The 56,225-nt window shown below is 66.8% G+C and carries 53 protein-coding genes (1 of these 53 running past the window's edge); 28 read left to right on the top strand and 25 right to left on the bottom strand.

The genetic code is table 11. The annotated features are described in order from the left end of the window. The 5 genes in view from TL10_RS09835 to TL10_RS09815 are tightly spaced (at most 36 nt apart) and all read left to right on the top strand, a layout consistent with a single transcriptional unit that may run on beyond the window. Positions 1-654 carry the 3' portion of an MCE family protein gene (locus TL10_RS09835; RefSeq protein WP_043391785.1) on the top strand. 816 nt of this gene lie to the left of the window's left edge, so 654 of the gene's 1,470 nt are visible here — the last part of the coding sequence; its start codon lies off the left edge, out of view; it ends in the stop codon at positions 652-654. Beyond that, positions 624-1,208, top strand: a complete 585-nt coding sequence (locus TL10_RS09830; RefSeq protein WP_043985509.1) for an Rv1363c family protein — start codon at positions 624-626, stop codon at positions 1,206-1,208. The genes TL10_RS09835 and TL10_RS09830 overlap by 31 nt, the downstream gene beginning before the upstream one ends. Before the next feature lie 36 nt (positions 1,209-1,244). Next, complete coding sequence (locus TL10_RS09825; protein ID WP_043985508.1) at positions 1,245-1,814, top strand: Rv1363c family protein; 570 nt, start codon at positions 1,245-1,247, stop codon at positions 1,812-1,814. Then, positions 1,784-2,149 (top strand): DUF732 domain-containing protein, encoded by a 366-nt coding sequence (locus TL10_RS09820; protein ID WP_043985507.1) that lies wholly within the window; start codon positions 1,784-1,786, stop codon positions 2,147-2,149. Before TL10_RS09825 ends, TL10_RS09820 begins: the two co-directional genes overlap by 31 nt. Further along, complete coding sequence (locus TL10_RS09815) at positions 2,146-2,625, top strand: CAP domain-containing protein (protein ID WP_043985505.1); 480 nt, start codon at positions 2,146-2,148, stop codon at positions 2,623-2,625. Before TL10_RS09820 ends, TL10_RS09815 begins: the two co-directional genes overlap by 4 nt. A 22-nt stretch (positions 2,626-2,647) precedes the next feature. On the opposite strand, the gene TL10_RS09810 is transcribed toward TL10_RS09815, so the two are convergent. Both TL10_RS09810 and TL10_RS09805 read right to left on the bottom strand, forming a co-directional pair. After that, the gene (locus tag TL10_RS09810) at positions 2,648-3,685 is read right to left on the bottom strand and encodes an LLM class F420-dependent oxidoreductase (protein ID WP_043391791.1); all 1,038 of its coding nucleotides are present in this window, start codon (positions 3,683-3,685) and stop codon (positions 2,648-2,650) included. 1 nt (position 3,686) lies between these two features. Continuing rightward, positions 3,687-4,106, bottom strand: a complete 420-nt coding sequence (locus TL10_RS09805; RefSeq protein ID WP_043985504.1) for a nuclear transport factor 2 family protein — start codon at positions 4,104-4,106, stop codon at positions 3,687-3,689. Positions 4,107-4,216: 110 nt separating this feature from the next. Here TL10_RS09805 and TL10_RS09800 point away from each other — a divergent pair, with 110 nt between their 5' ends. Genes TL10_RS09800 through TL10_RS09785 form a run of 4 tightly spaced genes read left to right on the top strand, consistent with a single transcriptional unit; the run spans position 4,217 to position 7,421 of the window. Next, positions 4,217-4,777, top strand: a complete 561-nt coding sequence (locus TL10_RS09800; RefSeq protein ID WP_043391796.1) for a PadR family transcriptional regulator — start codon at positions 4,217-4,219, stop codon at positions 4,775-4,777. Positions 4,778-4,785: 8 nt separating this feature from the next. Beyond that, a complete protein-coding gene (locus TL10_RS09795) occupies positions 4,786-5,544 on the top strand; it encodes a helix-turn-helix domain-containing protein (protein WP_043985503.1) in 759 nt (252 codons plus the stop codon). Positions 5,545-5,593: 49 nt separating this feature from the next. Continuing rightward, positions 5,594-6,169, top strand: coding sequence for a class I SAM-dependent methyltransferase (locus tag TL10_RS09790; RefSeq protein ID WP_043985502.1), 576 nt, complete (start codon positions 5,594-5,596; stop codon positions 6,167-6,169). 40 nt (positions 6,170-6,209) lie between these two features. Next, complete coding sequence (locus tag TL10_RS09785) at positions 6,210-7,421, top strand: DUF7373 family lipoprotein (RefSeq protein WP_043985501.1); 1,212 nt, start codon at positions 6,210-6,212, stop codon at positions 7,419-7,421. Here the strand turns inward: TL10_RS09785 and TL10_RS09780 are convergent. The 3 genes from TL10_RS09780 to TL10_RS09770 all read right to left on the bottom strand — a co-directional run bounded on the left by TL10_RS09780 (position 7,411) and on the right by TL10_RS09770 (position 10,292). Further along, positions 7,411-7,950 (bottom strand): hypothetical protein, encoded by a 540-nt coding sequence (locus TL10_RS09780; protein WP_043985572.1) that lies wholly within the window; start codon positions 7,948-7,950, stop codon positions 7,411-7,413. The two genes, TL10_RS09785 and TL10_RS09780, sit on opposite strands and share 11 nt — an antisense overlap. Before the next feature lie 68 nt (positions 7,951-8,018). Next, entirely contained in the window at positions 8,019-9,599 is a 1,581-nt protein-coding gene (locus tag TL10_RS09775; RefSeq protein ID WP_043985499.1) for an FAD-dependent monooxygenase, read from the bottom strand. 81 nt (positions 9,600-9,680) lie between these two features. Then, complete coding sequence (locus TL10_RS09770; RefSeq protein ID WP_043391809.1) at positions 9,681-10,292, bottom strand: TetR/AcrR family transcriptional regulator; 612 nt, start codon at positions 10,290-10,292, stop codon at positions 9,681-9,683. A gap of 151 nt (positions 10,293-10,443) precedes the next feature. Here TL10_RS09770 and TL10_RS09765 point away from each other — a divergent pair, with 151 nt between their 5' ends. Beyond that, entirely contained in the window at positions 10,444-12,108 is a 1,665-nt protein-coding gene (locus tag TL10_RS09765; protein ID WP_043985571.1) for an alpha-keto acid decarboxylase family protein, read from the top strand. Here the strand turns inward: TL10_RS09765 and TL10_RS09760 are convergent. Beyond that, positions 12,101-12,862 (bottom strand): alpha/beta hydrolase family protein, encoded by a 762-nt coding sequence (locus TL10_RS09760; RefSeq protein ID WP_043391812.1) that lies wholly within the window; start codon positions 12,860-12,862, stop codon positions 12,101-12,103. The genes TL10_RS09765 and TL10_RS09760 overlap by 8 nt on opposite strands. A 155-nt stretch (positions 12,863-13,017) precedes the next feature. Between TL10_RS09760 and TL10_RS09755 the strand changes: the two genes are divergently transcribed. Continuing rightward, on the top strand, positions 13,018-13,911 hold the full coding sequence (locus TL10_RS09755; RefSeq protein ID WP_043985498.1) for a mycobacterial-type methylenetetrahydrofolate reductase: 894 nt from the start codon (positions 13,018-13,020) through the stop codon (positions 13,909-13,911). A 40-nt stretch (positions 13,912-13,951) separates the two neighbouring features. Here TL10_RS09755 and TL10_RS09750 read toward each other — a convergent pair whose 3' ends face one another. Together TL10_RS09750 and TL10_RS30925 are read right to left on the bottom strand one after the other, a co-directional pair. Then, the gene (locus TL10_RS09750; RefSeq protein ID WP_043985497.1) at positions 13,952-14,359 is read right to left on the bottom strand and encodes a nuclear transport factor 2 family protein; all 408 of its coding nucleotides are present in this window, start codon (positions 14,357-14,359) and stop codon (positions 13,952-13,954) included. A 43-nt stretch (positions 14,360-14,402) separates the two neighbouring features. Next, entirely contained in the window at positions 14,403-14,852 is a 450-nt protein-coding gene (locus tag TL10_RS30925) for a hypothetical protein (protein WP_131630712.1), read from the bottom strand. A gap of 123 nt (positions 14,853-14,975) precedes the next feature. On the opposite strand from TL10_RS30925, the gene TL10_RS09745 reads away from it, so the two are divergent. Next, positions 14,976-15,491 carry a MarR family winged helix-turn-helix transcriptional regulator gene (locus TL10_RS09745; RefSeq protein ID WP_043985570.1) on the top strand — a complete coding sequence of 172 codons (516 nt, stop codon included), beginning with the start codon at positions 14,976-14,978 and terminating at the stop codon, positions 15,489-15,491. Positions 15,492-15,535: 44 nt separating this feature from the next. Here TL10_RS09745 and TL10_RS09740 read toward each other — a convergent pair whose 3' ends face one another. After that, entirely contained in the window at positions 15,536-16,123 is a 588-nt protein-coding gene (locus TL10_RS09740; protein WP_043985569.1) for a TetR/AcrR family transcriptional regulator, read from the bottom strand. Between the two features lie 112 nt (positions 16,124-16,235). On the opposite strand from TL10_RS09740, the gene TL10_RS09735 reads away from it, so the two are divergent. Together TL10_RS09735 and hrpA are read left to right on the top strand one after the other, a co-directional pair. Next, positions 16,236-17,474, top strand: a complete 1,239-nt coding sequence (locus TL10_RS09735) for an oxygenase MpaB family protein (RefSeq protein WP_043985496.1) — start codon at positions 16,236-16,238, stop codon at positions 17,472-17,474. Positions 17,475-17,567: 93 nt separating this feature from the next. Next, complete coding sequence (hrpA, locus tag TL10_RS09730; protein WP_043985495.1) at positions 17,568-21,464, top strand: ATP-dependent RNA helicase HrpA; 3,897 nt, start codon at positions 17,568-17,570, stop codon at positions 21,462-21,464. 49 nt (positions 21,465-21,513) lie between these two features. Here the strand turns inward: hrpA and TL10_RS09725 are convergent, their stop codons facing one another. Together TL10_RS09725 and TL10_RS09720 are read right to left on the bottom strand one after the other, a co-directional pair. Beyond that, entirely contained in the window at positions 21,514-22,611 is a 1,098-nt protein-coding gene (locus TL10_RS09725; protein ID WP_043985494.1) for a DUF1214 domain-containing protein, read from the bottom strand. Beyond that, positions 22,608-23,183 carry a TetR/AcrR family transcriptional regulator gene (locus TL10_RS09720; protein ID WP_043985493.1) on the bottom strand — a complete coding sequence of 192 codons (576 nt, stop codon included), beginning with the start codon at positions 23,181-23,183 and terminating at the stop codon, positions 22,608-22,610. The genes TL10_RS09725 and TL10_RS09720 overlap by 4 nt, the downstream gene beginning before the upstream one ends. A gap of 108 nt (positions 23,184-23,291) precedes the next feature. On the opposite strand from TL10_RS09720, the gene TL10_RS09715 reads away from it, so the two are divergent. Then, complete coding sequence (locus tag TL10_RS09715) at positions 23,292-24,455, top strand: sulfotransferase family protein (RefSeq protein ID WP_234711420.1); 1,164 nt, start codon at positions 23,292-23,294, stop codon at positions 24,453-24,455. 70 nt (positions 24,456-24,525) lie between these two features. On the opposite strand, the gene TL10_RS09710 is transcribed toward TL10_RS09715, so the two are convergent. Next, a complete protein-coding gene (locus TL10_RS09710) occupies positions 24,526-26,325 on the bottom strand; it encodes a CocE/NonD family hydrolase (protein ID WP_043985568.1) in 1,800 nt (599 codons plus the stop codon). 312 nt (positions 26,326-26,637) lie between these two features. Here TL10_RS09710 and TL10_RS09705 point away from each other — a divergent pair, with 312 nt between their 5' ends. Next, complete coding sequence (locus TL10_RS09705; RefSeq protein ID WP_110789021.1) at positions 26,638-27,363, top strand: Rv3717 family N-acetylmuramoyl-L-alanine amidase; 726 nt, start codon at positions 26,638-26,640, stop codon at positions 27,361-27,363. On the opposite strand, the gene TL10_RS09700 is transcribed toward TL10_RS09705, so the two are convergent. Continuing rightward, on the bottom strand, positions 27,360-28,253 hold the full coding sequence (locus tag TL10_RS09700; RefSeq protein WP_043985490.1) for a hypothetical protein: 894 nt from the start codon (positions 28,251-28,253) through the stop codon (positions 27,360-27,362). The genes TL10_RS09705 and TL10_RS09700 overlap by 4 nt on opposite strands. A 63-nt stretch (positions 28,254-28,316) precedes the next feature. Here TL10_RS09700 and TL10_RS09695 point away from each other — a divergent pair, with 63 nt between their 5' ends. The 3 genes from TL10_RS09695 to TL10_RS09685 all read left to right on the top strand — a co-directional run bounded on the left by TL10_RS09695 (position 28,317) and on the right by TL10_RS09685 (position 31,560). Next, entirely contained in the window at positions 28,317-29,108 is a 792-nt protein-coding gene (locus TL10_RS09695) for an SDR family NAD(P)-dependent oxidoreductase (protein ID WP_043402303.1), read from the top strand. A 1-nt stretch (position 29,109) separates the two neighbouring features. Continuing rightward, the gene (locus tag TL10_RS09690; RefSeq protein WP_043985489.1) at positions 29,110-30,210 is read left to right on the top strand and encodes an FAD-dependent oxidoreductase; all 1,101 of its coding nucleotides are present in this window, start codon (positions 29,110-29,112) and stop codon (positions 30,208-30,210) included. A gap of 96 nt (positions 30,211-30,306) precedes the next feature. Beyond that, positions 30,307-31,560, top strand: coding sequence for an HNH endonuclease signature motif containing protein (locus TL10_RS09685; RefSeq protein WP_043985488.1), 1,254 nt, complete (start codon positions 30,307-30,309; stop codon positions 31,558-31,560). Positions 31,561-31,698: 138 nt separating this feature from the next. Here TL10_RS09685 and TL10_RS09680 read toward each other — a convergent pair whose 3' ends face one another. After that, entirely contained in the window at positions 31,699-33,243 is a 1,545-nt protein-coding gene (locus TL10_RS09680; RefSeq protein WP_043985487.1) for an acyl-CoA carboxylase subunit beta, read from the bottom strand. Positions 33,244-33,304: 61 nt separating this feature from the next. On the opposite strand from TL10_RS09680, the gene TL10_RS09675 reads away from it, so the two are divergent. Further along, positions 33,305-33,724 carry an SRPBCC family protein gene (locus tag TL10_RS09675; protein WP_043402312.1) on the top strand — a complete coding sequence of 140 codons (420 nt, stop codon included), beginning with the start codon at positions 33,305-33,307 and terminating at the stop codon, positions 33,722-33,724. A gap of 68 nt (positions 33,725-33,792) precedes the next feature. Here the strand turns inward: TL10_RS09675 and lipE are convergent, their stop codons facing one another. Genes lipE through TL10_RS09660 form a run of 3 tightly spaced genes read right to left on the bottom strand, consistent with a single transcriptional unit; the run spans position 33,793 to position 36,142 of the window. Then, a complete protein-coding gene (gene lipE, locus TL10_RS09670; protein WP_043985486.1) occupies positions 33,793-35,028 on the bottom strand; it encodes a lipase LipE in 1,236 nt (411 codons plus the stop codon). Continuing rightward, a complete protein-coding gene (locus TL10_RS09665; RefSeq protein WP_043985485.1) occupies positions 35,025-35,507 on the bottom strand; it encodes a peroxynitrite isomerase in 483 nt (160 codons plus the stop codon). Before TL10_RS09665 ends, lipE begins: the two co-directional genes overlap by 4 nt. A 5-nt stretch (positions 35,508-35,512) precedes the next feature. Further along, on the bottom strand, positions 35,513-36,142 hold the full coding sequence (locus TL10_RS09660) for a class I SAM-dependent methyltransferase (protein WP_043402319.1): 630 nt from the start codon (positions 36,140-36,142) through the stop codon (positions 35,513-35,515). Positions 36,143-36,194: 52 nt separating this feature from the next. On the opposite strand from TL10_RS09660, the gene TL10_RS09655 reads away from it, so the two are divergent. After that, entirely contained in the window at positions 36,195-36,983 is a 789-nt protein-coding gene (locus tag TL10_RS09655; RefSeq protein ID WP_043985484.1) for an acyl-CoA thioesterase, read from the top strand. Positions 36,984-36,996: 13 nt separating this feature from the next. Beyond that, positions 36,997-37,845 (top strand): rhomboid family intramembrane serine protease, encoded by an 849-nt coding sequence (locus TL10_RS09650; protein ID WP_043985566.1) that lies wholly within the window; start codon positions 36,997-36,999, stop codon positions 37,843-37,845. Here the strand turns inward: TL10_RS09650 and rpsR are convergent. From rpsR to rpmB, 4 genes are read right to left on the bottom strand one after another with little or no spacing between them, the layout of a single operon-like run. Beyond that, entirely contained in the window at positions 37,836-38,075 is a 240-nt protein-coding gene (gene rpsR / locus TL10_RS09645) for a 30S ribosomal protein S18 (protein ID WP_043985483.1), read from the bottom strand. The two genes, TL10_RS09650 and rpsR, sit on opposite strands and share 10 nt — an antisense overlap. After that, complete coding sequence (gene rpsN, locus TL10_RS09640; protein ID WP_043985482.1) at positions 38,075-38,380, bottom strand: 30S ribosomal protein S14; 306 nt, start codon at positions 38,378-38,380, stop codon at positions 38,075-38,077. The genes rpsR and rpsN overlap by 1 nt, the downstream gene beginning before the upstream one ends. Before the next feature lie 2 nt (positions 38,381-38,382). After that, positions 38,383-38,547: a 50S ribosomal protein L33 gene (rpmG, locus tag TL10_RS09635; protein WP_043402332.1), complete on the bottom strand. Its 165-nt coding sequence runs from the start codon at positions 38,545-38,547 to the stop codon at positions 38,383-38,385. Continuing rightward, complete coding sequence (gene rpmB / locus TL10_RS09630) at positions 38,548-38,784, bottom strand: 50S ribosomal protein L28 (RefSeq protein ID WP_043985481.1); 237 nt, start codon at positions 38,782-38,784, stop codon at positions 38,548-38,550. Between the two features lie 96 nt (positions 38,785-38,880). Between rpmB and mrf the strand changes: the two genes are divergently transcribed. The 3 genes from mrf (at position 38,881) to TL10_RS09615 (ending at position 42,468) form a co-directional block, all read left to right on the top strand. Beyond that, positions 38,881-40,068 carry a ribosome hibernation factor-recruiting GTPase MRF gene (mrf, locus tag TL10_RS09625; protein WP_043985480.1) on the top strand — a complete coding sequence of 396 codons (1,188 nt, stop codon included), beginning with the start codon at positions 38,881-38,883 and terminating at the stop codon, positions 40,066-40,068. A 184-nt stretch (positions 40,069-40,252) separates the two neighbouring features. Then, positions 40,253-41,368, top strand: a complete 1,116-nt coding sequence (locus TL10_RS09620; RefSeq protein WP_234711419.1) for an esterase family protein — start codon at positions 40,253-40,255, stop codon at positions 41,366-41,368. A gap of 50 nt (positions 41,369-41,418) precedes the next feature. Beyond that, a complete protein-coding gene (locus tag TL10_RS09615; RefSeq protein WP_043402340.1) occupies positions 41,419-42,468 on the top strand; it encodes a zinc-dependent alcohol dehydrogenase family protein in 1,050 nt (349 codons plus the stop codon). Here the strand turns inward: TL10_RS09615 and TL10_RS09610 are convergent, their stop codons facing one another. Further along, positions 42,469-43,203, bottom strand: coding sequence for an SDR family oxidoreductase (locus TL10_RS09610; RefSeq protein ID WP_043402343.1), 735 nt, complete (start codon positions 43,201-43,203; stop codon positions 42,469-42,471). 189 nt (positions 43,204-43,392) lie between these two features. Between TL10_RS09610 and TL10_RS09605 the strand changes: the two genes are divergently transcribed. The 3 genes from TL10_RS09605 to car (TL10_RS09595) all read left to right on the top strand — a co-directional run bounded on the left by TL10_RS09605 (position 43,393) and on the right by car (TL10_RS09595) (position 51,618). Continuing rightward, the gene (locus TL10_RS09605) at positions 43,393-44,316 is read left to right on the top strand and encodes a DMT family transporter (RefSeq protein WP_043985478.1); all 924 of its coding nucleotides are present in this window, start codon (positions 43,393-43,395) and stop codon (positions 44,314-44,316) included. 100 nt (positions 44,317-44,416) lie between these two features. Further along, positions 44,417-47,938 (top strand): carboxylic acid reductase, encoded by a 3,522-nt coding sequence (gene car, locus TL10_RS09600; RefSeq protein WP_043985477.1) that lies wholly within the window; start codon positions 44,417-44,419, stop codon positions 47,936-47,938. Between the two features lie 170 nt (positions 47,939-48,108). Continuing rightward, positions 48,109-51,618, top strand: coding sequence for a carboxylic acid reductase (gene car, locus TL10_RS09595; protein ID WP_043985476.1), 3,510 nt, complete (start codon positions 48,109-48,111; stop codon positions 51,616-51,618). 72 nt (positions 51,619-51,690) lie between these two features. Here car (TL10_RS09595) and TL10_RS09590 read toward each other — a convergent pair whose 3' ends face one another. From TL10_RS09590 to TL10_RS09580, 3 genes are all read right to left on the bottom strand, one after another. Next, entirely contained in the window at positions 51,691-53,475 is a 1,785-nt protein-coding gene (locus TL10_RS09590) for a hypothetical protein (protein WP_234711416.1), read from the bottom strand. A 117-nt stretch (positions 53,476-53,592) separates the two neighbouring features. Further along, positions 53,593-55,641 (bottom strand): elongation factor G, encoded by a 2,049-nt coding sequence (locus TL10_RS09585; RefSeq protein ID WP_043985474.1) that lies wholly within the window; start codon positions 55,639-55,641, stop codon positions 53,593-53,595. Between the two features lie 81 nt (positions 55,642-55,722). After that, positions 55,723-56,124 carry a TIGR03668 family PPOX class F420-dependent oxidoreductase gene (locus TL10_RS09580; protein ID WP_043985473.1) on the bottom strand — a complete coding sequence of 134 codons (402 nt, stop codon included), beginning with the start codon at positions 56,122-56,124 and terminating at the stop codon, positions 55,723-55,725. Between the last annotated feature and the right edge of the window lie 101 nt (positions 56,125-56,225).

Genomic DNA, 56,225 nt, shown 5'->3' with positions numbered 1-56,225 from the left:
TTGCTGGCCAACATGGTGAGCCTGGGTGACATCGCGATCACCTATCGGCACGACATCGAGCAACTGCTGGTGTTGTTCCCGCAGGGCACCGCGCTGATGTCGGCGATCGCCGTCGCCGACTCGGACCTCAAGACGCCCTACCGCGGCATCTATCTGGACTTCAAACTGAACATGAACCTGCCGCCACCGTGCAACACCGGGTTCCTGCCGATCAAACAGCAGCGGATACCCAGCGAGGTGGACTATCCCGAGCGGCCGGCCGGTGAGCTGTACTGCCGGGTGCCGCAGGATTCCGATCTGAATGTTCGCGGCGTGCGGAACATTCCGTGCGAGAACAACCCCGCCAAGCGGTCACCGACGGTTGAACTCTGCGAGAGCAACGAGCCGTATGTGCCCCTCAACGACGGTTACGTCTGGAAGGGCGACCCCAACGCCACCCTGACGGGGCAGGGGGTTCCGCAGTACGCACCGGGCACCGATCCACGGCAGAACCCCGGCGCTCCGCCCGGACCGGCACCACCGGTGGCCTTCGTGCCCTATGACCCCGCGACCGGCGGGTACGTGGGTCCGGACGGTAAGCCGTATACCGACTCAGACCTGGCCGCCACCACGAAAGGCAAGACATGGCAGAGCATGCTGACGCCGAACAACTAGACGCAATTGCCGATCTCAGTGACACAGTCGACGAGACGGGCGTAGCGGCCAAACCGTCCTTGCGGCAACGGTTGCCGCGCATCTCACCCGTGGTTGCGGTCGGGCTGACGCTGGTGGTCGCCGTCGGCGCCCTCGTGGGCTGGCTGGGTTTGCGCGCTCACCAGGCGCAGGAGGGGCAAGCGCTGAAGAACTTGTACGTGCAGACCGCGCGCCAGGCAGCGCTGAACCTGACCACGATCAGCTACACCGAGGCGGACACCGACATCCGGCGAATTCTCGATGCATCCACCGGTGCGTTCCGGGAGGACTTTCAGCGTCGTTCGGAGCCGTTCGTCGCCGTGGTGAAACAGGCCCGATCGAAATCCGAGGGCACTGTCACCGAGGCCGGCCTGGAATCGGTGACCGGTGATGGCGCACAGGTGCTTCTCGCGGTATCGGTGCGGACGTCGTTGGCCGAGGCGCCGGCCGGACCACCGCGAAACTGGCGCATGCGGATCAGCGTCGCGAAAGACGCTGCCGGCGCGCGGATCTCCAACGTCCAGTTCGTGTCGTGAGACACCGGACGATCAGGGCAACGTGAAGGACAGAACATGACAGTGGACATCGAAGAACGGCCGGTATCGGTCGAGGCGGCCGAAGCCGTCGACGCCGAACCTGCGGTAGTGCAGAGTGATTCGGGGAAACCGTGGGCGCGGTGGGTTGGGGTTGCGCTGGCGGCCGTGGCAATGCTACTCGCCATCGCCGCGGGATACCTGAAATGGCAAGATGATTCGGTGCGGCTGGCGCAGACCGCGGCTACCGAGTCGGTGCGGGCCGCCAGCGAGGGCACCATTGCCATGCTGTCCTACCGCCCGGACACCGTCGACACGGAACTCAAGGCCGCTGCTGACCGCCTGACGGGAGGTTTCCGCGGCGAGTACACGAAGCTGGTCGACACCGTTGTGGCCCCTGGGGCCAAGCAGAAGCACATCTCGGCGGTAGCGACGGTGCCTGATGCCGCTTCGGTTTCGGCCACCGAAAACCATGCGGTGGCACTGGTTTTCGTGAATCAGACCACCACCATCGGCAATGACGCTCCCACCGGTTCGACGTCGACCGTGCGGGTGACTCTCGACAAGGTGCACGATCGATGGCTGATTTCGCAGTTCGACCCGGTGTGATCCCCGGGATTCTGGTCGTGGTCGCTGCCGGATTCGGGTGGACGGCGCCGCCGGCCCTTGCCGATCCGGTGACGTACGTCAACAGCGTCAATGCGCGGCCCGGGTTCGCATTCCCGAGCGGCGAGGCCGCCATCGCCTACGGGCGCGGCGTGTGCGACAAGATCTCCGCGGGCCGTAGCTATGCGCAGATCATCGGTGACATCAAGGTCGACGTCACGGGCGGCGACGAAGGCCAAGCCAATTACCTTGTCGGACAGGTTGCCAACGAACTGTGCCCCGAACTGATCGGGCCGCTGCGCGATTCCGCGGCCAACTACCGGCCGAGGGCACAGTGAGCACCCGGTTGGCCGGGGTGATCCTGGCGGTCTTCGCGTTCGGCGCCGCGCTGCCTGCGGTGGCCCACGCCGACAACGCGCGCCTCAACAACAGCGTGGTCGCGAACGTCTTCACCATTCAGCACCAGGCCGGGTGCACGAACGATGTCGCGGTCAGCCCGCAGCTGCGGCTCGCGGCGGAGTGGCACGCCAACGACGTGCTGAACAACCGCGACCTGGACGGTGACCTCGGCTCAGACGGGTCGACCCCGCAGACGCGGGCCCAGGCTGCTGGCTTCCGGGGCAAGGTGTTTCAGACGGTGGCGATCAACCGGTCGATCGCCATCAACAACCTGGACGTGCTCAACCAGTGGTACTACGACCCGCCGACCTACGCGATCATGGCCAACTGCGCCAACACGGTCATGGGTGTGTGGTCGGAGAACAGTTTCGACCGCTCGGTGGTCGTTGCCGTCTACGGTCAGCCGGGGGCGTAGAGACTCACCGTTTGTCCCCGATCTAGACCAGGTCGCGGAGCTCCTCGATGAGCTTGACGCGGTCGGCGGTCGTCGCGCCCATCGGCACCACGTTGAGCACCGTGACGCCGGACTCCCGGAACGCGGCCACGCGCTCCTTCACGAATTCGCGGCTACCGATCAGCGAGATGTCCCGAACCAGTTCGTCGGGAACGACTTTCGCCGCGCCGTCCTTGTCGCCGGCCAGGTACAGCTCCTGGATGCGGTCGGCTTCGGCGCCGTAGCCGTACTTGGTGGCCACGTTGTGATAGAAGTTCTTGCCCTTGGCACCCATGCCGCCGATGTACAGCGCGATGTGGGGCTTGATGAATTCGCGCATTCCCTCGACGTTGTCGCCGATGGCGAGTGCCGGTCCGGCGTAGATGTCCATGGGCGGCAGCGAGGCGTCACGCTTGGCGTACCCGGCCTCGAGTGCGTCGCCCCAGACGTCCTTGGCGCGCTCCGGCAGGTAGAAGATCGGCTGCCAGCCTTCGGCGATCTCCGCGGCCAATTCGACGTTCTTCGGGCCGAGGGCTGCCAGCAGCACCGGAATGCGTTCGCGCACAGGGTGGTTGATCAGCTTGAGTGACTTGCCGAGCCCGGTGCCCTGGCCCTCGGGTAGCGGGATGGTGTAGTGCTTACCCTGGTAGGCGAGTCGCTCACGGCGCCACACCTGCCGGCAGATTTCGACGACCTCGCGCGTACGCCCGATCGGGTTGTCATAGGGCACACCGTGGAAGCCCTCGATCACCTGCGGGCCCGACGCGCCGAGGCCCAGGATGTACCGGCCTTCGGACACGTAGTCGAGGCCGGCGGCGGTCATGGCCGTCAGGGTCGGCGTGCGCGTGAAGAGCTGCAGGATGCCGGAGGCCAGTTCCACCCGCTCGGTGGCGGCGGCCAGATAGCCGAGTGCGCTGACGGCGTCGAACGAGTACGCCTCCGGGACGAAAACAACGTCCAAACCGGCCTTTTCGAGGTCGGCGACCTCGGCCACGACCTCCTTGAAGCCGCCGGCGTAGTTGATGCCCAGACCGATCTTCATGTCACTGCTCCTTCGCGGCGAGGGCGGCGATCTCTTCGGCTGCCTCGGCTTGGATTTGCGGGAACTGGGCGCCCATCGCCTCCGACAGGGCCTGGGCGCCGGACAGCGGCCGGACCATCACCATGAAGTCGTCGATCAGGCCCTCGTCGTTCACGTGGATGAAGTCGCATCCGGTGATCTTCTTGCCGCCCACGGTGGTCTCGAAAACCAGTGCGTGACTGCTGGTTTCGGGGTCGTTGATCTCGCGGACGTAGCGGAAGTCCTCGAAAACCCGCATCACACCGCGCAGGATGGCTGCGGTGATGGGCTTACCGGGATAGGGCTTGAACGCAACGGGGCTGGTGAACACCACGTCGTCGGCCAGACAGGCCACCATGGCGGCGGGGTCGTGGGTCTCCACGGCCTTGCGGAATGCCTGCATCGCATACCTCGCATAGTCAATTTGTTGATTAGGTATCGGTGACGCTAGCGGGACAAGCTCAGCATGTCTATATGTGACTAATCACTTTGTTGACTACTAGACTCACGGGCATGGCTCTGCGTGACGCCGTCTTGGCGGCCCTGCTCGACAGTGAGGCCTCGGGATATGACCTGGCCAAGGGCTTCGACGCGTCCGTTGCCAACTTCTGGATGGCCACCCCCCAGCAGCTGTACCGGGAGCTCGACCGCCTCGCAGCCGACGGGCTGATCGAGGCCCGGGTCGTGGAACAGGAGCGGCGGCCCAACAAGCGGATGTTCACGCTGACCGACGCCGGCCGGGCCGCGGTATATGAGTTCACCGAAGCGACTCCCAAGCCGCTGGCCATGCGCGATGACTTGCTGGTCCAGGTGTCGACCGTCGACAGCGGCAACGATGTGGCGGTGTGCGCGGGTCTACGGGATCGAATCCAGTGGACCACAAAGCAACTCGAACTCTATGAACGAATCCGCGCGCGGATACTGGGTGGCCGTAGCGAAGCAGTGTTCTTGGCCGAGGCGGATCGGGTGGGGCCCTACCTGACGCTGATGCGCGGTATCTCGTTCGAGCAGGAGAACCTGCGGTGGGCGCAAACGGCGCTGGCGGTCATCGAGCGGCGGCAGCCGCGGCGTTAACATCGGGTATGCCCGTCTGGGAGCTGGGTCCGGCGCAGATGATGGTCGTCGGCACCTTCGGCGACCTGGACCTTCACCACCATCCCGCGGTGCAGGTCGGCGTCGGATTGACCGGCCCGCTGACTGTCCGGACGGACGATGTCGCGTCTCGGAGCGGATACGTCGTCGTCATCGCGAGCGGCGCCGGCCACGCGGTCTGGTCCGAACCCACCGATCAGACGTTGGCGCTCTACCTGGCGCCGCATAGCTGGCCCGGGGCGGCACTGCACGCCTTGAGTCTCAGCGAGTCCCGCGACGGCATCTGGTTTCCGTCCGGCGGTCAGCAGTTGGCGCGCACCGTCGAGTCGATGCTCGATGCCGGCCCGGAAACTGCCGCCGCACGTTTGGTCGACGGTCTGTGCGGTGCCCCCGAGGAACAGCCGGAACTTCATCCCCAGCTGAGGCAGGCAATGGACCTGATCTACAGCGGAACAACTGATTCCGTGGATCTGGCATCGGTCGCCCATGAGGTGGCGGTGTCGCCCGACTACCTCGGCCGCCTATGCCGGCAGCAGACCGGGGTGTCCTTCTCGGCAGCCACCCGCTGGGCCAGACTGATTTCCGGGCTGAAGCATCTCGCCGACGGTGAACAGGTCACCGATGCCGCACACCTGGCGGGATTCGCCGACGGGTCCCATGCCAACCGGGTGTGCCGCGAGATGACCGGCGCCGCACCGTCGGAGATCGCCCGGGCGCTGCGGAATTCGACGGATCCGTCCAAGCAGTGATGGCACCGGCGGCTCCATACTCGAAGCACCCTACGAGGAGGAGACCGCAATGCCGGTGATGTCCAAAGTCGAGCGGGCGTTCTGCTGCGGGGCCATGTGGCGAACCACCACCCGTGCCGTCCTCGACATGCTGCCCACCGATCGGCTGGGGGAGCAGCTGCTCGAAATCGGTTCAGGCAGTGGCGCAATAGCGGAGGGGCTGTCATCGGCGCGTCCCGGCGTGTCGATCACGGCGACTGATCTGGACCCCGTCATGGTCGACGCGGCGACGCAACGACTGAAGGACAATCCGCACGTCACGGTGCAGAGCGCCGATGCCACCCGCTTGCCGTTCGACGACGGTGAATTCGATTCGGTGGTCAGTTGCCTGATGATGCACCACGTCATCGAGTGGGAGGCCGCGGTCGCCGAGATCGCCCGGGTACTCAAACCCGGCGGAATGTTCGTCGGCTACGACCTCACACGGACACCGGTCGCCACCGTGGTTCATCGGGTGGACCGGTCGCCGTTCCGGCTGGTGAACCCCGATGAGCTGGTTGCGGAGGGGCGGAGCAATGGGCTCCGTATCGATACGAGTACCAAGGTGTTTGGGCATGTGATGCAGTTCAGTGCCACCAAGACCTGACGGTGAGTAGGTTGGTCTGAAGTCGGCGGGGGAGGAACACATGCGGAGTCTGGTCAACTGCGGAGCGGCACTCGTGGTGGCAGTGCTGGCTGCGGGCTGCGGCGGCGGGTCTACGCAGTCCAGTCCAGCCACCTCGTCCGCCAAACCGGCGACCTCGACGGCACCGCCACCGCCGGCGATCGTCGCCCCGGCGCAGCTGAAGCCGGGGGCCTACCCGACCAAGGCGCATGAGCCCTACGGCACCGCGGGTGCCCCGGAGGTCGGCGCGAAGGTCGAGGCGCAACAGCTGGCCGGCTACGTGGTGGGGCCGTGGGAAGTCGACAGCACCCTCACCGAGCCATATCTGTCAACGTATTTCGTGATCGATGCGCCGGGTGCGCTGGCTCAGTTCGGACCCGAGAGCATCGCCTCCGCTGCCGGCCGGCACAATTTCATCGACGGGTTCGCCTCGGCGCGGGAGTCCGCGACCAAGTCCGTGTTGATCAACGGCGTGCTGCGGTTCGCCGGTCCGGCGGATGCGACCGCGGCGGCCAGTGAGATGAATGCGGCCGCCCTGCAGCTCAAGATCCGCGGCGCGGAGCCGAAACCTGTTGCACTCCCCGAGCATCCGGATGCGCTGGCGTCGACGTACGACGTCGATTCCCGTGGCGCGAAGGTGACCACCGCCCGGTCGTTCACTGCGCGCGGCCCGTATGTCCTGATCCAGCTGGCGCAGTCGACAGGCGGTCCGGATCCGGCCATCGCGTTGGTGGCCAAGGCGATAGGGGCCCAGGTCCGTGCGATCGAGCCGTTCAAACCGGCGGCTGAGCTCGCGGCGGTGCCGGTCGACCCGACGGGACTCCTGGCGTTGACGTTGCTGACCGATGCGCCCCGCAACTCCCAGAACGCCGTCTACTCCGGTACCGGGGCCTTGCACTTCCAGAGCAACCCGATTGCGTCGGGCAAGGTTTTCCAGGACAACGGCGTGACCGGGTTCGCGCGGGGGAAGACCAGTGTGTATCAGGCCAAGGACCCGTCGTCAGCGGTGAACGTGGCGAACGCCTTCGGTAAAGAGGTGTCGGTCGACGGGACCGAGACGGCCGATCCGGTGCCGGCACTGACGCTCAGCCGCTGCATCTTGTTGGCCAACCCGAAGCAGTTCTACTGCGTCGCGCCGGCGGGCAATTACGCCATCGAGGCGCGTGGCGCCGAACTGAAAGACGTGCACGAACAGGTTGCCGCGCAATACATTCTGTTGACGGCTAAGCCTTAGCGGAGCCGTTCAGCGACAGGCCGGTGGTCGACTGCAAGAGGCAGATGACCGTGCTCGGTAGCGGCGTGTGTCCCGTCCGGTCCATGTTGGAGTCGATCAGGTAGGTCGAGGTGTACCCGCCGTTCTGGCCGGTGTACTGCGTCAGACCCGCCGCGCACCGCTGATCGGCGACACCGGAGACGGCGTCGTTGACCGCGACGCTGGCCCGGAGGAAGACCTCGGCGATGTGTGGTGCGGAACAGTCGACCAGGGTCACCTCCACGACGCTCGGGTCGGTGGGCGGGGGCGTGTTCAGGCAGTCGCCGACCTGCAGGTCGACCCACTTGGCCTGCCGCGCATTCGGTTTGATCGGCACGATGGGGACCGGTGAGGGTGACGGGGCCGCGGTCGTGGTCGCGGTCGCGGCGGGCCCAGCGGGCGCTGTGCTCGCAGTGCTCGGCGATGGTGTCGCCGACGTATTCGAACCACAGGCCGCGAGCAGCGACACTGCCGCGACCTGCCACACGAGCCGATGTGGGCGTACGGTCATGCTGATCATGTTAGTGCTTTGGGGCGGCAATCATGTTGATATCCAACGTGATTGCCGTGGCGTGAAGGTCACCTGCCCGGGCCGGATCGGATTCCGAAGATGTCGGCCAGCACCCCCGACAGCGTCGCGGCCGGATCAGGTGGCAACGTCTCGGCACGCCACGCGACGAACGCGTCCGGTCGGATCAGCAGGGCGCCGTCGGTTTGCAAGTAGGTCGCGGCGAGCCACGCCGGCCGATCATTTGCTGGAATCGTCTGCACAGCAACGCCTTCCGGTGCAGCACGATGCCAGCTGCCGGTGTCGTCCGAGGTCAGGAGGGCGCACTCGGTGCCGACGAGATCCAACGTGGAAACGCGGCCGCCTTGCAGCCACACGTGTGGCATCCGGGTACCCGGCTGTCCGCGCAACTCGGTGACGAGCTCGGGTTGCGCCCCGCTGGGTGGGGTGTCGGCGATGACGGCCGTCGACCGGTACCGATACCCCGCCAGCAGCGCGAACATCGACTGTTCTTCGTCGACGTCGAAGCCCGAGGGGGCATCGAAGTCCAGGGTCGCGAGGATCGGTCCGGTCAGCGACTGCCGGCTGCTGAACACCCCTACCGGATGCCGTTCGTCGTGATAGGTGGCCAGGAGTGCAGGGTCGGCGCGGCCCTGCAGCACAGCAGCCAGTTTCCAGGCCAGATTGTCTGCGCTCTGGATCGCGACGTTGGCGCCACCGGCCCGAAACGGCGGCATCGCATGGGCGGAATCGCCGACGAAGAAGGTGCGGCCGCACAAGAATGACGCGGCCACCCTTTGGTGCGGCTGCCACGGTGCGACGTCGATGATCTCGATGTCGATCGGCTCGCCCACTGCCGCCAGGATCAGGTCGCGGCAGCGTTGCTCGGTGAACTGCTCGGCGGACTGCCCACGCTGCGGAAAATAGGTGGTGATGAACAGGCAGAGATCACTGTCGGCCGGGACGAAGATGCCGTCCACCCCGGTGTTTTTCACTTGCACGCTGGCGCCGTCGCCGAGGTGCGGGACGAACTGGAGCCAGGGGCCGCGGAAGTAGATGAACACCACGTAGATCGGCAGCGTGTCGAGACCGGCCGTGTCGACGTTGAGGGTATTTCTGATGCTGCTGTGTACACCGTCGGCGGCGACGAGGTAGTCGGCGCGTATCGCGGTTCTTTGGCCGGACGCGATGTCACGCAGCACAGCGCTGACTCCCGATGCGTCCTGGTCGAGGGACACCAATTCAGTTCCGTATCGGACTTCGCCACCACGATTTCTGATGTGGCGCAGCAGGATTGGCTCTAGTCGACTCTGTGGACAGTATTGGATCACCGGTTCGGGGCTGAGGTCGTCCAGCCCGGCGAAGATGGCGCCGATGTCGAGGGCGGGCAGCTCTTCTGAACTGTTCAGGGCCGGCTTGATCACCATGTCCGAGGTCTGGGCGCCGACCGCGTGCACCTCGTCGGACAGTCCCAAGCCGCGCAAGATTTCCAGCGTGCGGAAACTCAGGTTGCGGGCCTTCGGGTAAAGGAAGAGCTCTGGGCGCTTCTCGACGACGAGGGACTCGACACGGTGCTTGGCCAGCAGGGCGGCGGTTGCCAGCCCGGCCGCACCGGCTCCGACGATCAGGACCGGCGTGCGGTGGGTAGTCATCGGGGCCTCCCGAATTTGAATGGAACTAAATAGTTCCGTTCAACGGTGACACGGTCTCCGGCCAGGCGCAAGCCCTGACGGTCAGGAAGGCGACGCGGTGGCCAGCGGCAGCACCACGTCGTCCAGCACCCGCCGGACGTAGATGCGGTCGATGGGGCGTCCGGAGATCATCCGCAGGATGTTGAGCCCGAGGACTGCGTCGGGCAGCAGCGTCAGATCGCGCGCGGTGGAGATCTCACCGCGGGCGACTGCCCGATCGAGGATCGAGCGCAGCACTTGGCGCGGCACGCTCAGCACCAGATCGTCGAGGGCTGCCGACAGTACGGGGTCGCGCATCGCCGCCGTCGCGACCCCGACCACCACGCGAATCGTGTCAATGTCCTTGGCGTCGTAGTCGGGAACAGCATCCACCAGGGCGTCCAGGTCGCCGCGCAACGAGCCGGTGTCGGGGGCGGGCGGCGTCCCGAGCGAGCGCCGCCAGTGCGCGATGGCCTGTGCCACGACCTCGCCTTTCGACGACCAGCGCCGGTAGATCGCCGCCTTGCCGACCCCGGCGCGCGCCGCAAGGTCATCCATCGTCATCCGGTCGTAGCCCAGCTCGGTGACTGCCGCCAGGGTCGCGTCGAGGATCGTGGCCTCCAGCGTCGGATCCCAGCGACCGGCCGCACGCTTGGGAGCTCGACTGGTCGGCATGGGACGCTCCTCGTTTCAGCGGAACAAGACAGTTCCGCAACTGTAGAGCGACTTCCCGCCGATGTCCGCGATCTCGCCCGGCCTCTCTGCGTCGAACGCCGGCGATGATCGGCCGATACCATCGCAGTACCCGCGAATCCAGGAGGCCGGCATGCCCGAATACACCGTCGGTGACTACCTGCTGGACCGGCTCGCTGAACTCGGCGCCACCGAGATATTCGGGGTCCCAGGTGATTTCAATCTGGAGTTGCTCGACCATGTGATCGCGCATCCGGATATCCGGTGGGTCGGCAGTGCCAATGAACTCAACGCCGGATACGCCGCCGACGGCTACGGGAGGCTGCGGGGGATGGCGGCGCTGATCACGACGTTCGGCGTCGGGGAGCTGTCCGCCGCCAACGCGATCGCGGGCAGCTACGCCGAGCACGTGCCGGTGGTCCACATCGTCGGCACCCCATCCATCGACGTCCAGGGCTCCCGCCGGGTGATCCACCACTCGCTCGGCGACGGCGACTTCGACCACTTCCTCCGTATCGCCCGCGAAATCACCTGCGCACAAGCCAAACTCGTGCCGGCCACCGCCACTCGGGAAATCGACCGGGTGCTGTCCGAGGTGCACGAGCGCAAGCTGCCGGGCTACCTGATGCTGGCCACCGACGTTGCCCGGTTCCCCGTGGAACCTCCGACGGGACCCCTGCCGCGGTACACCAGTGGCACCAGCCCGCGGGCGCTGTCGCTGTTCACCGCGGCGGCTGCCCGCCTCATCGGCGAGCATCAGCTGACGGTGCTGGCCGACCTCCTCGTGCATCGACTGGAAGCCGTCCCGCAACTGGAGGCACTGCTGGCGGCCGACGTCGTCCCGCACGCCACGCTGATGTGGGGCAAGAGCCTGGTCGACGAGTCGGCGCCCGAATTCCTCGGCATCTATGCGGGCACCTCCAGTCAGGAGTCGGTCCGCCGAGCCATCGAAGAGGCCCCAGTGCTGGTCACCGCAGGGGTTCAGTTCACCGACATGGTGAGCGCATCGTTCACGCAGCAGATCGACCCCGCGCGGACCATCGACATCGGCCCCAATCAGAGCGTCGTGGCGGGTGAAGTCTTTGCACCACTGGACATGTCGGCGGCGCTCGACGCGATCACCGGCATCCTGAAGGGCCGGCCCACCCGGTCGCCGGCGGTGCCCCAGCCCGTGCCCGATGGGTCTGATCCGGTGCTCGAGCCGGATCAGCCGCTCACGCAGAAAGCCTTGTGGGACAAGGTTTGTGGCGCCCTCACCCCGGGCAACGTGGTCTTGGCCGAGCAGGGCACGTCGTACTACGGCATGGCCCGACACCGACTGCCCAGCGGCGTGGCGTTCATCGGTCAGCCGCTATGGGCGTCCATCGGATACACCTTGCCGGCCGCACTCGGCGCGGGCCTGGCCGAACGGAGCCGTCGTCCGGTGTTGCTGATCGGGGACGGCGCCGCACAGTTGACGATCCAGGAACTCGGGCAGTTCGGGCGCGAAGGCGTGCCCGCGGTCGTGATCCTGGTGAACAACGACGGCTACACCGTCGAGCGCGCGATCCACGGTCCCACCGCGCCGTACAACGACATCGTCAGCTGGCGGTGGCGCGACATTCCGGCAGCGCTCGGCATCCGAAACCCGTTGTCCCACCGGGCCACCACCTGCGGAGAGTTGGACGCCGCCTTGGCCGACGCGGCAGCGCACCCGAACGATCTGGTCTTCATCGAAGCCGTGGTGACCGCTCTGGACGTGCCGCCGCTACTGGAGGAACTCGCCGAGGCAATCGCCAAGGCGAACGAGGCTACTTAGCTCCCAGATAGGCATCGGCCCAGGCGCCGATGATCCGTCCCGCTCGCTTGGCCTGGCCAGGTCCGGTGAGCAGGTGTTCGGTGCCCTCCAGCGAGACGAAGCTGCGCGGGTGCCGGGCAGTCCGGAAAATCTCACTGGCGTTCTCGATGCCCACGGTGTTGTCGGTCGGCGAGTGCAGGATCAGCAGCGGCAGGTGCAGCTCCTTGATCTTGCTGTGCAGCTTGGCCGCGCGGACATCCTCCACGAAGTCGCGCTTGAGGGTCAGTTCACGCCCGCCGACCATCCACTGTGCGCTGCCGTTCGCGAGCACGCAGTCGAGGATGTCGTCGTACTGCTTCTCGACATGCGACGGGTCGATGGGCGCACCGACGGTGACGACCGCGCGGACGCCGGGAGCCTGCCGGGCCGCGGACAGGACCGACGCCCCGCCGAACGAGTGCCCGACCAACAATGCCGAAGGCGTGCCGCGCTCGGTCATGAACTTGCACGCCTCGATGACGTCGTTGGTCTTGTGGGTGAAGGACCCGTCGCCCCAGTGGCCTTCTGAGTCACCCAGCCCGATGGCGTCGAAGCGGAGCATCCCGATGCCGTCGGATGCCAGCTGCTTGCAGATGCGTGCCGCGGCGGGGGAGTCCTTGCCGAGGGTGAAGCCGTGGGAGAAGACCCCCCAACCGCGCGGGGTGCCTTCAGGTAGGTCGATGATCCCGGCCAGCATGGGGCCGGTGGAACTCTGGAACTTGACGCGTTCAGCCACGGGACGGGTTTATCACGTGTGGCAAGCCGGACGTGGCCGATTCTTTGCTGGAGGCCATCGGTAGGGTGGAGGTTTCACGGGAAACACGGCCTGCGGGTCGTAGCGGTCAGTGACGCCTGCGCCCCGTATGTAGTCCTGAGATCCGGAGCAGAGTCGTGACCCTGAACACCATCGCCTTCGAACTGGTCCCGCCCAATATTGAGCGCGGTCCCCAGTTTGCGGTCGACGAGGCGCACAAGGTGCTGCTCAACGCCGCGGAGGTCGGCCTCGAGGGCCGTATTCGGCACGTGATGATCCCGGGGATGATCGAGGAAGACGGCGATCGGCCTGTCGAGATGAAGCCGAAGATGGACGTCCTCGATTTCTGGCAGTTGATGAAGCCTGAGCTGCCGGGGATGCGCGGCTTGTGCACGCAGGTGACGTCGTTTTTGGATGAGGATGCGCTCGGCAAGCGCCTGAGCGTGCTGCAGGAGGCGGACTTCGATGGGATCGCGTTCGTGGGCGTGCCGCGCACGATGAGCGACGGTGACGGTACGGGTGTGGCCCCGACTGACGCGTTGACGATCTACCGGGATCAGGTGCCCAACCGGGGTGTCATCTTGATCCCGACGCGTGACGGTGAGCAGGGGCGCTTCAACTTCAAGATCAACCAGGGCGCCACGTACGGGATGACGCAGCTGCTCTATTCGGACACGATTGTGGGGTTCTTGAAGGAGTTCGCTGCGACCACCGAGCATCGGCCGGAGCTGTTGTTGTCGTTCGGGTTTGTGCCGAAGATGGAGTCCAAGGTCGGTTTGATCAATTGGCTGATCCAGGATCCGGGTAATCCGTTGGTGGCCGCGGAGCAGGAGTTCGTGACGCGGTTGGCGGGTGAGGAGCCGGCGGTCAAGCGGACGTTGATGCTCGATCTGTACAAGCGGGTTATCGATGGGGTTGGTGAGTTGGGTTTCCCGATCAGCATCCATCTTGAAGCGGCGTATGGGGTGTCCAGGCCGGCGTTTGAGACGTTCGCCGCGATGTTGGATTACTGGGCACCCGACCAGCCCTAGCCTTCGTCGGCGAAACCGCGTTTCGGCAGACCTTGGGCGCTCAGAGAGAGCGGTTCCGGACCATGGTGAGTTTTCGACGGTTGATGCGCCACCCTTCGTCGGTGCGGACCAGTTCGTCGTCGTAGAACCCGGTCGCATTGACGTCAGATGTCTTGTGTGGCTTCGCGTCCCGAGCAATCAGCAACACGTCGACGTAGGTACGGGCGGTGGCGGTGTCGCCATCGATTTCGATGGCGTGATTGCTGAGCCGGTGCAACGTGTGCTCGAACGGCACGTGCACCTGGATCATGTAGTCCGTCACGCCATCGACTCCGTGCCACGACCCGATCTGGCCGTAGTCCAACACGCAGTCGGCGGTGAACACGGAGCGAAACAATGGCCAGTCCTGCCGGTCGATGCCGGTGGCGTACCTGGTCAGCAGGTCGATGATGTCTTCGCGGTCGGCCATGGGGTTTCTCCATTCGGGTGCGCAACGGGCGGCGACTTTGAGACTACGTAGCTGCGCCCATGCCTCCGGACGAACGGACAGCATCGGCGGGCGTCATACCGCTTGGCATTGACGGAGTCCTTGGTTCCGCGCGATGTGCGGTGTCGCGCGCCCCACTGGCCGGATCCGGGCCGGGCGCTGGGCTTTCGGCACGGTTCGTCGATGACTGTGGAGTACCGCCGGCGGTCTGCTGCGCGCTGATCGACGTCGCCGGCTGCGACCGCGGTATGGCGCCCGGCGCCATCCGCTGAGCGGGGCTCACCGGAGCGGTAGAGATGCGGCCGTCGTTGTTCTGCGCACTGAGGGAACTGGTCGGCTCGGGGCGGTCGATCACGGGACCGGGATGCGGCCCTTTCGCGCCGGCGGGCGTCGCGAATGCGATCGACAGGGCCGAGACTCCAATGACGCCTGCTGCCACGAGGCGAGCGAAGTGCTGGTTGCGGGTGGTGTTCATGGTGCCGCCTTCCTAGATAGTTGCTTAAACAAGTATCTTGAAAAAGCTATTCCACCAGTGGTTACTCGGCGTCTAGGTAGGGTTATGATGGTTGGACAACTAATGAAGACCGGGGGTGCGCTGATGGCTACGGAGAGCGTTGACGGCCAGGAGACGTGTGAGGCGCTGGCGTCGCCGACGGCGGCGCGCAGTGGCCCGGTCAGTCATGCGGTCTTCCAGCTCACGCGACTGACCCGAACGATCGTTGCGACGCTGCTGCGCCCACTCGGTCTGTATCCGGGGCAGGAGCTGGTGATGATGTACCTGTGGGACCGCGGCCCGCTGCGGCAGACGGATCTGGTGCGTCTCACCAGCTCCGACGCCCCCACGATGACGCGCATGATCCAGCGCCTGGAGCACGCCGGGTTCGTGCGTCGTTTCCCGAGTCCCGAGGACAAGCGCGCCCACCTGGTGGAAGCAACGCCCGCGAGCCGCGGATTGCAGCAACAGATCGAAGACGTGTGGAGGCAGCTCGAGGAGATGACCGTCGGCGGTCTGAACGATCAGGAGCGGGACACGGTCCTGCGCGTCGTCGAAGGTCTGGGGCATCGGCTCGCCGGTGCCGCTATGGGCTCCGGCCGCGATCTCCTCGCCCCGTGATGTCGGATTGTGTTGCCGGTTGCTGAAACTCGTTCAGCCCCAGCCTAGTTGACTGTCTGATCGGTCGTCGTGGTGGTGTTGCGAACCATCATGTAGGACGACGTGAGCGCGGCGAGTTCGTCGAGGAATTCGTCATGGTCGATCGCCGGACGGTCGAGCACGTATCTGATGGTCAGATGTTCGACAGCGCGGACGGCAATCCAGACCCGGGTGTCGGCGTGCCGAGTGGGCTCTGGGCGCATCCGCAGGTGGGCGATCGCGAGCTCGCCGACGCGCTGTTCGAAATCGGCGATCTTGCTCCCCAGGCCGAGCCGGGGAGTGTGTTCGATGAGCGCCCGGAGCATCTCGGGTTGATCCATCATTGCGTCGAGCAGAATCGCGATGAGGTCGCGCAGGGAGCTGACGTCTTCGGGTTGGCCCACCTGCGCCACGAGGCGCGTGGTCACCGTGCGCAGGACGTGGTCGGTGTAGTCATCGATGATCGCCGCGATGATGGTGTCCTTGTTGGGAAAGTACTGGTAAAGGGACCCCGGACTGATACCCGCGACCTCCGCGATCCGATTCGTCGTGGCTCCGTCGTAACCGCGCTCGATCAGCACTTCTCGGCCGGCGACGAGGATGCGGTCAACCATCAAACGCGAGCGTTCCTGCCGCGGCGTGCGTCGCGGAACCCCCGAGGTGCTGCTCATTGGGCTGTCACGACACGAATTGTATGCGAGTAAATGCTCGTGTCAGCATTTCATCATGGCCTCATCGACTCAAGAACAATGGCGTTCTGTTCCAGCTCGGCATCCTGACCACCCCCGCGATGTCCCGGCTCTGGTGCGGACGTTCGCGCTGCTGCTGGGTATCGGCAACCCCAACGCGGAGCAGTGGGAGCGGCTCGGTCAGCGACTTACGGTCGGCGACGAGCCGGCGGATCGCCTTGTCGATTGGATGGTGACCACCGGGACACAGCAGGCCCGGACCCTGTTCGACCTGGCCCTGGCTGAGGGCATCGCCAACGTGCCCGATGCGCCGGAACCGTTGCGGGAGTTCTTCGCTCAGATCGAGGACACTCCGGACTGGGTGGACCAGGACAAACTCCGCGTCGGTGCGCGGGCCTTGCGTCGAGGCGGCGCTGATGGGATGTACATCGCGCGCGATGTGTCACTGCTGGGCGGCTATCAGTTCTCCGGCTTCAACAAGACGCTGCTGCGTACCGGTGCGCTGGAGAAAGGGTCCTACAAGCGTTTTGCCGAGACCATGCAGTGGGCCCTGGATGTCATCGCCGAAGATGGCCTGGAACCGCTCGGGGTGGGTTACCGGTCCACGGTCCGAGTGCGGCTGATCCACGGGTTCGTGCGCCGCCATGTCGCGGCGATGCCGGACTGGCGACCCGACGAATGGGGTATGCCGGTCAACCAGACCGATATGGCCGCCACCCTTGTCGGCGCACTCATTGCGCCGCCCGCCGCATCGATCGGCATGGGATTTGTGTTCTCGCCGGCTGAACTTGACGGTCTTGCGCACCTGACCCGGTATGTCGGGTGGTTGATCGGGGTCCAGGATGAGTGGCTGCCCCGCAGCTTCCGTGACGGTATTCGGATTCTGTATCACACGCTCACCGCATTGGCCGAGCCCGACGAATCAACGAAGCAGTTGGCGATTCCGATGGCTGAGGATCCGCTGGCCTGGCATTACCGCGTCCTGCCGGGCCTGCGCCGCCGCATCGCAAAGGTCCAGCATCTGTCGGTCACCAGTGCCTTCCTGGGACCACGCGCGATGCGGAACCTGGGCCTGACCTACGTACTGCCGTGGTACCCGGTAGTGCGCATCCCGGTAAACCTGGCTCTCAGTGTGGCTGCCCTGACTGTGCCCGGTGCGATGGCCCGCGCTGACGTGCGTGGGCAACGGGAGCAAGAAGTGTTGCTACGCACCATGATCGGCGACAGCGTGACAACGATCGGAGAATCGGCCGCGCACGTCAGCCGTGTTGCATGACAGCAGGCGCCGCTGCGAATTCGAAGAGCGCCAGGGTCCTCGATCTCTGAAGCCAACCGACCGTGCTGCAGGTCACCACCTATCCTGGGACTGGTGTCCGACCTTCAGCTGCGCGATCTGCGCGACCGTCTCGATGGGCTGACCATCCGTGACGCCGCGCGGCTGGATCGTCGGCTGAAGAACCTGCGGGGCGACACCCCCGAGAAGATCGCAGAACAGATCGCTGCGGCGGAGGGCGTGATCGCCGGCCGTCTCGCGGCGGTGCCCGTCATCACCTACCCGGACCTGCCGGTCACCGACCGGCGCGCGGAAATAGCCAAGGCCATCACCGAGAACCAGGTGGTGATCGTCGCCGGCGAGACCGGATCGGGCAAGACGACGCAGCTGCCCAAGATCTGCCTGGAACTCGGCCGCGGCATCCGCGGCACCATCGGGCACACCCAGCCGCGCCGGCTGGCGGCCCGCACCGTGGCGCAGCGCATTGCCGACGAAACCGGCACCGCGCTCGGTGGTGCCATCGGCTACACGGTGCGCTTCACCGACCAGGCCAGCGACTCGACCCTGGTCAAGCTGATGACTGACGGCATTCTGCTCGCCGAGATTCAGAGGGACCGGCGGCTGCTCCGGTACGACACTCTGATCCTCGACGAGGCTCACGAACGCAGCCTGAACATCGACTTCCTGTTGGGCTACTTGCGCGAATTATTGCCGCGGCGCCCGGATCTCAAGGTCATCGTGACGTCGGCGACCATCGAGCCGGAACGGTTCGCCAAGCACTTCTTCGATGCCCCGATCGTCGAGGTCTCCGGCCGCACGTACCCGGTCGAAATCCGTTACCGCCCTCTGGAAGTCCCTGTTGCGGTGGATGACAGTGACGATCCGGACGATCCGGACCACGAGATCGTCCGCACCGAGCCGCGCGACCAGACCGAGGCGATCGTCGACGCGGTGCGCGAACTGGAATCCGAACCGGCCGGCGACGTACTGGTGTTCCTGTCCGGCGAACGCGAAATCCGAGATACCGCAGAGGCATTGCGCGACGCCTTCTCCGGCGACGTGTTTCCGACGGAGATCTTGCCGCTGTACGCCCGGCTGCCCACGGCGGACCAGCAGAAGGTCTTCAATGCCAAGCCGGGTGGCCCGCGCCGGATTGTGTTGGCCACCAACGTCGCCGAGACGTCACTGACTGTCCCGGGTATCCGGTACGTGGTCGACCCCGGCACCGCCCGCATCTCCCGTTACAGCCGGCGCACCAAGGTGCAGCGGCTGCCGATCGAACCGATCTCACAGGCCTCGGCCGCCCAGCGGTCCGGCCGGTCCGGCCGTACGGCACCCGGTGTGTGTATCCGCCTGTATTCGGAGGACGACTTCGAGTCGCGGCCCCGGTACACCGATCCGGAAATCCTACGCACCAACCTGGGTGCGGTCATCCTGCAGATGGCGGCCCTTGGGCTGGGAGACATCGAAGCGTTCCCGTTCCTCGACCCGCCCGATGCGCGCAGCATCCGCGACGGCATCCAATTGCTCCAGGAACTGGGCGCTTTCGACGCCAAGGGTGCCATCACCGACGTCGGTCGCCGGCTGGCCCGGCTGCCGTTGGACCCGCGGGTCGGCCGGATGATCCTGCAGGCCGACACCGAAGGCTGCGTGCGCGAGGTGCTGATCCTGGCGGCCGCGCTGTCGATTCCGGATCCGCGGGAACGGCCGTCGGACCGGGAAGAAGCGGCCCGGCAGAAGCACGCCCGCTTCGCCGACGAGCATTCGGACTTCGTGTCCTACCTGAACCTGTGGAACTACCTGCGTGAGCAGCGGAACCAGTTGTCCGGCAGCGCATTCCGCCGGATGTGCCGCGACGAGTTCCTGCACTATCTGCGGATTCGCGAATGGCAGGACCTGGTCGGCCAATTGCGCAGCATCGCCGGCGATCTCGGCATTCGGGAGTCTGGTGACGATGCGGACGCTCTGCGCGTCCACACCGCGCTGACCGCCGGGCTGCTGTCGCACGTCGGGTTGCGGGAAGGCGAGACGCGGGATTACCAGGGCGCCCGCAACTCTCGGTTCGTGTTGGCGCCGGGCTCGGTGCTGACCAAGAAGCCGCCGCGCTGGATCGTCGTCGCGGACCTGGTGGAAACCAGCCGGCTGTTCGGCCGCATTGCGGCTCGGATCGAGCCCGAGACGGTCGAGCGGGTCGCCGGAGATCTGGTGCAGCGCACCTTCAGTGAGCCGCACTGGGATGCCCGCCGCGGTGCCGTCATGGCGTTCGAACGGGTGACGCTCTACGGGCTGCCGTTGGTGCCGCGCAGACGGGTTGGATACGCGCAGGTGGACCAGGTGGTCGCCCGCGAGCTGTTCATCCGGCACGCGCTGGTCGAGGGGGACTGGCAGACGCGGCACCATTTCTTCCGGGACAACACGCGGTTGCGTGCCGAACTGGAAGAGCTGGAGGAACGCGCCCGGCGCCGTGATCTGCTGGCGGGCGACGACGAGGTCTACGCCTTCTATGACCAGCGCGTGCCCGAAAATGCAGTGTCAGCAAAGCATTTCGATGCCTGGTGGAAGAAGCAGCGGCATGTGACGCCGGACCTGCTGACCATGACACGCAGCGACCTGCTCCGTGCGGACACCGATGCCGATCAGCCCGATGCCTGGCAGACGGGCGACTTGTCGCTGCCGCTGAGCTACCGGTTCGAGCCGGGGGCCGCTGATGACGGTGTGACGGTGCATGTCCCGGTCGAGGTGCTGGCCAGACTCGGGGGCGATGGTTTTGCCTGGCAGGTGCCCGCGCTCCGCGAGGAATTGGTGTCGGCGCTGATCAAGTCGCTGCCCAAGGATTTGCGGCGCAACTTTGTGCCGGCACCCGACACCGCACGGGCGGTACTGCCGGACCTGAATCCCGGCGACGGCTCGCTACTCGAGGAATTGCAGCGGGAACTGCGCAGGCGCAGTGGCATTCTGGTGCCGATCGACGCTTTCGACCTGAGCAAGGTTCCCGATCATCTGCGGGTCACGTTCGCGGTCGAGAAAGACGGCACCGAGGTGGCGCGCGGCAAGGACCTGGGCGCGCTCCACGACAAGCTGGCCGGATCGGTGCGGCAGGCGGTTGCCGGTGCTGTTGCGGGCGATCTGCAGCGGACCGGTCTGAAATCCTGGCCCGAAGACCTCGCCGAATTGCCTCGGACAGTGGAGAGCTCGGCCGCTGGCCATACGGTGCGCGGATTCCCGGCATTTGTGGATACCGGAGCAGCGGTCGATATCCGGGTGTTCCCGACGGTGGCCGAACAGGCCGCGGCCATGGGCCCGGGGCTGCGACGACTGCTCCGCCTGGCCGCACCGTCGCCGGTTAAGGCAGCTGAGCGTGGGCTGAATCCTCGTGCGCGACTGTCGCTCTCCAGCAATCCGGACGGCAGCCTGGCTGCGCTGCTGGAGGATTGTGCTGATGCCGCGATGCGGGTGTTGGCGCCCAAACCGGTCTGGACTGCCGCTGAATTCGGGTCGCTCCGTGACGCGGTCGCAGCCAAGTTGGTCCCGACGACGCTCGACGTCGTCGGCCGCGTCGAGCGGGTGCTGGCGGCTGCGCATGCGGCGCAGGTTGCCTTGCCCGACAGGCCATCTGCCCTGCAGGCCGACGCGGTCGCCGACATTCGCGCGCAGCTGGCTCGGCTGTTGCCCGTGGGGTTCGTTGCGGCTACGGGTGTCACCCACCTCGCTGACCTGACCCGGTATCTGACCGCGGTCGGCCGGCGGCTGGAGCGGTTGCCCCAGGCTCTGGCCGCGGACCGCGAACGGATGGATCGGGTCTATGCCGTCGAAGACGCGTACGACGAACTGCGGCAGGCACTTTCACCCCTACGCTGCCAGGGCGACGACGTCCGCGACATCGCCCGGCAAATCGAAGAACTGCGCGTCAGCCTCTGGGCCCAGCAGTTGGGCACCCCGCGGCCGGTCAGCGAGCAGCGGATTTACCGGGCGATCGACGCCGTCGTCCCGTGATTTGTGCACGATTTTCCGCGGTCGGCGCAAAAAATCGTGCACAAACCGCTCAGGAAGGCGAGGTGGGGGCGTCCGCGATCTTGACCAGCTGCACTTCGGGCCGGTCCGGCACCTGATCGGTGAGGAACCACCGGAATGCCAGAATGCCCTGCGGATAGCCCAGTGTGGTCAATGAATTCGGGTGCGCGGTGGTGCCGCCGGACAGGACTACCGTCACCGTGCCGTCCGAGTTGGGCACCGCGCTGTACCCGTTGACCGAGCTGCGGGCGTCACGGACACCCGGGTTGGCCATGAACTGGTTCCACACCACCAGGTTCCAGAACCGGCACGCCGGCGGTCGATGGGTGATGACGAGTGCTTCGTCCTCGGCCAGCACGAAGCTGCCGTAGGAATAGCAGGCATCGCGCGCCGACCAGCCGAAGTTGGCGTCCGGCACTTGGTAGGGCGCGGCGAATTCGTTGGCCGAGTGGGCGACGGAGTGGCCCAGGGAAGTCTCGTCGGGCCGGGTGCCCACCGGCATCGGCATGATGGCGAACAGTGTTCGGAGCCAAGTGGCGCTGGCCCGTAGCGCGGCAGCGGTGGCAACATCGTTGTGCCGCAACGGCTCAGGTGCGTCGAGTGCCTCAATGTTCCAGGTGGCCGCTCGGCCGGTGTCAGGGTCCGCCTGATAGTCGCGGGTGAAGAAGACCGCGGCGTCGGGCAAGGGCCCGATCTCGAAGGAGAAGTTGCCCTCGTCGTCGAAATCCATTTCGTCGTCCCGGATTATCGCCACCACGCGATTGGACCAGGCGCCAGGGGAGGGTTCGTTGTACGCGGTCAGTGACAGATAGACGCTGTCCCCCTTGTTGCCGCTGATCCGGTAGCGGCCCTGCGGGTCGACCGGGCACATGTAGTAGTGCGCATCGGTGTTGTCGCCGCCCCAGCGACGGTCGTGCCGGAACGGTGAATTGACCAGGATGAACTGTGGCCGTCCGGGTTCGGGATACAGGTAGCAGTCGAGCGCCACCCCGAGTCCGGTTGCGAGCATCCGGTAACCGTCGGCGATCTGGCGGTCGTCGGTGACGGCACGCGGACCCTCGAGGAAGGAGGTGTCGAGCTCGCGAAGGGTGTCGAGGAGTTCCCGCCAAGCGGCAGCGGATTCGGTCATGCGCCAATACCTTTCAGAATGAGTGTGGTGTTGCGGTCGATCCAGTCGTCATCGGGGGCAGCGCCCCGTGTGAGTGCGGCGAGCAATGCGATACCGGTGATGACCTCGGTCAGGTCAGTGGAGGTGACGTCCGCGCGGAGTTCGCTGCGCGCTGCCGCGGCGTCTAGTCGGGCGTGTAGTTCGGGCCCCAATGCGTCGGCGAACCGGCCCAGCAGAGCGCTGTGCAGGGTGGCGTCGGCGGTCATTTCACCGAGCAGTCCGGGTAGGGCGGCGCGAGCCGCGGGAGTGCTGAACACTGCAACGGTGCCGCGGACCATGGCCCGGACATCGCCGGCCAGCGACCCGGTGTCGGGCAGTTCGGTGGCGATGCCGGCGGGGAACACGGCCTCGTGGACGAGATGTGCCTTGCTGGGCCAGCGCCGATAGATCGCCGGCTTGCTGGTGCCGGCCTGCTTGGCGATGGCGTCCACCGACAGTGCGGCATAACCGACTTCGCCGAGCAATTGCACGGTGGCGTCCAGCACGGCGTCGTCGATGCGCCGATCACGAGGTCTACCAAGTTCTTTCGCCATTACGAAACTCATAGTAACATAAATAGGGTGACTGACACCACAGACGTTGTCCGGCTCGATGACCTGGCCGATCCCACCTTCACGGCCGAGGCGCAGCAGTTCCGGGACATGATGACGATGATGGCCGCGGACTGTCCGCTCGACGCGGCTGCGCTGCACGCAAGGGCAAGCGCCGACACCGGCCTCGATGACTTCGGTCCTACCGACTACTGCGAGCGCCTCGACGTGCTGCTCAAAGCGCTGCGGGAAATCGACGGCCTCAACGGCCCCGGCGTCGTGAACTTCTACGGTCAACTACTGCAGCTGCTGAAGAACCGGCTGCTGCTGACCGATCTGTTGAGGCGCCACCCCGAGATTCACGATATCGACCTACTGCCACCAGTCGTGATCGTCGGGCTGCCACGCACCGGCACGACGCACCTGCACAACCTGCTGGCTGCCTCCGGGACCTTCCGGACCCTGCCATATTGGGAGTCGATGGAGCCGTTCCCGCTGGCTTCCGAGGCCGGTATCGAGCCGGACCCGCGGCGGACCCGGATGGACGTCGCCGTCAGCGTGATGAACATCGTGATGCCGCACTTCCCGCTGATGCACGAGATGACCACCGACCATGTGCACGAGGAAATTCAGTTGTTGGCCAACGACTTTTCCACGATGTACTTCGAGACCTTGGCGGACGTCCCCGCGTGGCGTGACTACTACGAAGCCCACGACCAGACGCCGCACTACCGGCACATGGTGACCCAGCTGAAGGCCTTGCAGTTCCTGCGTGGCGGCCGGCGCTGGTTGCTCAAGTCGCCGCAGCATCTCGAACAACTACCGGTGCTCAATGCCGAATTGCCCGGTGTGGTAGGCGTTTTCACGCATCGCGATCCTGTGCCGGTGGTGCTGTCGATGATCGCGATGATCACCTACTCGGCGCGTATGCACCGCAGCCCGGTTCCGGTCGAACACATCGCGGCGTACTGGGTACAGCGGCTGGAGCACATGCTCGCGGGCCTGGTCCGTAACCGGGAGATCATCGGCCGGGACCGGTCCATCGACATCCGCTTCGACGATTTCATGGCCGACGATCTCGGGACCGCAGAAAGCGTGTTCGCCCTTGCGGAGGAACAACTTTCGGAAGTCGAACGCAACAAGATGGCGGATTACCTGGCCGCTCATCAGCGCGGCCGGCTGGGCCGGGTCGAGACGTCCTGCGAGATGTTCGGGCTCGACCCGGAAGACCTGGAGGCCCGCTTCGCGCCCTACACCCAGCGCTTCCTGGCCTAGTTTCTCCCCGCGAACAGACATAAAACTGTCGTTTTCGCGCCGAAATCGACAGTTTTGCGTCTGCTCGCGCTTAGGGCTGCTCCATGGTCGCCGGGTCGGCCAGGGGCACCACCAGGTGCGATGCGTGGATGCCGCCTTGCGAAATCCGGTAGACCCCGCCGGCCAGCGCTGCCCGCTGCGGGCGGGTCGGCACCAGATGTGGGAAGTCGTAGGTGGTGATGGTCAGCCGTAACCGATGGCCCGAGGCGATGATTGCCGCGGTGGGAAAGACCTCGATGTCGTAGCGGGTCAGCTCACCGGGCACGACGGGTTCGGCCGCCGCCTTGGTGCTGATGTGCTGTGGCCGGAGCACGGTGCCGTCGGGCAGCAGCCAGCTGGCCTCGGGGTCGAGGGCGCGATGCGAACCGAGGAGCGCCCCTTGCGTCAGCGGCCTGCTGACGCCATCCGGAGAGAGGTCGTCGAGGTGTGCGACCCACAGGGTTTCGGTTCGATCCGCAGTGGCGAAGATTGTCAGCCCAACCGGCCCGGCCAGCAGTTGTTCGGTGTCGAACGCCTCGCTGGTGTAGGTCAGGGCCTGGCGCTGCAGCCGGGTGTTGTCCTGGTCGTAGCGGACGCTCCGGCCCGTCTGAGAGACCATGAAACTGCCCATGCCGAGGCTCCACTGCTCCAGGCTGCGTCCGGAAACCGGTCCGCGAGAGAGGTATTGCAGCGTGGCGGTCGACTCGTCCGTCGACGGCGTGGCATGCAGGCCGCCGCCCAGACCGAGGTAGAGCCTGGTCGGTTTTGCTTCCGGGAACGGATAGGCGTTGGTGCGGAACCACTTTGAGCTCCCGATGGCCCGGAACCGCACCGGATCGCCCGCGACGGCGGCGGTGTCGTCGTCTTTGAGCCAATGTTCGAACCAGCGCAGCTGCAAGGCCTGCAGATGCTGGCCGTCGAGATCCGAGACGTGGTACCACGGGCCGGCCATCAGCTGGAACTTGTCGGAGACAGGCTGGTCGGCCGTCATGGCAGCGCCGGCGGGACGGCCGGCGAAGGTGTTCTGCAGTGCGGCGTAGTTCAGCGGCGCTCCGCGTTGGAACGCGTCGTGCCACCCGGCCACCAGAAAGACCGCGACACCGTTCTCGGCGATCTTCGGCACCACATCCGCCGGGCGCATGGTGTCCCAGAAGGCTCCGTCGAATGCGGTGTCGCCGCCGGCGATCGCGTCCTTGATCAGGTTCTTGAAGTAGCCGCGCTGGTCGCGACCCCGCTGCCGCACGGCGGAAATGCCGCCGGCCCTGGGCCTTTCATGCCCACCGCGATGCGCGAACTCCAGCGCGGGGTTGACCACGTTCAGCAGCGAGTAGGTGGCGCCGTAGGCGCGGACCGTACGCATATGCGGGACGCCGCCCATGGTGACGACGTCGCGATAGAAGTCGTTGGCGGCCATCGCCGGGAAGATGGCCTTGAGCGGCGACCCGGGGCCGACCGCGGCCGCCGTCATCAGCTGGTTGATGGCCAGATACGAAATACCGAACATGCCGACCCGGCCATTCGAATTGGGCAGCGACGCAGCCCAATTGACCAGATCGACGCCGTCCTGGACCTGCTCGGGTCCCAGCATCTCGAAAGAGCCGCCCGACACACCGGTGCCCCGCACGTCGGCCATCACCTCGATGTAGCCACGGCGAATCAGATACGGTGTTGCGCCGCCGCCAATTTGGGCAGCGGGAGGGGGTGCCTTCTTGCCGTACGGCGTCATCGACAGCAGCACGGGGAAGGGCCCGGCCGCGGGCTCGCCCGTGCCCGGATCGGTCGGATAGTGGATGTCCACCCGCAGCGCGATGCCGTCACTCATCGGCACCGCCACGTTGTGGTGGACACCGATGCCGTACTGCGCCGGCGGGGCTTCCCACGCTGGCAGTAGCGGCGATGGACTGGTCTTGCGGGTGCGGGTGGCGGCCCAACCGGCTATGGCCTTGATACGCGCCCCCACGCCTGCTGTCTCGACGTTCGTCTCCACGCCTCGACCGTACGCCGAACCCGAAAGAAGTTATGGCTTCGTGACGGAACCGTGTCTGGGCGCTCGGGGGTGTTCCCAGGGTCGGTCCGTAGCATCCAATCAGTGACCAGTAGTCCGTGTGAAAGAGACGACGAGGCCAAGGGCGTCGGCTGCATCTCGCGCCGGCGCATGCTGAGAATGGCTGCGGCGGCGCCGGTCCTGGTCGGTATGCCTGCCATGATGTCGTCGCTCACTGCGCCCGTGGCGAAAGCAGCTGGTCTCGCCGGGGCCGTCGTGTTCCTGGACCCGGGGCACAACGGGGCCAACGACTCGTCGATCAGCAAGCAGGTGCCCACCGGCCGCGGCGGTACCAAGGACTGCCAGACCAGCGGAACCTCCACAACGGCAGGGTTTCCCGAGCATTCGTTCACCTGGAACGTGGTGCTGCTGATGCAGCAGCAATTGGCGAATGCCGGCGTGCAGGTCCACCTGTCTCGCAACAACGACAATGCCCTGGGGCCATGTGTAGATCAGCGGGCGGAGATGGCGAATTCCCTGCGGCCGAATGCGGTTGTGTCGGTCCACGCCGACGGCGGCCCCGCTGGCGGCCACGGTTTCCACGTCAATTACTCGGCGCCCCCGCTGAATCAGGTACAGGCCGGGCCGTCGGTGCAATTCGCGCAGATCATGCGCGATCGCATGGTGGCAGCGGGGCTGACCCCAGCGACCTATATCGGTAGCAACGGCCTCTACGGCCGGGCCGACCTGACCGGGCTGAACCTCGCTCAGTTCCCATCGATCCTGGTCGAGTGCGGCAACATGAAGAACCCTCAAGAAGGCGCGGCGATGGCCACCATGCAGGGGTGGCAGACCTACGCGAACGCCATCTGCCAGGGGATCGCCGCGTTCATCCAGGCGAGCTAGAGCTCAGCCAGCGCGACACCGGTGACACCGGGACCCAGTTGCGCCAGCTCGCGGTCGGTTCCGTCGGCGAGATTCACCGCGCGGATACCGCCGGAGCGCAGCTCGCTCACGTAGTAGGTCGTGCAGTCGGTCGTGGCCAGACCAATCGCCTCCTGGTACCCGCGGGACAGGATCTCGTAGGCCCCGGCCGCAGGCTGGACCTGTCCGCGATTGAGCGTGTTGCCGTCCGGTTCAGCGCCGCGGTCCGTCCAGACCAAGCGCCCCGAATCGTCCAGATCCAGATCGATGGGCTCGGGCAGGTCCTGCCACAGCAACTCGATGTCGTCGCGGTCAGCGGCCGTGCGGCCCACCGGAATATTGGTGCCGCACCGGAAGATTCGGCCCTGACCGGCGTCGGGCGCGCCCTTCTGCGTCCAATAGACCAGGCGATTGACCGGGTCGATGGCGATGCCCACGCAGTGATTGCGCGCATCCTGCGCGTCGGTTCCCGCCACCACCAGCGTCTCCAAACCGGAACCGTCCAGCCGGCAGCGCAGCACCTGCATGCCTTCGCGGTCGCACCAGTAGAGCAACCCCGCGCCGAAATCAGCCGTCAACTGCTTGCCCGTGGTGAACGCACCCCGCGGCACGATGGTTCGCCGGTCCGAGCCGTCCAGAGTCACCCGCTCGAGCGATCCGTTGCGCGTGAAGAACGTCGACCGGGACCCTCGCCCTGAACCGGGGTCCGGGGTGCCCATGTTCGTCCAGTAGATGTGGCCCCGGGCCTGGTCGACGACGATGCCGTCGGGTGTCTCATCGACATCGGCGACCAGCGTCCGGACCCGCGAACCGTCCAGCGACACGGCCTGAATCTCGCGCTTGGCGATGTGCAGCACCAAAAGTTCGGTCATGCCCCGGATTATTCAGCGGGGTCGCTAGCGTTGTGTGACCGGAGTATTCATTGGAGGCTGATTGTGCACATTGATCTGACCGGTAAGACCGCCCTGGTAACCGGATCCACCCAGGGCATCGGGCTGGCCATCGCCGAGGGACTGGGTGCCAGCGGCGCCCGCGTCGCAGTGAACGGACGCAGCGGGGAACGAGTCCAAGCGGCCGTCGCCGAGCTGACCGCCAAAGGCCTCGCCGATGTCGTCGGCGTCGCCGCGGACGTCACCACCGCCGAGGGCGTAGCTCAACTCACACAACAACTTCCGGATGTCGACATCCTGGTGAACAACCTCGGCATCTTCGGGTCGATCCCGGCCCAGGAGATCACGGACGACGAGTGGCGGCGGTATTTCGAGGTCAACGTCCTGTCCGCGGTCCGGCTCATCCGCACCTACCTGCCGGGGATGACGGAACGCGGCTGGGGCCGCATGATCCAGATTGCCAGCGACTCGGCGATCGTCATCCCCGAGGAGATGATCCACTACGGCACGTCCAAGACCGCACTGCTGGCGGTGACCCGCGGTTTCGCCAAGGACGCGGCAGGCACCGGCGTCACGGTGAATTCGGTGATCGCCGGCCCGACGCACACCGGCGGCGTCGAGGACTTCGTGTACCAGCTGGTCGACAAGAACCTGCCGTGGGACGAGGCGCAGCGCGAATTCATGATCAAGTACCGCCCACAATCGTTGCTACGCAGGCTGATTGAACCCGAAGAGATCGCCAACATGGTGGTCTACCTCAGCTCGGAGCAGTCCTCGGCCACCACGGGCGCCGCGGTCCGCGCCGACGGTGGCTACGTCGACTCGATCCTGCCCTGACGTGCGCAAACGCGTCGTCATCGCCGGGCTGGGGGATAGCGGCATCCTCGCGGCCGTCCGGCTGGCCCGGCACGCCGATGTCGTCGGCATCTCGGTCAAAGACGGGCTGGTCAGCGGGCAGGAGCTTGGCATGCGGGTGTCGCGGCCGCACGACTGGGCGCGGGACTACTTCATCGGTTTCCGCCGGTTCCGGGGCCTCGATCCGGCGCGCATCGTGCACGGTGCCTTGACCGGTGCCGATCTGGACGCCCGCACGGTCACGGTCGTGGCAGCCGACGGCACCGAGACCATCGAGCCGTTCGACGTGTTGCTCATTTCCACCGGAACCACCAACGGGTTCTGGCGCCGGCCCACGCTGCAGACGGCCGATGACGTCGCGGCGGAACTGCGGGACACCCACGAGCGGCTGGCCGGTGCCCGGCGCGTCGCCGTGGTGGGTGGCGGTGCCACGGCGGTGAGCAGTGCGGGGAATCTGGCTCGCACCTGGCCCGACAAGTTGATCGACCTGTATTTCCCTGGCGCCCAAATACTTCCGGGCTACCACTCCGGAACCCAGGTGCGCGTCGCGCAGCGGCTGGCCGAACTCGGCGTCCGGCTGCAGCTCGGGCATCGCGCGGTCCTACCCCCGGATCGCGACGAAATAACCACCGGACCAATCGAATTCAGTACCGGCCAACCGGACGCCGACGTTGATGCGGTGCTGTGGGCCGTCGGCCGGGTGCGGCCCAACACCGCGTGGCTACCGTCGGAGATTCTCGACGACGACGGCTTCGTCACTGTCACCCCGGAGCTGGCGGTACCCGGACATCCGGGGGTCTTCGCGGTCGGCGATGTCGCGGCCACCGATCCGCTGCGGACGTCGGCCCGCAATGGCGGCGGTGCACTGGTGGCACGAAACATCCTGGCCCAGTTGAAGTCTGGCAAACTGCGCCGCTACCGCCCGCCGTCCGTGCGCTGGGGTTCAGTGCTCGGCCCGCAGCCGGACGGACTGGAGGTGTTCACCCCGTGGGGACAGGCGGTCCGGTTCCCCGCGTGGACCGTCGACCGAGTCCTGCAACGTTTCGTGGTGCGCCGCCAGCTGTATCGGGGTGTTCGGGACTAGGGTCGTTTTTCGATATCGGCCTGTTGATCGACATCACTGGCGGCCACGGACTGTTGTGTCCCGATTTTTGTCGGACCCCTCTGCGATGATGGTGTTATGTCCACCGCAACAACGGCTTTCGATGTTGAGGCGTCGCCGTGTGAGCGGATGGATGCGTACTTCGCGGAGATCGGTGAGCTGACCGGGCAGCGCAACGCGATCGACGCGCGGCTGGTGCAGATTGCGGCCGAGATCGACCGCGACGGGCTGTGGGGTGCGATCGGTGCCCGGTCGCTCACGTCGTTGGTGGCGTGGAAAACGGGTGTGTCGCCGCGCAACGCGGAAGTCCTGGTTGCGGTCGCGCACCGGCTCGAGGAATTCCCGCGTTGCGCTGAGGCGATGCGAGAGGGTCGGTTGTCGTTGGATCAGGTCGGCGTCGTCGCCGAACACGCCGCTGACGGTTCTGATGAGCATTACGCCCAGTTCGCGGCCAGCACCACGGTCACCCAACTGCGCACGGCGGTGAAACTGGAACCGCGACCCGAGCCCGAGCCGAAGCCGGATCCTGAGCGGTCGATCAAGAAGACCACCCACGACGACGGGTCCACGACCTACACGATCCGGTTGCCGAAGCTGGAGGCCGCCAAGCTCGACGCCGCCATCGCATCCCACCAGGATGCGTTGGTCGCTGACTGGAAACGTGACCACGAGAACGACGAGCGTGTGTCGGATGAGGCGCCGCCGTTCCCGAATCAGGTGGACGGGTTCATGAGCGTGGTCGAATCCGGCTGGGACACCGATGTCGCGCGCCGCCAGCATGGGCAGCACACCACGATTGTCGTGCATCTGGATCTCGACCACGACAGTGCCGCAGTGCATCTGGGGTCGGTGCTCACCGATGACGAACGTCGAATGTTGTTGTGTGATGCGACGTGCGAGGTGTGGCTCGAGAAGCACGGTCAGCCGATCGGTGCCGGACGCAGCACCCGCACCATCAGCCGCCGGCTGCGCCGCGCCCTCGAGCACCGCGATCGGTGCTGCGTCGTCCCCGGGTGCGGGGCCACCCGGGGCTTGCATGCGCACCACATCATCCATTGGGAGGACGGCGGCGTCACCGAACTGCGCAACCTGGTGTTGGTATGTCCCTACCACCACCGGCTGCATCACCGAGGTGGCATCACCATCACCGGCCCCGCCGACCGACTCGTCGTGACCGACGCGGCCGGACAACCACTGAGCAACCGATCACTGGCCCGGCCACCCACCACACCGCCGCCTGATGTGCCGCCGTGCCCCGGACCCACCGGGGAACGCGCCCAATGGTGGTGGTACCAACCGTTCGAACCACCACCAACACCGTCAACCAACTAGACCGCCACCCCGCAACACCGCGGGTCGCATACGGCTGGCCACCAAAGGAATTCGCGCCTGCTGGAGGTCTGTCGAATCGGGTTCAGGTCAAGGGCGATGATGGCGCAGGTCGGCAGCTCGACTGAGTCCCAACGAAACTCACCAGGTGTCGACGAAACCCCGGCGCGGCGGTAGCCCCGCCGGCGCGGCCGTCGCCAGCGTCGCGGCGATCAGGGACCGGGTCTCGGCGGGGTCGATGACGTCGTCGATCTCGAACATCGACGCCGAGTTGAGCGCAGCGGCATTGGCCTGCGCGGCGGCGGTCGCATCCCGCACCGCCTGCTCACGGGCGTCGTCGTCCGCGATCGCCTCAAGTTCCTTGCGCAGCCCCAGCCGCACGGCGCCTTCGAGCCCCATCGGCCCGAGATGCGCCCCGGGCCACGCCACCGTCAACAGCGGCTCATGCAGGCTGCCACCGCACATCGCCTGTGCGCCAAGGCCGTAGCCGCGACGGAGGATCACCGCGATGAGCGGGACCCGCAGCGCCGCACCGGCGACCAACAGCCGCGACCCGCGCCGCACCAGCGCTTCGGCCTCGGCCGCGGGACCCACCATGAATCCCGGGCAGTCGACCAGCGACACCACGGGAATCCCGAAAGCGTCGCATAGTTGCAGGAAGCGGGCTGCCTTGTCGGACGCCGCCGCGGTGATGGCCCCGGCCATGACCATGGTGTTGTTGGCCAGCACCCCGACCGGCCGACCCTCGATGCGGGCCAGCGCGGTCACCAGCTCGGGGGCGAACTTCTCCCGCAGGAACGTGACCGAGCCCTCGTCGGCGAGCGTCTCGATGATCGGCGCGACTCGGTAGGCGCGCCTGGCGCGCTCGGGAATGATTGTGCGCAAAGCATTTTGGTCTGACTCTGCGCCGGGAGTGGTGGGCCCCCGGAAGTAGCCGAGCAACTTCCGGGCAACCGAGACTGCCTCGGCCTCGTCGGGTACCACCACGTCGACGACACCGTTGGGAGCCTGCACCGAGATCGGGCCGACGGCGTCCGGTGCGATGTCACCGAGGCCGCCGCCGGCGATCATCGCCGGGCCGCCCATGCCGATCGAGGTGTCCTCGGTCGCGACGATCAAATCTGAACAGCCCGCGATCACGGCATTGCCGGCAAAACAGCGGCCCTTCACCACGGCGATGCGCGGCACCACCCCGGACAAGCCGGCCCACAGCGCGAACGCCCGGACATCCAGAGACGACACCGTCGGGTGGTCGGTATCGCCGGGGCGTCCACCACCGCCCTCGGCGAAGAACACCGTGGGCAGCTTCATCCGGTCGATCAGTTCGAACAGCCGGTCCTTCTTGAGGTGCCCGAGGGCGCCCTGGGTGCCGGCCAGCACGGTGTAGTCGTAGGACAGCACCGCGCAGGGGTGGCCGTCGACGTGCGCGGTGCCCGCTACGAGGCCGTCTGCGGGGGTGCGCGCGATCAGGTCGTCGAGCTCACGTCGCGCGCGCTGGGCGGCGATCGCAAAGCGCCCGTATTCGACGAAGCTGCCGTCGTCGACCAGGTCGAGGACGTTCTCGCGGGCCGTGCGTCCACCGGCGTCATGTCGACGCTGCACGGCGTCCGGCCGGGCCGCATCCTCGGTGAGCGCGCGCCGGCGCAGGAGTTCGGTGTGATCGTCGCGGAACGGTACTTCGGGCATTGGGCCGGGCATGGGGACAGCCTGCCAGGCGGCGCAGGTGGGGGTGGGGCATGATCGAGCCATGCAATCCACAGCAACCACCACTGTTGCCCGCCCGATCGACGCTGTTTGGGCGACCCTGATCGACCATGAGGGCATGTCCAACTGGGGCCCGGGTATCTCCGTGACCATCGATCAGCCCGGCACCCCGGCGCCGAACGGCCTCGGCGCCGTCCGCCGTATCTCGGCGCCCGGACCGGCACCGGCGATCGTCGAAGAGGTCGTGACCTTCGACGCGCCCAACGTGTTCGGTTACAAGGCCCGCTCCGGCGTGCCGTTCCCGGGCTACTCGGGTGAGGTGCGGCTGACCTCCGAGGGGTCGGGCACCCGCATCGACTACACGCTGAACTCGACCGCGTCGTTCCCGCCGGTGAAGCTGGCGCTGACGGCCATCAACCAGGTCCTGCTGCGACTGTTCGCGAAGGCCGCCTCCAAGGCTTAGTCCACGCTCAACGGCCAGTTATGGCACGGATTCTGGTGAATTGCGTGCCGTAACTGGCCATTCGGCGTCTAGTGGAGTTCCCTGGCGATCGCGTCGAGCAGCGCCGGGTACCGGTTGGCCTCGGGATGCCCGCCGGGCTTGCCGCTGCTGACCACGGCCGCGGCCAAGTTCCGCTCCGGGTCGGCCCATACCGCGATGTTGGTCAGCCCGGTGTGTCCGAAGGCCTCGGGGGCGCCCCGGCCGAACGGGCCGAATCGCTTGGACCCCAGCATGTATCCGGTGCCCCAGCGCATCGGCATCAGTCCGACGGCGATGTCCGGCCGCAGTCGCCGGCAAGGGGTGGTCGCGGCGCGCAGCGTTTCCGGCTTCACCACTCGAACTCCATCGAGTTCCCCGCCGCGACACAGCATTTCGGCGAAGCGGGACAGTTCGACGGCATTCGACACGGTGCTCGACGACGGCACCACGCTGGTCAGGAAGTCCGGGGTGTTGCTGAACGGGATGATCTGGCTCGGGGTGCCGCCGACGGCCTTCTTGAAGGCTGCCGCCATCGGTGCGGGCAGCGGCTTGCCGGTGACGTGGCTCGGCGCGACCAGCGGAACATCTTCCGGCGCAACACCGTAATTGGTCCAGCGGAAGCCCAGCGGGTCGAGGATCTCGGTGGCCAGGATGTCGCGGATGCTGCGACCCGTTGCGGCCGAGACGATCTCGCGAATCAGCGGCCCCCAGGTGAGGCCGTGGTACATGTGCACCAGGCCCGGCCGGTAGATCGGCCGCAGATTGCCCAGCATCTCGCGGGCGTACTCGCTGTCGTTCATCCGCTTGAGGTCCGGCCGCGGGCCGGTGGCCAACGGAACCCCGGCGCTGTGGGTCACGACGTGCCGCACGGTGGTGCGGTCCTTGCCGTGGCTGGTGTACGTCGGCAGGTAGTCGCAGACGCGGGCGTCCAGATCGAGCTCACCGCGCTCGACGAGCATGTGCACCACCGTCGTGCTGATCGCCTTGGCCGCCGAGTACACGCAGAACGGGGTGTCGACGCCGACGGGGATCTGCTCGGCGTCGACCGGATCGTCCGGTCCGTTGCCCCAACCGTGACCGATCGCGCGGTTGAGCACCACCCGACCGTTCTGGCGCAGGCAAACCTGGATGGCCGGGTGCATACCCGCCGCGTACCAGTGCTGTGCGGACTGCCAAATCCGTTCCACCGCTTGGGGATCGACGCTCGAGTGATCCTCGGCTCCGATTGCCGTGACCGAGTCCAGGTCGGTTGGTACCCGAATGCGGCCGGTTTGAGGCTCGGTCATGCGTCCTTCCGATGCAGAACTGCCGCGAGGTGGTGGCGCAGCGGGATGCCCACCGCTGCCATCCGGACGTTGTAGCTCAACGTGTCTCCGTCGAGCCGGAACCAACGACGCAGGGCGTCAACCTCTTTCGCGGAATCGGTGCGCCCGATGTTTGTGGTTTCGAGGTCCAGCACGAACTCCCCGTCGGTGCTGAGCGTGCCCTGCAGGATCTCGGTGATGCCGGTGGGGTGGGCCAGCACCCACTCGATGCGGCCCGGCGCGGGCACGCGCAGGTAGCCGGTCTCAGCATGCAGCGGACGGCCGTCATCGGCCGCCTTGGTCCGCTGGCTGTAGGCCAGGAACGGCTTTCCGACGTGGCCGAAGGTGACCTCTTCGAGGTAGTCGAACGAGGGGATCGTCGGGTACTCGCCGGAGCCGGTGCCCGCCCAGGTGCCCAGCAGCGGTGCCAGGACCGCGACGTCGGGATGCAGATCGGGCATCTCGGTTACTTGGTTCCGACGGTCAGCAGATCGGAGACGATGAGCGTCAACACCGCCGGTCGTTTCACCCGGTGCTGCTCCGAGACGGTGAAACCGGCACCTTCGAACAGTGCCCGCATTGCCGAGGGCGACGGGCCATGTGCGGGGTTCAACAGGTGCGATGTCAATGTGTGCAACGGCAGCTCTCGCCGCGCGCTGAAGGTGGTGACGGCCGCGATACCGCCCGGCTTGAGCACCCGATGGAACTCGCGCAGCGCGGCAGGGTGATCGAAGAAGTGAAACGCGGAGGTCGTGACGACCGCGTCCAGCGCGCCGTCGTTGAACGGCAGGTCCTCGGCCGGGGCGGTGAGCCAGGTGACGTTCGAGGACCGCGCCTTGGCCTGGGCCAGCATGCCCTCGGACATGTCCACCCCGGTCACGACGGCGCCCAGCTCACGCTGGATCCGGTCGGCGAAGATGCCGGTGCCGCAGCCGATATCGGCGATGGTCAGGGAGTCGTGCGCGCGCAGCTCTGCCAGGACCTCGTCCTGCGCGGGTTCGTAGACCCAGCGCTGCAGTACTTGGGTGTCGTAGGCGGGAGCGGCGAAGCTCCAGAATCGGGTGACGGTCTCATTGAATCCCCGGCGTTGAACCATGGCCTCAGCCTAGGCGCGCCGCGTATTGGGCTGATAGATACGCTGCCGCTTTATGAGTTCTACTGCGCCCAGCTGGATTGCCCAGCTCCTCGACTTTGCGCGCGACGGGGACACCTTCATCGCACCGCAGCCGACCGAGGGGCCGGGACGCTCCCTGTTCGGCGGGCTGATCGCCGCGCAGGCGCTCGGCGCGGCCGGCCGCACCGTCGAGCCGGACAAGCTCCCGCAGTCGCTGCACCTCTACTTCGTCCGCGGTGGCCAGTACGGCATCGACGTGGAGTTTCACGTGGAACGGACCCGCGACGGCCGGTCGTTCGACACGCGGCGCGTCACCGCGAAACAGGAAGGCAAGACGATCCTGGAGATGATCGCGTCGTTCCACGTCCCCGAACCCGGCGCCGACTGGCAGCGCCCCGAAGTCCTGGGCGTCGAGTTCGACGTGGCAGTGCCCAAAGAGCCGAGCCTGACCGCCGCCGACTTCTTCGATATTCGGGTACGGCCCGACGACGTCGGGGCCTTCGCGGTGCCCCCGTTCTGGATCCGCACCAAAGACGAGATCGAGGACGACGCCTTGATCCGGGCGTGCACGCTGACCTTCATGTCCGACTTCGGGCCGGTGCCTGTCGCGCGGCCTGACGGCACGGATCTGCGTCAGGGCTTCGCCGCCAGCCTGGACCACGCGGTGTGGTTCCACCGGCCGTTCGTCCCGCGCGACTGGCACCGCTACGAGGTCACCCGGCTGAACAACACCGACTCCCGCGGGCTGGTGACCGGAGCCCTGTACGACACTGGTGGGGTGCTGATCGCCAGCACCAGCCAGGAAGCCCTGTGGCGGCTGTAGTCCGGAGAAGATGATGACTGCCCCGACGCCGACCTGCTATCGGCATCCCAGCCGCCCGACGTATGTGAGCTGCAGCCGCTGCGCCCGACCCATCTGCCCGGACTGTATGACCGCAGCCGCCGTCGGCCAGCAGTGCCCGGAGTGCGTCAACGAAGGCAAGCGGTCGGTGCGTCAGGCCCGGACCCACTTCGGTGGACGGATCACCCAGGGCGCGTTGGTCACCTACACGCTGATCGCGGTCAACGTGGTGATGTTCGTGCTACAGCACACCTCGACGCAGATGCAGCAGGACCTGGTGCTGTGGCCGCCCGCCGTGGCCGACGGCCAGTACTACCGCCTGGCCTCGTCGGCCTTCCTGCACTACGGCCTGGCGCACATCGTGTTCAACATGTGGGCGCTGTGGGCCGTCGGGCCACAGCTGGAACAGTGGCTGGGGCGCTTGCGTTTCGGGCTGCTGTACGGCCTCAGCGGCCTGGGCGGCTCGGTGCTGGTGTACCTGCTGTCGCCGCTGAACTCGGCGACGGCCGGCGCGTCGGGCGCGATTTTCGGTTTGTTCGGCGCGACGTTCGTGTTGTTCCGCAGGCTGCAGCTCGACGTCCGCGGGATTGTCGGCCTGATCGTCATCAACCTGGTCATCACCTTCGTGCTGCCCGCGGTCAGCTCGCAGTCGATCAGTTGGCAGGGTCACGTCGGCGGGTTGGTCACCGGCACCCTGGTGGCGGCGGTCTTCGCGTATGTGCCTGCGCGGCAACGACTCCTGGCGCTGATCTCGGTGACCGCGGTGCTGCTGGTGCTGTTCGTCGGATTGGTCTTGTTGCGGACTGATCAGCTGCTGACGATGTTCGGGCTGCGTCAGGGGTAAGGCAGCAGCGCCATCTCCCGGGCGTTCTTGATCGCGGTGGCAACCTGCCGTTGCTGCTGGACCGTCAGGCCCGTCACTCGCCGGGACCGGATCTTGCCGCGCTCGGAGATGAACAGCCGCAAGTTGGCCGTGTCCTTGTAGTCGAGCTGGTCCACGCCGAGCTTGGTCAGCATGTTCTTGACCGGACGCTTCGCCTCGGTCGGGCGCCGGGTGGGTTTGCGCTTGGCCATCACCAGCTCGCTTTCCGGATGCCGGGCAGCTGTCCTTCGTGCGCCATTTCACGCACCCGGACCCGGGAGAGGCCGAACTTGCGCAGATGGCCGCGCGGACGGCCGTCAACCGCGTCGCGGTTGCGCACCCGCACCGCGCTGGCATCACGCGGCTGGCGGGCCAGCTCCCGCATGGCGGTGGACTGCTCGTCGACAGTGCTCGACGGGGACGTGATGATTGCCTTGAGCTCGGCCCGGCGCTCGGCGTAGCGGGCGACGGTCAGCCGGCGCTGCTCGTTCTTGGCGATCTTGGATTTCTTGGCCATGGTCAGCGCTCCTCTCGGAAGTCGACGTGCTTGCGGATGATCGGGTCGTACTTGCGCAGCACCAACCGATCGGGATCGTTGCGCCGGTTCTTGCGGGTGACGTAGGTGTAGCCGGTGCCCGCGGTGGACTTCAGCTTCACCACAGGACGAATATCTGTGCGGGACATCTAGATTCGCACTCCGTCCCGGCGCAGCCGGGCCACCACGGCTTCGATGCCGTCCCGGTCGATCACCTTGATGCCCTTGGCGCTGACCTGGAGCCGGACGCTCCGGCCTTCCGAGGGCAGGTAGTAGGTCTTGCTCTGGATGTTCGGGTTCCACCGACGCGAGGTGCGCCGGTTGGAGTGCGAAACCGTGTTGCCGAAGCCGGGCTTGCGCCCGGTGACCTGGCAGTGCGCTGACATGCTCCATCCTTAATGAAAATCATTTTCGACAAGTGCCGGTCGCCACTGTAGCGTGACGGCAACAGAATTGAAAATGATTGTCGATAAGGGGTGGCGATGAGGACGCCGGTGATCGTCGTGGCTGGTCAGGGACCGACCGGATACGTGACCGAGGAACTAGTGAAGGTGCCGGGCACGGTGCTCGTGGAGCACCAGTTCGACGGTCACGTCGTGCGCCGTCGCACCATCACGGCACCGCACGGCATCGTCAACGAGACGGAAGCGGCCCTGGAACTGGCCCACGGCTGCGTGTCCTGCACCGTCCGCAACGACCTGCTGATCTACCTGCGCCTGCTGCACCGGCGCGACGACGTCCACCGAATCGTCGTCCACCTGGAGCCGTGGATGGAACCCGAGCCGATCTGCTGGGCCATCAACCACGTTCGGGTGCACGTCGGCCCCGGGTACATCGACGGGCCGGCCGCGCGGGACGTGGCGATCGCCGGCGTGGTGACGTGCATCGAGGCCGCCGACTGGCTCACCGACGCGCTGGGCGACGACGAGCTGCCCGACGGCCGGACCGTCGCGCAGGTGGCCGTGGGGCAGGCCGAATTCGCCGACGTCCTGGTGCTGACCCATGCCGAACCCGTCCTGCTCGCGGTATGCCGCCGACTCGCGCCGCGGGCGCAGCTCATCACCGAGCCCGCATTGGTTGATCAAGCGCTGCGCACCGTGTGGCCGGACGCCAGGCTGGGTCGCGCCGACGAGCCGCACGGGCCGCTGCTGGCCGGGCAGCCCAGCCTGAATCCCGAAGGGCCCGTTCAGCTTGTCGAGTTCAACTCGCGCCGGCCGTTCCACCCCGAGCGTCTGCACGACGCCATCGATCACCTCCTGGACGGCGTGATCCGGACCCGCGGCCGGATGTGGCTGGCCAACCGGCCCGACCACGTCATGTGGCTGGAGTCGGCCGGTGGCGGCCTGCGTGTCAGCAATGCCGGCCGATGGATCGCCGCGATGACCGTCAGTGAAGCGGCCTACCTGGACCGCGAGCGACGAGCCCTGGCAGACCTCATGTGGGACAACGAATTCGGCGACCGGCACACTGCGATGACGATCCTGGTGTGCGGCGCGCGGCCCGCTGACGTGACCGCCGCGCTGAACGACGCCCTGCTCACCGACGAGGAGTTCGCCGCGCGGGACGCCTGGTCCGGCTACCCGGATCCGTTCGGCGACTGGCACCAGGAGCCGTGCACGACCGGCGATGTGACCGTAGTCGGCGATGGCACCGATCACGGCATGGCGTGACCCGTTCTGGACTCGATAGCCAAACGCATTGATAACAAGGCGATCACGTGGCGCGTTGGTCACCGGGGCCGTGTCGGCTCGGCGTTAGTTTTCACTCGTGTTGGCGACTCTGGTTGGCAGGAATTTCGGCGTGAAACTGCGGCGACTCGCGGTGGCGGCTGTCGCCGCCCTGGCGGTCCCGGGAATGGCGATGCCCGCGGCGCTGCCGCAGGCGCATGCTGCCGCGAAAGCGGTTGAGGTGCTGAACATTCCGTCACCCGCGATGGGGCGCGACATCAAGGTTCAGTTCCAGGGCGGTGGGCCGCACGCGGTCTACCTGCTCGACGGTCTGCGCGCCCAGGACGACGCCAGCGGCTGGGACATCAACACCGCCGCGTTCGAGTGGTACTACCAGTCCGGCGTCTCGATGGTGATGCCCGTCGGCGGACAGTCCAGCTTCTACACCGACTGGTACCAGCCCGCGACCAACTCGGGCGGTGTCACCACCTACAAGTGGGAGACGTTCCTGACCCAGGAGCTGCCGGCCTGGCTCGCGGCGAACCGCGGCGTGCAGCCGACCGGCAACGCCGTCGTCGGTCTGTCGATGTCCGGTGGCTCGGCGCTGACCCTGGCCACCTGGCACCCTGCGCAGTTCATCTTCGCCGGTTCGCTGTCGGGCTTCCTCAACCCGTCGCAAGGCCTGTGGCCCACCCTGATCGGCTTCGCCATGAAGGACGCCGGCGGTTACAACCCGACCCAGATGTGGGGCATCGCCAGCGACCCGGCGTGGCGGCGCAACGACCCGACCGTCAACGTCCAGCAGCTGGTGGCCAACAACACCGCCATCTGGGTGTACTGCGGCAACGGCACGCCGTCCGACCTCGACACCCCGGGTGACATGGGAATTCTGTACAGCGCCCAGTTCCTGGAGAACCTGACGATCAGCTCGAACCGGGACTTCCAGAAGGTGTACCAGCAGGCCGGTGGCCGCAACGCGGTCTTCAACTTCCCGAAGGACGGCACGCACAGCTGGGGCTACTGGGGCCAGCAGCTGCAGGCCATGAAGCCTGACCTGCTGCGCGTGCTGGGTGTGGGTGCTCCGGTTCCGCCGCCGGCTCCTGCCCTGGCCCCGGCTCCTGTGCCGGCACCTGCCGCGATCCCGGCGCCCGTTGCAATGGCGGCGCCTGTTGCGGTCCCCGCGGCTGTGCCTGTTGCGGCTCCTGCCGCCGTTCCCGCTGCGGCTCCGGCCGCGGTTCCGGCGCCTGCTGCGGCGGCTGCCCCGCCGGTCACCGGTGGGCTGGTGCTCGCGCCGACGGGCTAGATCGGCAAGACTCAGGGGTCGGATTCGACTCCTGAAAGGGCGGGACAACCGTGCAGACCACGATCATCCACGGGCCGGGCGACATTCGATTCGAAGAGCGCCCGGATCCGCAGATTCAGTCACCGAGCGACGCAGTGGTCCGGGTGGTGCGGACCTGCGTGTGCGGTTCGGACCTGTGGCCGTACCGCGGGGTGCGCCCGACGCCTGCGCCGCACCCGATCGGACATGAGTTCATCGGGATCGTGGAAGCTGTCGGCGCCGAGGTCAGGAATGTGCGCGTCGGGGATTTCGTCATCTCGCCGTTCACCGACAGCGACGGCACCTGTGTGCACTGTCGCAACGGGATCACCACCTCGTGCGTCAACTTCGGGGTGTGGGGCGGCACCGCCAAGACCGGCGAGCCGCTCGACGGGGCCCAAGGCGAATACGTCCGGGTGCCTTTCGCCGACGGCACTCTTGTCACAGTGCCGGAATCGCCTGACGCAGAACTGTTCCCGCACCTGCTGACCCTGGCCGACGTCATGTCCACCGGTCACCACGCCGCGCGGTCCGGGAACGTGCAACCCGGTGCCACCGTGGTGGTGGTGGGCGACGGCGCCGTCGGGCTGTGCGCCGTGCTGGCCTCGAAACGCCTTGGTGCGGAACGGATCATCGCGATGTCGCGGCACGAAGACCGGCAGCGTCTGGCACGTGCGTTCGGTGCCACGGACATCGTCGCGGAACGGGGCGATGACGGGATCGCGGCCATCGAGGAACTGCTCGGCGGTATCGGGGCCGACTCGGTGCTGGAATGTGTCGGTACCAAGGATTCGATGCACCAAGCACTCGGCGCGGTCCGTCCCGGTGGCTATCTGGGCTTCGTCGGCGTGCCGGCCGGCGCGCCCGAACTGCCGATGCAGCAACTGTTCAGCACCAACATCCACGTCGCGGGCGGCATCGCGCCCGTCCGCCCCTACCTCGCCGAACTGCTGCCCGACGTGCTGTCCGGTGCCATCGAGCCCGGCCGGGTGTTCGACCTGTCCCTGCCGCTGGCTCAGGTCGCCGACGCGTACACGGCGATGGATCAGCGCACGGCCATCAAGGTTCTACTCGAGCCCTGATCAGGCCGGCCGGACCAGATGGTCCTCGCCTCCCACGTACACGGTGTCGCGCAGGTCGCGTCCGGCGGCGGCGACGGTGATGGCGGTGGCGAATTCCTCGATGGTCGGCAGCGGTCCCTGGCTGCGGCGGGCGCCGACCGCCTCGGGATCGCGACGTTCGTACAACCGGGCGATGATCGTGCCTTCGATCATGTCGCCCGAGACGACGGTGAATCCGATTCGGCACCGGTCGAATTCGGGTCGCAGTGCCCGTAGCGCGTCTTCACCGGCCCGCTTGCTGGCCGCGATCGGCACGTAGTCGTCGGGCACGGGCAGGTGCGGATAGCAGTGGGCTTCGTGGCTGGTGACGAACACGATCTGCGCACCGGCGGGCATCAGGGGGAGCGCCAGGTCGACGAGCCGCAGCTGCGCGTCGCGGTTCAGCCGCATCGCGTAGTCGGGCGCGGCGCCGAACTCCAGGCCGCCGGAGGCGTTGAGCACCAGCATGTCCAGGCGCCCGAACCGGCTGTCGATGCGGTCGATCATGGCTTTGGCGGCAGCGGCGTCGGACACGTCGGCGCCGATCGTGGAGGCTTGCCCGCCGGCCGCGCGGATGCCGTCGACGACGGCGTTGGCGCGCTTGGCCTTCTCCCGATAGTTCACCAGGACATGGGTGTCCGGCCCGGCGAGCTGGTGGGCCACGGCGGCTCCGATGCCGCGGGAAGCTCCGGTGACGAGCGCGATCCTGGGGTGCATGGCTTCGACCGTACCCCAAACTTAAGAAAGATAAGGGAAATCTAAGGTAACGGTAAATGCGTTGTCGGGCGCTTTGGCTGGACGCGGCTCGCGACTGGGACGGACAGTCCCGCTCGACTACCCTTTGGGCGTGACGTTTCCGGTGACGCCAGTGGCGCGGTACGCGGCCACGCTGATCGGACGCCTCCGTTGATCGAACACGCACTTGTGGTGCTGTTCGCACTGTGCGCAGCCGTCTGCGCCGCCGTCGGCATCGTCGTGCGCCAGCGCGCGACCATCGACGTGCCGCCCGAACATGGCGTCAGCGTCGTCATGATCTCGACGCTCCTGAGCCGCCGACTGTGGTGGGCCGGGACCGGCGCGGCCGTCGCCGGCTATGTCTTCCAGGCCCTGGCCTTGGCGCACGGCTCCCTGATGTTGGTCCAGCCACTGCTGGTCTCGGCATTGCTCTTCGCGCTGCCACTGAGTGCGCACCAGGCGCACCGCCGGGTGACCCGCGGCGAGTGGTTGTGGGCCGGATTGCTGACCATCGGGCTGGCGGGATTCGTCGTGCTGGCCCGGCCTGAGCGCGACGAACACCTGGCCTCACCAGGGGTTATCGTCCTGGTCGCCGCGGTGTGCGCCGCAGTGATCGTCGGCTGCGTGCTGTTGGCGGTGCGGTGCAGCGGCTGGCAGCGTGCGGTTCTGCTGGCAGTCGGTGTCGGCGTGCTGTTCGGTGTCGTCGCCGTGGTGACCAAGATCTTCATGGCGATCCTGCAGAACCGGGGCTGGCTCGGCTTGCTGACGACGCCGGCGCCGTACCTGCTCATCATCTTGGGCGCGGTGGCGACCGTGCTGCAGCAGTCCGCGTTCCATGCCGGTGCGTTGCAGACCTCGGTGCCGACGATGCTCGTGCTGGAGCCGGTGGTGGCCGTTATCCTCGGCGCCTTGGTCCTCGGTGAGGGCTTCGACACAACTGGAGTCGAGGCCGTCGCGCTCGTGGTGTCCATCGGCGCCATGGCGGCGGCGACCATTGCCCTCGGTCGAGACGAGGGCGCGTACGAAACGCAGGCGGGCGCGAAGGTGGCGCCGCCGATCGCACCGCAGCAGGTGCAACCGACCTCAGAACGCTGACCTCAGCGGTGTGGTTTGTCACACAGCACTCCCGGGCATATCGTTAGTTTTGCTAACGTTGTATATGGCGACGCTGGTGAACTAATTGATGAAGGTTGTTATGTCGAACGAAGAAACCGCACTTACCGACGAGCTGACGCAGCGCATCGCTGACCTCTGCGCCACCGACCCGCAACTTGCCGCCGCCCGGCCGCTGGCCGCGGTCGGCGCCGCCCTCGACGAGCCCGGAATCCGGCTGACCGACATGATCAGCGCTGTCATGGCGGCCTACGCCGACCGGCCCGCTCTCGGGCAGCGCGCCGTCGAATACGTCGCCGATGACGCCGGCCGCACCGTCTCCCGGCTGCTGCCGCGCTACGACACCATCACCTACGGCGAGGCCTGGCGGCAGATCAAGGCCATCGGCAACGCCCTGCTCACCGGACCCGATGCCGTCGCCGCCGGCGACCGCGTCGCCATGCTCGGTTTCACGAGCGCCGAATTCACGATCATCGATACCGCGCTGGCGCGCGCCGGCGTCGTCGCCGTCCCGCTGCAGACCAGCGCACCCGCCGAGCAGCTGCGCCCCATCCTCGACGAGACCGAGCCCGTCGCCTTGTTCGCCGACGTGAAGTTCCTGGACGAGGCCGTCGAGCTGGTCGCGGGCTCGGGTGCTGCCGTCAAGCGCGTGGTCGTGTTCGATCACCACGCCCAGGTCGATGACGAGCGCGAGGCCGTCGTACGGGCCGCGACGCAGTTGGCAGAGCGCGGCATCGTTGTCGAGACTCTTGCCGACCTGGTGACGCGCGGCACCGCGCTCCCGACCGTCGAGCCCGTCGTCTCAGCGGATCCGGACCCGCTGCTGGTCCTGATCTACACCTCCGGCAGCACCGGCACCCCCAAGGGCGCCATGTACCCCGAGCGGCTGGTCGCCAACGCCTGGCGGACCGGTCTGACGCATCAGCAGCCCGCGCTGCCGTCGATAGTCCTGAGCTTCCTGCCGATGAGCCACATGATGGGCCGCGGCACCGTCTACCGCACGCTCGCCCACGGCGGCACCGTCTACTTCGCCGCCAAGAGCGACCTGTCCACCCTGCTGGAGGACATCGCGCTGGTCCGGCCGACGCAGATGACCTTCGTGCCCCGGGTCTGGGAGATGATCCACCAGGAGGTGCAGAGCGAGGTCGACCGCCGGGGGATGGACGGCGTCTCCGAGCAGCAGGTGCTCGACGAACGCAGCGCCAGCCTGATCGGTGGGCGGCAGCTCGTCGCGATGACCGGGTCGGCTCCGATCTCGCCGGAGCTCAAGGCCTGGGTGCAGAAATTCCTCGGGCTGGAGCTGATGGAGGCCTACGGCTCGACCGAAGCCGGCGGCGTCATGATCAGCGGCCACGTGAGCCGCCCACCGGTGATCGACTACAAGCTGATCGACGTGCCCGAGCTCGGCTACCTGTCGACCGACCGGCCACATCCGCGTGGCGAATTGCTCTTGAAATCAACAGATTTGATCCCGGGCTACTACAAGCGGCCCGACGTCACCGCTGACGTCTTCGACGTGGACGGCTTCTACCGCACCGGTGACATCGTCGCCGAGCTCGGCCCCGATCACCTGCAGTATCTGGATCGCCGCAACAATGTGCTGAAGCTGGCGCAGGGCGAGTTCGTGACGGTGTCGAAGCTCGAAGCGGCCTTCGGCACCAGCCCGCTGATCCGTCAGATCTACGTGTACGGCAACAGTTCTCGCTCCTACCTGCTGGCGGTGATCGTGCCTACTTCGGAAGCTCTGAGCGGCGCCGGCGTTCCGGAGGCCTTGCGTCCCGAACTGGCCGACGCACTGCAGGCGGTGGCCCGCGAGTCCGGGCTGCAGTCGTACGAGATTCCCCGCGACTTCATCATCGAGACCGAACCATTCTCGCTGGAGAACGGGCTGCTGACCGGTGTGCGCAAGCTGGCCTGGCCGAAGCTGAAGGCCCGCTACGGCGCCGAGTTGGAGCAGCTGTACACCGAACTGGCCGAGGGTCAGGCCGCCGAACTGCGCGCGCTGCGTTCGTTGCGGGCGTCCGACGCCCCGGTGCTCGAGACCGTGCTGCGCGCTGTCGGCGCCACGCTCGGAGCGGCCAGTTCCGACGTCGCGGGCGACGCCCACTTCACCGACCTGGGTGGAGATTCGTTGTCGGCGTTGACCTTCGGCAACCTCTTGGAGGAGATCTTCGAGGTCGAGGTACCGGTCGGCGTGATCGTCAGCCCGGCCACCGACCTGGCCGGCGTGGCGGCCTACATCGAAGGGGAGCGCGCGCCCGGCAGCAAGCGGCCGACGTTCTCCACGGTGCACGGCCGCGGCGCCACCGAGGCGCGCGCCGCAGACCTGACGCTGGACAAGTTCATCGACGCCGCGACATTGGCCGCGGCACCGTCGTTGCCGGGGCCGGTGTCCGAGGTACGGACCGTATTACTCACGGGCGCAACCGGATTCCTGGGTCGCTACCTGGCGCTGGAATGGCTGGAGCGGATGGATCTGGTCGACGGCAAGGTCATCTGCCTGGTCCGTGGCAAGTCCGACGCCGACGCCCGGGCCCGCCTGGACGCGACGTTCGACAGCGGCGATCCGGAGCTGCTGGAGCACTACCGGTCGCTGTCCGACCACCTTGAGGTGATCGCCGGCGACAAGGGCGAGGCCAATCTCGGTCTGCCGCCGGAGGTTTGGCAGCGACTGGCCGACACCGTCGACTTCATCGTGGACCCGGCGGCGCTGGTGAACCACGTGCTGCCCTACAGCGAGCTGTTCGGGCCCAACGCGCTGGGCACCGCCGAGCTGATCCGCATTGCGTTGACCACACGGATCAAGCCGTTCGCCTACGTCTCGACCATCGCGGTCGGCGGCGGCGTGGCGCCCGGCAAATTCGTCGAAGACGCCGATGTGCGCGTCATGAGCGCGGTGCGGTCGGTCGACGACAGCTACGCGAACGGCTACGGCAACAGCAAATGGGCCGGCGAGGTCCTGCTGCGCGAGGCCAATGATCTTTGCGGCCTTCCGGTTTCGGTGTTCCGCTGCGACATGATCCTGGCCGATACGACGTACGCGGGCCAGCTCAACCTGCCCGACATGTTCACCCGCATGATGTTCTCGCTGGTGGCCACCGGCATCGCGCCGTACTCGTTCTACGAGCTGGCTTCCGACGGAAAGCGCCTGCGCGCCCACTACGACGGGCTGCCGGTCGAGTTCGTCTCCGAGTCCATCTCGACGCTGGCCGTGCAGGTCGCGGCCGGTGCGTCCGACTCGACGTTCGAGACGTACCACGTGATGAACCCGTACGACGACGGCATCGGCATGGACGAGTTCGTCGACTGGCTGATCGAAGCGGGGTATTCCATTGCCCGCGTTGATGATTACGCCGACTGGCTGGCCAGGTTCGAGACGGGTCTGCGCGGCTTGCCGGACCGTCAGCGCCAGGCATCACTGCTGCCGCTGCTGCACAACTACCAGCAGCCGAGCTACCCGGTGCCGGGGTCCATCGCCCCGGTGGAGCGGTTCCGGGCCGCGGTGCAGAACGCGAAAATCGGTGCGGACAAAGATATTCCGCACATCGGTGCGCCGGTGATCGTCAAGTACATCACCGATCTGCAGCTGCTCGGCCTGCTCTAACGCGTGATTTGTGCACGATTTTCCGCGGTGAGCGCGGAAAATCGTGCACAAATCACAGGAAACTGGCAGGCAATCGCCGGAACAACGGCGGCCGCGCCAGCGTCATTCAATTAGTGGGGATGCAACGGGGCGTACCCATTCGAGATTTCGATTTTTCGTGAGGTTTCTTCATGTCGATTGACCATGCCGACAGTGCTCTTGCCCGCCGGATCGCCGATTTGTCCGCCAATGATCCGCAGTTCGCCGCGGTCGTCCCGATCGAGTCGGTGGCTCAGTCGGTCGAGAAGCCCGGCATGCGACTGCCCGAGATCGTGAAGACCGTTCTCGAGGGCTACGCCGACCGGACCGCCCTCGGCCAGCGCGCCGTCGAGTTCGTCACCGAGAACGGCCGCACCGTCGCACGACTGCTGCCCAAGTACGACACCATCACCTACGGCGAACTGTGGGAGCGCGTCCGCGCCGTCGCCGCCGCACTGCACGCTGACGGCGTCAAGGCCGGCGACCGCGTCGCCATCCTCGGCTTCACCAGCACCGACTACACCGTCATCGACACCGCGCTCGGACAGATCGGCGCCGTGTCGGTGCCGCTGCAGACCAGCTCCGCGGCGTCGTCGCTGCTGCCGATCGTCGCCGAGACCGAGCCGGTGCTGATCGCGGTGAGCGCGGGCTACGTCGCCGACGCGGTCGAACTCGCGGTCGGTGGCCCCGCCCCGGCCCGGTTCGTGGTGTTCGACCACCACGCCGAGGTCGACGACGAGCGCGAGGCTGTCGAGGAGGCGCGGGCCGCGCTGTCGGGTCTGAACGTCACCGTCGAGACTTTCGGCGAGGTACTGGCTCGCGGCCGCGACCTGCCGTCCGCCCCGACTCCGGTCTTCGATGAGGCCGACCCGCTGACCCTGCTGATCTACACCTCCGGCTCGACCGGTGCCCCCAAGGGCGCGATGTACCCCGAGAGCAACATGACGAGCTTCTGGCGGCGGGCCAGCTCGGCGTGGTTCGGCCCGAGCGAGGCTTCGATCAACCTGGCTTTCATGCCGATGAGCCACGTCATGGGCCGCGGCATCCTGTACTCCAGCCTGGCCAACGGCGGCATCGTCTACTTCGCCGCCAAGAGCGACCTGTCCACTCTCCTCGACGATTTCGCGCTGGCGCGCCCCACCGAGCTGAACCTGGTGCCCCGCGTCTGGGAGATGCTGTACCTGGAATTCCAGAGCCGCGTCGACAAGCTGGTCCCGGCCGGTGCCGGCGAGGCCGAGCGTGACGGCATCGAGCAGCAGGTGATGGCCGACATGCGGGAGAACCTGATCGGTGGCCGCTACATCAAGGCGATGACCGGCTCTGCGCCCATCACCGACGAGCTCAAGGCCTGGGTCGAGAAGTTCCTCGGCATCCACGTGCTGGAGGGCTACGGCTCCACTGAGGCCGGCATGGTCTTCTTCGACGGCGTCATCCAGCGCCCGCCGACCCTCGACTACAAGCTGGTCGACGTGCCCGACCTGGGCTACTACCTGACCGACCAGCCGTACCCGCGCGGTGAGCTGCTGGTGAAGACCGAGTACCTGTTCCCGGGCTACTACAAGCGGCCCGAGGTCACCGCGAGCGTGTTCGACGAGGACGGTTTCTACCGCACCGGCGACGTGGTCGCCGAGATCGGCCCGGACCAGATCCGGTACGTCGACCGTCGCAACAATGTGCTGAAGCTGGCGCAGGGCGAGTTCGTCACGCTGGCCAAGCTGGAAGCGGCCTTCAGCAACAACAGCCCGCTGGTCCGGCAGATCTACGTCTACGGCAACAGTGCCCAGCCGTACCTGCTGGCCGTGGTCGTCCCGACCGAAGATGCCTTGGCCCGTTGGGATTCCGCCGAGCTGAAGCAGCAGATCAGCGACTCACTGCAGGAGGTCGCCAAGGCGGCCGAACTGCAGTCCTACGAGATTCCCCGCGATTTCATCGTCGAGACCGAACCGTTCTCGTTGGAGAACGGCCTGCTGACTGGCATCCGCAAGCTGGCCTGGCCGAAGCTCAAGGCGCACTACGGCCCGGTGTTGGAAGACCTGTACGTGAGTCTTGCTGCGGGACAGGCCGATGAGCTGCGCGCGCTGCGCCAGCACGGCGCCGAAGGCCCCGCGCTGCCGACCGTCATTCGCGCGGCCAGTGCACTGCTCGGTGCGTCCGGTGAGGTGTCGGCCGATGCCCACTTCACCGATCTCGGTGGAGACTCGTTGTCCGCGTTGACCTTCGGCAACCTGCTCGAAGAGATCTTCGGCGTCGAGGTGCAGGTCGGCATCATCGTCAGCCCGGCCAACGATCTGGCGGCGCTCGCGGCCTACATCGAGAACGAACGCAGCGGTGGCGCCAAGCGGCCCAGCTTCAGCTCGGTGCACGGCAAGAACGCCGCCGAGGTGCGCGCCGCGGACCTGACGCTGGACAAGTTCGTCGATGCTCAGACGCTGGCTGCGGCGCCGTCGCTGCCGGGACCCGCGTCGGAGGTGCGGACCGTATTGCTCACGGGTGCAACCGGATTCCTGGGTCGCTACCTGGCGCTGGAGTGGCTGGAGCGGATGGACCTGGTCGATGGCAAGGTGATCGCCCTGGTGCGCGCCAAGTCCGACGGAGAGGCTCGTGCCCGTCTCGACGCCACGTTCGATTCCGGTGACCCGAAGCTGCTGGCGCACTACCAGGCGCTGGCCGCTGATCACCTCGAAGTGATCGCCGGCGACAAGGGTGACGAGAATCTCGGTCTGCCGCAGGAGGTTTGGCAGCGGCTCGCCGACGAGGTCGACGTGATCGTCGATCCGGCGGCGCTGGTGAACCACGTGCTGCCCTACAGCGAACTGTTCGGGCCCAACGCACTCGGTACCGCCGAACTGATCCGCATCGCCCTGACCACCCGGCAGAAGCCGTACATCTACGTCTCGACCATCGGCGTCGGTGACCAGTTGGCACCGGGCACGTTCACCGAAGAGGCGGACGTGCGCGCAATGAGCCCGGTGCGTGCCGTGCACGACGGGTACGCCAACGGCTACGGCAACAGCAAGTGGGCCGGCGAGGTACTGCTGCGTGAGGCCAATGATCTTTGCGGCCTTCCGGTTTCGGTGTTCCGCTGCGACATGATCCTGGCCGACACCAGCTATGCCGGACAGCTCAACCTGCCCGACATGTTCACCCGCATGATGTTCTCGTTGGTGGCTACCGGTATCGCCCCGTACTCGTTCTACGAGCGGGACGACGAGGGCAAGCGGCAGGCCGCGCACTACGACGGGCTGCCCGTCGAGTTCATCGCCGAGGCCATCGACACCCTGGGCGTGCGGCCCGCCGGCGAGTTCGTCACCTATCACGTGATGAACCCGCACTCCGACGGCCTGGGCATGGACGAGTTCGTCGACTGGCTGATCGACGCCGGGTATTCCATTGCCCGCGTTGATGATTACGCCGAATGGCTGGCCCGCTTCGAGACCACCCTGCGGGCCCTGCCGGACCGGCAGCGCCAGGCGTCGCTGCTGCCGCTGCTGCACAACTACCAGAAGCCGGAGCACCCGCACAACGGGTCCATCGCCCCGGTGGTGGTGTTCCGCGAGGCGGTGCAGGACGCAAAGCTGGGCCCGGACAAGGACATTCCGCATGTCACTGCGCCGGTGATCGTCAAGTACATCACCGATCTGCAGCTGCTCGGCCTGCTCTGACCCGGTGGTTTGTGCACGATTTTCCGCGGCTGCCGCGGAAAATCGTGCACAAATCGCTCAAGCGCTAGGGGGCTAGGGGGCGATCAGGACACCGGCATCGGACGCAGCGTGCTGCAGTTCGTAGATGTCCAGGTCGCCCCAGTCGTTGATCGGCCCGGTGTAGGAGCCCAGCCAGGGCACCACACCGGGATCCGGCGCGACACCGAGGTTGAAGGCCTGCATGCCGGGCAGGTGGTGCTCGAAGAAGTTACCGAGGATGTCGACGGCGAAGATGATGTCGTTGATCGGGTTCGGGCCCCACAGCGCGGACGCGTTGAACAGCGGGTTCGCCGCCTCCGGGTCACCGATCATCACGATGTTGCCGTAGTGCGGCTTGCTGCCGCCGGTGGGGTCGTAGGCCGGCATGAAGGGCTGCAGCCCCGGCAGATCGGTGGAGAAGTACGCCGCGGTGTCGCCGTAGGTCTCGATATTGACGAAGTTCTGCGCTGCGCTGTTGTTCCCGGGCACCGACGTGTTCAGGCCGGGACCCTCGAAGCCGATGCCGCCACGGCCCGTCTTCTGTGCGACGAACTGGGCTTCCCAACCACCTAGCGAGTGGCCGGTCACGAAGATGTCATCGGTGGTGTAGCCCTGTTCGAGAGCCGCGGCTTCGACCTTCCGCTCGAACGCCAGCGAGTCCCAGAACGCCTGCGGCGTGGTGTGGGTGAAGATGACCTGCATGTCCGTGAAGATTTGCGACAGCGCGATCAGCGGATGGAACAGCAGATTGGTGCCACCCGTCGTGCCCTGGTAGGCGACGATGATCTGGCCCTCCGGCGTCACCCACGCCTTGCCGACGGCGCCCGACAGCGGATTGAAGGTCTGCATCTGAAAGCCGTTGACAGTGAACGGTTTCAGATCACCCGGTTGGGCCCCGAGTACGTAGGCGTTGGCCGAGGCATTCAGGAACTGCTCCACGGTCGGGGTGTCGCCGCTGGTCGGGCCGGTGTAGGTCAGCTCCGGCACCACGGGCTTCGAGGTCGGGGTCTTGCTCAGCCCGAGCATGTCCTCGATGCGCCGGAACCCCGCGAACAGCGCCTCGGAAATGGGCGACCAGTTGAACGGGCTCTTCGGGCCGGTCTGCGCGACCGTCAGGTCCAGCACCTGCAGGACGGTGTTGATGATGCGTCCGGGCAGCTGGATGATCTTGGCGATCGGGTTCAGCGGCTGCGGTGGCGTCGGTGTTGTCAGGGTGCCGACGGTGTTGTTGGTGGCGGACAGGGCCGCGAGGCGCGTGGTCGGTGCGGGCGTCTTGGCCGGCGCGGGGGTATTGGTGGCAGCGGCCGGCGGCGTGGACACAGTGGCCGCGGTGGCGCTGACTGCGGCGTCCTTGGCGGGGGCGGTCGCGGTGGCCGGCTTGAGCTTCGGTGCCTTCTTGCTGTCGCCGGCGGGCTTGATCGAGTCAGAGCCCTTTTGCACGACAGGGGGTTTCGCCGGCTTGGTGGCGGGCTTGACGTCCGGCTTTGTGTCCGGCTTGGCCTCCGGCTCCGCGCCTGACTTGGCAGGGTCGGTGGCCGACGTATCAGTGGCGGTGTCTTGCTTGGTGTCGGACTTGTCAGCGTCCTTGCCGGTGTCCTTGCCAGTCTTCTTCCCGGGCTTCTTCGTGTCCTTCTTGTCCGTGTTCGCCGGCTTGGGCTTGGCGGGGCCGGGCTTCTGGGGTCCGGATTGGCTGGTCGGGCTGCCGTTCGAATCGTTGGCCCCGGTCTCGGCCCAGGCAACGTTCTGGCTGGTCGCGGCCGCGATACCCACGGCGGCGGCAAGCACCGCGAGGCGGTACCGACTGAATTTGCGCTGACTGAGCCCCGACCGTGTCCCCACAGGTGTCCCCTTTGACATCCCAGGTGCCCGCTGACGCGCGCACGAATCAGACGACACTATGACATCAGGTGATGTCAGTCACGATCAGGATTGCCAAACACCTGGATCACTGCGCGATCAGCGGACCCGCGCTGCCGCTGCCTCCGGCATCGGCTCGTACCTGGCGAAAGAACGGGTGAACGACCCGGCGCCGTGGGACAACGACCGCAGTTCGATCGGGTACCGGGTCAGCTCGATCTCCGGAATCTCGGCATCGATGCCGGTGCAGGAATCGCCGGCGGTGTCGGTGCCCAACACGCGGCCGCGCCGTCCCGAGAGGTCACTCATCACCGCGCCGACCATTTCATCGGGCACCACGATGTGCACGCTGTCGATGGGTTCGAGCAGATTCACCGACGCGGCAGCGGCCGCCTCGCGCAGTGCCAACCCGCCCGCGAGCTGGAAGGCGTAGTCCGACGAGTCAACGCTGTGCGCCTTGCCGTCCAGCAGCGTGACGCGGATGTCGACCATCGGGTAGCCGCAGGTGCCCCGATCCATCTGGGCGCGAACGCCTTTCTCCACGCTCGGGATGAACTGGCGCGGCACCGCACCGCCCACCACCTTGTCGACGAACTCGAACCCGGCGCCTTCGGGCAGCGGCTCGACGGCGATGTCACAGACCGCGAACTGTCCGTGCCCGCCGGACTGTTTGACGTGCCGGCCGTGCCCTTTCGCGTTGCCGCCGAACGTCTCTCGGAGCGGTACCCGCAGTTCCGTGGTGTCGACCGCGACCCCGAACCGTCGGGACAGCGCGTCGAGCACCACCGCCGAATGGGCTTCGCCCATGCACCACAACACGATCTGATGGGTGTGCGGATTCTGCTCGATCCGCAGCGTCGGGTCCTCGGCGGACAGCCGGGCCAGCCCCACCGACAGCTTGTCCTCGTCGGTCTTGGCGTGCGGCACGATCGCCATCGGGAGCAGCGGCGCCGGCATGGTCCACGGCCGGCACACCATCGGGGAAGCCTTGTCCGACAAGGTGTCTCCGGTCTCGGCGCAGGTCAGCCGCGCGATGGCACAGATGTCCCCGGCGATCACCTCGGGAGCGGGGCGCTGCTTGCGGCCCAACGGAAACGACAGTGCCCCGACGCGCTCGTCCTCGTCGTGATCATCGTGCTCGGCGCAGCCGGCGGCTGAATCGGCGAATGAATTGAAATGGCCCGACACGTGAACCGTCGTGTCGGGCCTGATGGTGCCGGAAAATACCCGGACCAAACTGACCTTGCCGACATACGGATCCGACGTCGTCTTCACCACCTCTGCCAACAGGGGTGCGGCCGGATCGCAGGCGGGCGCGGGCTTTTCCACACCGGCCGGCGTGAACACCTGCGGCGGCACATGCTCTGGGGGAGAGGGGAATCCGCGGGCGATGACATCGAGCAATTCAGCTGCCCCGGTCCCCGTCGTGCTGCATACCGGGATCACCGGGAAGAACGAACCGCGGGCCACCGCGCGCTCGAGGTCGGCAACCAGCACCGCGTTGTCGATCTGTTCGCCGCTCAGGTACCGCTCCATCAACGTTTCGTCCTCGGACTCCTCGATGATGCCCTCGATCAGGGTCGCGTCGTCCGCCAGCAGGGAGACGAGCCCGTCGCCGTCGGGCAGATACAGCGGAATCACCTTGTCCCCGAAGGATTCTTGCGCTGACTCCACGGCGCCGGCGAAGCTGGCGCGCGCGTGGTCGAGTTTGGTCACCACGACGGCGCGCGGCATCCCGACGTCGGCGCATTCCCGCCACAAAGACCTGGTGGCAGCGTCCACCACGTCGTTGGCCGCCATCACGAACAACGCACAGTCGGCAGCCCGCAGCCCGGCCCGCAACTCACCGACGAAATCGGCATAGCCTGGGGTGTCCAACAGATTGACCTTCACCGGCCCGTGCTGCAGTGAGGCCAGCGCCAACCCGACCGACCGCTGCTGCTCGAGTTCGGCAGGCTCGTGGTCGCAGACCGTGGTGCCGTCGAGCACCGTCCCCGCCCGCGTCAGCACGCCCGCATGCAGCAGCAGCGCCTCGACCAGAGTGGTCTTGCCGGAGCCAGATGGCCCCACCAGAACCACATTTCGGATCGACGCCGGACTGTCCGCGCTGGGCGCGGCGCCGGATGAGTTATTCGACTTGTCCGCCATGGCGTGCCCCTATCGACGACTCACGTCCACCATGCTCCTGTCGCGACCGTCGGCACAAGACTCAGACGCAAGACTCAGGACTCAAGCGTGCCAGGAACTCCATCTGGAGACCGCGACCCGGATCACCGGGCCATCGAGCGCCACCCGGTCGTACTGGTGGTACTTGGCCCGCAGCAGCGAGTAGCCGATGGCCATCTCGTCGCCGCTCGGGTGCACCGTGGCGTTGCCGTCGGCGCGGGCCCACCAGAGCTGGGACCAGTCGTCGTCGTAGTCCTCGGCGAGCAGGCTCACGCGCGGGTTGGCCGCGATGTTGTCCAGCCGCCGCAGGTGCTGCGTCGACTTCCGCTTGGCGTCCACCGCCGTATAGAGCAGGTCCCCACTGACTGCGAAGACGACCGGGACCACATGTGGCTGGCCTTCGGCGGAAACCGTGGCCAGCACCGCGACAGGCGCGGCGGCGAACTCGGCGGCGGCGTCGGACATCAGCGGTGCCGCGGGTTCGGAGCGACGCTCATGGGCATCCGGGTCACGTTGATCTCGGGTGGGCGGGCAGGTGTGGCCGGTTCGGCCGGAGGGTGGTAGGC

The organism is Mycolicibacterium llatzerense, assembly GCF_000878195.1.
Taxonomy (GTDB): Bacteria; Actinomycetota; Actinomycetes; order Mycobacteriales; family Mycobacteriaceae; genus Mycobacterium; species Mycobacterium llatzerense.
The sequence above is the reverse complement of the archived record's forward strand: the minus strand, read 5'-3'. Positions and strand labels throughout refer to the sequence as shown.

Excerpts from the sequence above, each read along its gene's own strand:
- TL10_RS09830 (WP_043985509.1), top strand. The coding sequence starts at position 624 with ATGGCAGAGCATGCTGACGCCGAACAACTAGACGCAATTGCCGATCTC.
- TL10_RS09825 (WP_043985508.1), top strand. The coding sequence starts at position 1,245 with ATGACAGTGGACATCGAAGAACGGCCGGTATCGGTCGAGGCGGCCGAA.
- TL10_RS09820 (WP_043985507.1), top strand. The coding sequence starts at position 1,784 with ATGGCTGATTTCGCAGTTCGACCCGGTGTGATCCCCGGGATTCTGGTC.
- TL10_RS09810 (WP_043391791.1), bottom strand. The coding sequence starts at position 3,685 with ATGAAGATCGGTCTGGGCATCAACTACGCCGGCGGCTTCAAGGAGGTC.
- TL10_RS09805 (WP_043985504.1), bottom strand. The coding sequence starts at position 4,106 with ATGCAGGCATTCCGCAAGGCCGTGGAGACCCACGACCCCGCCGCCATG.
- TL10_RS09800 (WP_043391796.1), top strand. The coding sequence starts at position 4,217 with ATGGCTCTGCGTGACGCCGTCTTGGCGGCCCTGCTCGACAGTGAGGCC.
- TL10_RS09795 (WP_043985503.1), top strand. The coding sequence starts at position 4,786 with ATGCCCGTCTGGGAGCTGGGTCCGGCGCAGATGATGGTCGTCGGCACC.
- TL10_RS09790 (WP_043985502.1), top strand. The coding sequence starts at position 5,594 with ATGCCGGTGATGTCCAAAGTCGAGCGGGCGTTCTGCTGCGGGGCCATG.
- TL10_RS09785 (WP_043985501.1), top strand. The coding sequence starts at position 6,210 with ATGCGGAGTCTGGTCAACTGCGGAGCGGCACTCGTGGTGGCAGTGCTG.
- TL10_RS09780 (WP_043985572.1), bottom strand. The coding sequence starts at position 7,950 with ATGACCGTACGCCCACATCGGCTCGTGTGGCAGGTCGCGGCAGTGTCG.
- TL10_RS09775 (WP_043985499.1), bottom strand. The coding sequence starts at position 9,599 with ATGACTACCCACCGCACGCCGGTCCTGATCGTCGGAGCCGGTGCGGCC.
- TL10_RS09770 (WP_043391809.1), bottom strand. The coding sequence starts at position 10,292 with ATGCCGACCAGTCGAGCTCCCAAGCGTGCGGCCGGTCGCTGGGATCCG.
- TL10_RS09765 (WP_043985571.1), top strand. The coding sequence starts at position 10,444 with ATGCCCGAATACACCGTCGGTGACTACCTGCTGGACCGGCTCGCTGAA.
- TL10_RS09750 (WP_043985497.1), bottom strand. The coding sequence starts at position 14,359 with ATGGCCGACCGCGAAGACATCATCGACCTGCTGACCAGGTACGCCACC.
- TL10_RS30925 (WP_131630712.1), bottom strand. The coding sequence starts at position 14,852 with ATGAACACCACCCGCAACCAGCACTTCGCTCGCCTCGTGGCAGCAGGC.
- TL10_RS09745 (WP_043985570.1), top strand. The coding sequence starts at position 14,976 with ATGGCTACGGAGAGCGTTGACGGCCAGGAGACGTGTGAGGCGCTGGCG.
- TL10_RS09740 (WP_043985569.1), bottom strand. The coding sequence starts at position 16,123 with ATGGTTGACCGCATCCTCGTCGCCGGCCGAGAAGTGCTGATCGAGCGC.
- TL10_RS09735 (WP_043985496.1), top strand. The coding sequence starts at position 16,236 with ATGGCCTCATCGACTCAAGAACAATGGCGTTCTGTTCCAGCTCGGCAT.
- TL10_RS09725 (WP_043985494.1), bottom strand. The coding sequence starts at position 22,611 with ATGACCGAATCCGCTGCCGCTTGGCGGGAACTCCTCGACACCCTTCGC.
- TL10_RS09720 (WP_043985493.1), bottom strand. The coding sequence starts at position 23,183 with ATGGCGAAAGAACTTGGTAGACCTCGTGATCGGCGCATCGACGACGCC.
- TL10_RS09715 (WP_234711420.1), top strand. The coding sequence starts at position 23,292 with ATGATGACGATGATGGCCGCGGACTGTCCGCTCGACGCGGCTGCGCTG.
- TL10_RS09705 (WP_110789021.1), top strand. The coding sequence starts at position 26,638 with ATGGCTGCGGCGGCGCCGGTCCTGGTCGGTATGCCTGCCATGATGTCG.
- TL10_RS09700 (WP_043985490.1), bottom strand. The coding sequence starts at position 28,253 with ATGACCGAACTTTTGGTGCTGCACATCGCCAAGCGCGAGATTCAGGCC.
- TL10_RS09685 (WP_043985488.1), top strand. The coding sequence starts at position 30,307 with ATGTCCACCGCAACAACGGCTTTCGATGTTGAGGCGTCGCCGTGTGAG.
- TL10_RS09680 (WP_043985487.1), bottom strand. The coding sequence starts at position 33,243 with ATGCCCGAAGTACCGTTCCGCGACGATCACACCGAACTCCTGCGCCGG.
- TL10_RS09675 (WP_043402312.1), top strand. The coding sequence starts at position 33,305 with ATGCAATCCACAGCAACCACCACTGTTGCCCGCCCGATCGACGCTGTT.
- lipE (WP_043985486.1), bottom strand. The coding sequence starts at position 35,028 with ATGACCGAGCCTCAAACCGGCCGCATTCGGGTACCAACCGACCTGGAC.
- TL10_RS09665 (WP_043985485.1), bottom strand. The coding sequence starts at position 35,507 with ATGCCCGATCTGCATCCCGACGTCGCGGTCCTGGCACCGCTGCTGGGC.
- TL10_RS09660 (WP_043402319.1), bottom strand. The coding sequence starts at position 36,142 with ATGGTTCAACGCCGGGGATTCAATGAGACCGTCACCCGATTCTGGAGC.
- TL10_RS09655 (WP_043985484.1), top strand. The coding sequence starts at position 36,195 with ATGAGTTCTACTGCGCCCAGCTGGATTGCCCAGCTCCTCGACTTTGCG.
- TL10_RS09650 (WP_043985566.1), top strand. The coding sequence starts at position 36,997 with ATGACTGCCCCGACGCCGACCTGCTATCGGCATCCCAGCCGCCCGACG.
- rpsR (WP_043985483.1), bottom strand. The coding sequence starts at position 38,075 with ATGGCCAAGCGCAAACCCACCCGGCGCCCGACCGAGGCGAAGCGTCCG.
- rpsN (WP_043985482.1), bottom strand. The coding sequence starts at position 38,380 with ATGGCCAAGAAATCCAAGATCGCCAAGAACGAGCAGCGCCGGCTGACC.
- rpmG (WP_043402332.1), bottom strand. The coding sequence starts at position 38,547 with ATGTCCCGCACAGATATTCGTCCTGTGGTGAAGCTGAAGTCCACCGCG.
- rpmB (WP_043985481.1), bottom strand. The coding sequence starts at position 38,784 with ATGTCAGCGCACTGCCAGGTCACCGGGCGCAAGCCCGGCTTCGGCAAC.
- mrf (WP_043985480.1), top strand. The coding sequence starts at position 38,881 with ATGAGGACGCCGGTGATCGTCGTGGCTGGTCAGGGACCGACCGGATAC.
- TL10_RS09620 (WP_234711419.1), top strand. The coding sequence starts at position 40,253 with ATGGCGATGCCCGCGGCGCTGCCGCAGGCGCATGCTGCCGCGAAAGCG.
- TL10_RS09610 (WP_043402343.1), bottom strand. The coding sequence starts at position 43,203 with ATGCACCCCAGGATCGCGCTCGTCACCGGAGCTTCCCGCGGCATCGGA.
- car (WP_043985477.1), top strand. The coding sequence starts at position 44,417 with ATGTCGAACGAAGAAACCGCACTTACCGACGAGCTGACGCAGCGCATC.
- car (WP_043985476.1), top strand. The coding sequence starts at position 48,109 with ATGTCGATTGACCATGCCGACAGTGCTCTTGCCCGCCGGATCGCCGAT.
- TL10_RS09585 (WP_043985474.1), bottom strand. The coding sequence starts at position 55,641 with ATGGCGGACAAGTCGAATAACTCATCCGGCGCCGCGCCCAGCGCGGAC.
- TL10_RS09580 (WP_043985473.1), bottom strand. The coding sequence starts at position 56,124 with ATGTCCGACGCCGCCGCCGAGTTCGCCGCCGCGCCTGTCGCGGTGCTG.